This window comes from Streptomyces sp. NPDC001068 (assembly GCF_042897315.1).
Taxonomy (GTDB): Bacteria; Actinomycetota; Actinomycetes; order Streptomycetales; family Streptomycetaceae; genus Streptomyces.
Genome location: NZ_JBIAYD010000012.1, coordinates 1 through 57671 on the forward strand (window position 1 = coordinate 1; position 57671 = coordinate 57671).

Sequence of the window (57671 nt, forward strand, 5' to 3'; positions counted from 1 at the left end):
TCCTTCGCCCGCCTCCGGGCCCCCGGTTCTCCCGGATCTCGAAGTCCATTGCATCCCCTGAGCTGGGGTGTTGCAACGACCACTAGAACTCAAGGTGGACCCGGGGGCACGGTCGTGCGCGGTGGTGGTGCGGTCAGCCGGTGTTGCGCAGGCCGGCCGCGACGCCGTTGACGGTGAGGAGCAGGGCGCGGGCGAGGAGCGGGTCGGGTTCGGCGCCCGCGGCGGCCTCGTCGCGCTGCCGCTTGAGCAGCGTGACCTGGAGGTAGGAGATCGGGTCCAGGTAGGCGTCGCGGATGCCGAAGGTCTGCTTGAGGACCGGGGTGGCGTCGAGGAGTTCGCGCTCTCCGGTGATCTTGAGGACTTCGGCGACGGTCAGCTCGTGTTCGGCGCGGATGGTGTCGAAGACGTGCTTGAGTTCGTCGGGGACGAGGGTGTCGACGTAGTGCTGGGCGATCCGCAGGTCCGTCTTGGCGAGGGTCATCTCGACGTTGGAGACGAAGTTGCGGAAGAAGTGCCACTGTTCGTGCATCTCGGCGAGGACGGTGTCCAGGCCCGCCTCACGCAGGGCCTTGAGGCCGGAGCCGACGCCGAACCAGCCGGGGACGATCTGCCGGGACTGGGTCCAGCCGAACACCCAGGGGATGGCGCGCAGGCCGTCGAGCGAGACGCCCGAGCCGGGGCGGCGGGAGGGCCGCGAGCCCAGGTGCAGGTCGGCGAGCTGGTCGACCGGGGTGGAGGCGAGGAAGTACGTCGGCAGGTCGGGGTCCTCGACGAGCCGGCGGTAGGCGGCGTGGGCGGCCTCGGAGACGACGTCCATGGCCGCGTCCCAGCGGGCGAGCGCCTCGTCGGACTGGCGGGGGGCGGTGTGCAGGGCGGAGGCCTGGAGGGTGGCGGCCACCGTCAGTTCCAGGTTCTCGCGGGCCAGCGAGGGGATGAGGTACTTGTCGGAGATGACCTCGCCCTGTTCGGTGACCTTGATCTCGCCCTCCAGGGTGCCCCAGGGCTGGGCGAGGATGGCGTCGTGGGAGGGGCCGCCGCCGCGGCCGACGGTGCCGCCGCGGCCGTGGAAGAGGCGCAGGCGCACGCCGTAGCGGTGGGCGACGTCGCGCAGCCGGCGCTGGGCGCGGTGGATCTCCCACTGGCTGGTGGTGATGCCGCCGAACTTGGAGGAGTCGGAGTAGCCGAGCATGACCTCCTGGACGTCTCCGCGCAGCGCGACCAGGCGCCGGTAGGAGGGGTCGGAGAGCATGTCCTCCAGGATGGTGTCGGCGGCCTTGAGTTCGTCGGTGGTCTCCAGCAGGGGGACGATGCCGATCTTGGCCCAGCCCGCGTGCAGGTCCATCAGCCCGGCCTCGCGGGCGAGGACGGCGGCGGCGAAGACGTCGTCGGCGCCCTGGCACATGGAGATGATGTAGGACTCGACGACCTCGGGCCCGAAGACGGCCAGGGCCTTCTTCACGGTCCGGAAGACGCCGAGGGTCTTCTCCCCGGCCGCGTCCACGGGGGCCGGCGTGGGCGCGAGCGGCCGGCGCGACCGGAGTTCCTTGGCGAGGAGCCTGGTGCGGTACTCGCGGGGCATGTCGGCGTAGCGCCAGGACTCCTCGCCGAGGCGGTCGAAGAGCTGGCCGAGGGCGTGGTGGTGGGCGTCGGCGTGTTCGCGGACGTCCATGGTGGCGAGCTGCAGGCCGAACGCGGCCAGGGTGCGGATGGTGCGGGCCAGTCGGCCGTCGGCGAACAGGCCGCCGCGGTGGGCGCGCAGTGAGTCCTGGATCAGCCGCAGGTCGGCGAGGAGCTCGGCGGTGCCGAGGTAGTCGCGGCCGGGCTGGTGCGGGGTGTCGGTGGCCAGGCGCTGCTTGGTGTTGACCAGCTTCTGCCGGATGCAGGTGGCCTTGAGCCGGTAGGGCTCCTCGGCGTTGAGGCGCTTGTAGCGGGGGCTGATCTCGGGCAGCAGTTCCAGGTCGGCGCGGAGTGACTCGAGGAGTTCCTCGGTCGCGCCCGTGTAGCGGATGGAGTTGGAGAGGAAGCCGCGGAGTTCGTCGATCATCTCCAGGGCGTCGTTGATGCCGTGCTCGTGCTGGAGGATCAGGACGTCCCAGGTCACCTGGGGGGTGACGTTGGGGTTGCCGTCGCGGTCGCCGCCGATCCAGGTGCCGAAGGTGAGGGGGCGGGTGTCGTCGGGGAGCTTGACGCCGACCCGCTCCAGTTCGGCGGTGAGGTCCTCCAGGACGTCGCCCACGGCGTCGGCGTGCAGTTCGTCGAGGTAGTAGATGGCGTTGCGGGCCTCGTCGGCCGGTTCGGGGCGCACGACACGCAGTTCGTCGGTCTGCCAGACCAGGTCGATGTTCTCGGCGAGGCGGATGTCGGTGCGGCGGCGGTCCGATTCGATGACCGGGGTGTCCAGGAGCGCGGCGATGCGCCGGAGCTTGTTGAGGACGGAGCGGCGCGCGGCCTCGGTGGGGTGCGCGGTGAACACGGGGCGCACGTTGAGGTTCTGGACGGTCTGGCGCAGGTGCTCGGCGTCGGCGTCCTTGAGCCGGTCGGCGGTGCGGGCGAGCAGCCCGCCCTCGGCGGCACGGCGGGCGCGCAGTTCCCGGCCGCGGTGCACCTGCTCGGTGACGTTGGCCAGGTGGAAGTAGGTGGAGAAGGCCCGGACCAGCTTGGCGGCGGTCTCCAGTTCGATGCCGCGCAGCAGTTCGGCGGCGGCCTCGCCGTCCTCGCGGGTGAGGCGGCGGACCTTCTCGACGAGGTCCAGCAGTTCGGGGCCCTCCTGGCGGACGAGGGTCTCGCCGAGAAGGTCACCCAGCCGGCGGATGTCGGCGCGCAGCTCACTGCTGGTCGTGGTGGTCTGGTCGTCGGCACTGCTCACAGGTGCGGCTCCTTGCAGTGTTGAAGCTCGTCTGGAGGGGACCCGTCCGTCGGCCGGGCGGCAGGCGGCGCCTGTCCGCATGGCGGCCGGACATCCGGGAAGGAAACAGAGCGGACCGCGCTGTCCGACCGACTCCAAGGATAGGTGTCCATGAGGACGCGCAGGTTCTGGGGCTCTTGCCGCGAGACGCCTCGCTGCCATACTTACGTCGCCGTAGGTTACGGAACCGTAGGGAAGGGCCCTTCCGTGGGGAGGAGTCCTCGTCGTCCCCTTCGGTCGCCGCGGATCGGCACCCGTCTCAACCCTCGACCCCCCAGGGGACGCGCATGACCTCGTCCAATTCCGATGTGATCGACGACGCCGACAGGCCGGCCGACGCTTCGACGGTGTCCGCCACGCTGGGCGGTGAGAAGAAGGGTTCGATCGAACAGTTCGCCCTGCTGCTGTTCATCGTCGTGCCGTTCCTCGCGCTGCTGGCGGCGGTGCCGCTGGCGTGGGGCTGGGGTGGTGTGAGCTGGCTCGACCTGGGCCTGATGGTGTTCTTCTACTACCTGGGCTGCCACGGCGTGACGATCGGTTTCCACCGGTACTTCACCCATGGCTCGTTCAAGGCGAAGCGGCCGCTCAGGATCGCGCTGGCGATCGCCGGGTCGATGGCGGTGGAGGGGCCCCTGGTGCGCTGGGTGGCCGACCACCGCAAGCACCACAAGTTCTCGGACGCGGAGGGCGACCCGCATTCGCCGTGGCGGTTCGGCGAGACCATGCCGGCGCTGATGAAGGGCCTGTGGTGGGCGCACATCGGCTGGCTGTTCGACGAGGAGCAGACCCCACAGGAGAAGTACGCGCCCGATCTGATCAGGGACCCTGCGATCCGGGCGGTCTCCCGTCAGTTCATCCTGTGGACGGCGCTCTCGCTGGCGCTGCCGCCGCTGATCGGCGGTCTGGTGACCTGGTCCTGGTGGGGCGCGTTCACCGCGTTCTTCTGGGGTTCACTCGTCCGGGTGGCGCTGCTCCACCATGTGACCTGGTCGATCAACTCGATCTGCCACGCGGTGGGCAAGCGGCCGTTCAAGTCCCGGGACAGGTCCGGGAACGTGTGGTGGCTGGCGGTCCTGTCCTGCGGCGAGTCCTGGCACAACCTGCACCACGCAGACCCGACCTCGGCCCGGCACGGGGTGGAGCGCGGCCAGCTGGACTCGTCGGCGCGGATCATCCGCTGGTGCGAGCAGCTGGGCTGGGCGTACGACGTGCGGTGGCCGTCACGCTCCCGTATCGATTCGCGCCGCGCCTCCGGGGAAGGCGGCTCCCGGCGAGGGGGGAAGACCGCCGAGACGGCATGATTGACGCCGTGGCGACCGACTCCAGCACCCCCAGTCCCGAAAAGCCGCGGCGGGCACGTCGCACCCGGATGACCGGTGCGGAGCGCCGCCAGCAGTTGCTGGAGATCGGTCGCACCCTCTTCGCCGCGAAGGGTTTCGAGGGCACCTCGGTGGAGGAGATCGCGGCGAAGGCCGGGGTCTCCAAGCCGGTGGTGTACGAGCACTTCGGCGGCAAGGAGGGCCTGTACGCGGTGGTGGTCGACCGGGAGATGCGCCGGCTGCTGGACATGGTGACCGGCTCCCTCACCGCGGGGCATCCGCGGGAGCTGTGCGAGCAGGCCGCGTTCGCCCTCCTCGACTACATCGAGGAGTACACGGACGGGTTCCGGATCCTGGTCCGGGACTCCCCGATCCCGCAGTCCACGGGGTCCTTCGCGTCCCTGATCTCGGACATCGCCACCCAGGTGGAGGACATCCTGGGCCGCGAGTTCAAGTCGCGCGGTTTCGATCCCAAGCTGGCGCCGCTGTACGCGCAGGCGCTGGTGGGCATGGTGGCGCTGACCGGCCAGTGGTGGCTCGACGTGCGCCGTCCGAAGAAGGCGGAGGTCGCCGCCCACCTGGTCAACCTGGCCTGGCACGGCCTGGACGGTCTGGAGCCGAAGCCGCGTCTGATAGGGCACCGCAAGGCGTGACGGCGCGCGCCGGACGGCGCCCGGGCGGCGCCCGGGGCCGGGCGGCGGCTCAGCGGACCGGTTCCAGGAACTCCAGGCGGTTGCCGACCGGGTCCTCGCAGTAGAAGCGGCGGTGTCCCGGCAGGTCCCCGTCCCAGGCGACGGGTGTGCCGTGGGCGGTGAGCCGGGCCGCGTACGTCTCGATGCCGGTCACCAGCAGCCCCGGGTGGGCCTGCCGGGCGGGCCGGAAGTCCTGCTCGATCCCCAGGTGCAGATGGATCTCGCCGGCCCGGAACCAGCAGCCGCCGCGCGCCGCGAGCACGGGCGGTTTGGGGACCTCCGCCATGCCGAGGGTGTCCACGTAGAACGTCCGCAGCAGGTCCTCGGAGCCGGGCGGGGCGGCGAGCTGGACGTGGTCGAGGGCGGCGAGCATCAGTTCTCCTCCTGGTGGGCGACGGCGAAGACGCGCCGGAACGGGAACGGGGTGCCGTACGGGCCCGCCGGGTAGGCCTCGCGCAGTGCGGCCCGGTACTCGGCGAGGAAGGCGTCACGGGCCCCCGGGTCGTCGGCGAGGGCGGTGAGCACCGGCCGCAGCCCGGTGCCCTTCACCCAGTCCAGGACCGGGTCCTCGCCGGTCAGCAGGTGGATGTACGTCGTCTCCCAGACGTCCACGGCGCAGCCGAGTCCGGTCAGCCGCTCCAGGTAGGCCTCGGGGGTCAGGACGGCGTCGTCGTGGCGGAGGGCGTCGGCGAGGCGGCCCCGCCAGCGGGGGGACTCGGCGAGGGCGCGCAGCAGCCGGTGGCTGGGGGCGGTGAAGTTGCCGGGGACCTGGAAGGCGAAGGTCCCGCCGGGGGCGAGGTGGGCGATCCATTCGGCGAACCGCTCGGTGTGCCCGGGGACCCACTGGAAGGTGGCGTTGCTGACGATCAGGTCGTACGGCCGTTCGGGCGTCCAGGTGCGGACGTCGGCGTGGGCGAAGTCCAGGCGGCCGCCGCCGGCCGTGGGGCCCGCGTGCTCCACGAGTGCCTTGTCGAGCATCTCGGGCGAGTTGTCGTAGCCGGTGACGCGGGCGGTGGGCCAGCGTTCGGCGAGCACGGCGGTCATGTTGCCGGGGCCGCAGCCGAGGTCGGCGACGGCCGGGGAGTCGCCGGGGAGCTCGGGGATCCGGGCGAGGAGGTCGGTGAAGGGGCGGGCGCGGTGGCCGGCGTGCCGGAGGTACTGGGCGGGGTCCCAGGCGGGGGTCGTCATGGGATCCACCTTCCCCGGACCAATATCTCGATGTCAAGAAGCTCGACATCAAGAGACTTCATGTCGACACAACCACTACACTGATCGTCATGGAGGACGAGGTCGATCGGCTGGTGGCTGCGTGGCGCCGGGAGCGCCCGGACCTCGACGTGGAACCGCTTGAGGTGCTCAGCCGGGTGAGCCGACTGGCCCGGCACCTGGACCGGGCACGTCGGCTGGCCTTCGCGGAGCACAGCCTGGAGCCCTGGGAGTTCGACGTGCTGACCGCGCTGCGGCGCGCGGGGACGCCGTATCAGCTCTCTCCGGGACAGCTGCTGACCCAGACCCTGGTCACCTCGGGGACGATGACCAACCGGATCGACCGGCTGGCCAAGAAGGGCCTGGTCGAGCGGTTGCCGGACCCGAGCGACCGGCGTGGCGTGCTGGTGCGGCTGACCGAGGAGGGCCAGGAGCGCGCGGACCAGGCGCTGGCCGGACTCCTCGACCAGGAACGGGCGATCCTCGCCGAACTCTCCCGCGGTCAGCGCGCCGAACTCGCAGCCCTGCTACGCCAGTTGACCGCCCCGTTCGACAACATCCCCGGCTAGGTCCGCAGGTCCGACCCCGGCCCGGCGGGCCAGGGCGACGGCGGCCAGGGTGGAGTGCACACCCAGCTTGCCGAGCACGTTCTGCATGTGGGTGCGGACGGTGTGCGGGGACAGGAACAGGCGCTCGGCGACCGCCTTGCGCCCCAGGCCCGCCACCATGCACCGGAGCACTTCCCGCTCCCTCGGCGTGAGGGACTCCACGAGCCGTTCGCTCTCGGTGCGGTGCTTGCGCGCCGCCGTCAACTCCCGCAGCACCCCGGTCAGCAGGGCGGGCGGCAGATGGGTCTCGTCGCGCAGCACACCCCGGATCACGCTCAGCAGCCGGGACAGCGAGCAGTCCTTGGCGACCCAGCCGCAGGCACCGGCCTGCAGGGCCAGGGCCGCGCGCCGCGGGTCGTCCTTCTCGGCGAGCACCACGACCCGCACGGCGGACTGGGCCGAACGCACCCCGGCCACCAGCGATATCCCGTCGACCAGACCCTCCTCGTCGCCCGCCTGCACCGGCACCGCCGGGCGGCCGCCGGGCAGTTGACCGCCCAGATCCGCGTCGACCAGCAGCACGTCGTAGCGGCGGCCCTCGGCGGCCGCGCGCTCCAGGCAGCGCAGCGCGGCCGGACCGCTGCCGGCCGCGGACACGTCGACGTCGGGCTCGGCGGCCAGCGCCGCGGCGAGCGACTCGGCGAAGATGCGGTGGTCGTCGACGACCAGAACTCGGATACGAACCACAAAACCCCCTTCCCCAAGCTCTTCACGAGCAGGGGATACCCCAAGAAGCTCAGAACGGCGGACCACTCGGACACGACACCCGGGCGGGGACCGAACCGCACGGCCGCCGCCGTGCCTGAACTGCTACCCCCACCGCGGGCGTCGTACCCGACGTGTCTCGCCCCCTGATCAGCACCGGCCCCCACCGGCACCGCTCCTCAGAGTACGGACGGGGGGCGGAAGCGGAAGGCAATTTGCAGAACTGCCCCGCCGGCGCGTTTATGGTGAGCCGCATGTTTCGTATTGAGACGGAAGTCGACAAAGAACGGCGGGAACTGCTCCGGACGCTGTTGCTGGAGACCAACACCGCGGCCTCCCCGGTCCTCGCGGCTCTGCGCGGCACCCCCGAGGAACGCCAGGTCCCCCTGCACGTCTGGGCGATGGACGAGGATTCGGGCGAACTGGCGGGCGGTCTGGTGGGGCACACCTGGGCGGCCTGGCTGCACGTCACCTATCTGTGGGTGGACGCCCGCCGCCGCGGCACGGGGCTCGGCGGCCGGCTGCTGGCCGAGGCGGAGCGCATCGCCGCACGGGACCGCGACTGCGCCGCGGCGCGGCTGGAGACCTGGGACTTCCAGGCGCCGGACTTCTACCGCAAGCAGGGCTACGACGTGGTGTGCGTGATCCCCGACTATCCGCCGGGGATCACCGAGTACACACTGACCAAGCGGCTGGGCTGAACGTCAGTCCTCCCGGCGGGCGCCCGCCGACGGCACCGCCTCGAAGGTCCGGGGCGCCGTGAAGCCGGCCGCCGCGAACGCCTCCTCCACCGCCTTGGTGATCGTGTCGACGTCGGACGCCTCCGCGAGGACGATCGCCGAGCCGCCGAAGCCGCCGCCGGTCATCCGGGCGCCCAGCGCGCCGGAGCCCAGGGCGGTGTCCACGACCAGGTCCAGCTCCGGGCAGGAGATCCGGAAGTCGTCGCGCAGCGAGGCGTGGCCCTCGGTGAGGACCGGGCCGATGGCACGGGTGTCGCCGGCCTCCAGCAGGGAGACGACGCGTTCCACCCGGTGGTCCTCGGTGACGACGTGCCGTACCAGGCGCCGCACCTCCTCCTCGTCGCCGAGGCGGTCGAGTGCCGCGTCAAGACCGTCGTAGGCGATGTCCCGCAGCGCGTCCACGCCCAGCAGGGCCGCGCCCTTCTCGCAGCCGGAGCGGCGCTTGCCGTACTCGCCGCCGCTGTGCGCGTGCTTGACCTGGGTGTCGACCACCAGCAGGCGCATGCCCTCGGCCGCGAGGTCGAAGGGGATCTGCTTCTGCGAGAGGTCCCGGGTGTCCAGGAACAGCGCGTGCCCGTCCTCGCAGCAGGCGGACGCGGTCTGGTCCATGATGCCGGTCGGCGCCCCGACGTAGACGTTCTCCGCGCGCTGGCACAGGCGGGCCAGCTGCCAGCGGGCCAGGCCCAGTCCGTGCAGGTCGTTCAGGGCGAGGGCGATCACCACCTCCAGGGCCGCGGAGGAGGACAGGCCCGCGCCGGTGGGGACCGTGGAGGCGAGGTGCACGTCCGCGCCGGTGACCGGGTGGCCGGCCTCGCGCAGCGCCCAGACCACGCCCGCCGGGTAGGCCGTCCACTCGTGGTCGGTGCCGGGTTCCAGGGCGTCCAGGGAGAGTTCGACGACACCGCCTTCGATGTCGGCGGAGTGCAGGCGCAGCACGCCGTCGGTGCGGCGGGAGACCGCGGCCGTCGTCACGTGCGGCAGCGCGAAGGGCATCACGAAGCCGTCGTTGTAGTCGGTGTGCTCACCGATCAGGTTGACCCGGCCCGGTGCCGACCAGACCCCCTCCGGCGCGCTTGCGTACAGCTCCGTGAAGCCGTCCCGGACCTGCCGCGCCGCACTCAGAACCGCCCCCACTACTGCTCCCTCGATACGTGCCGGGTGAACTCCCAGGCGTCCGCGACGATCCCCGCGAGGTCCGCGCGGGTCGGGTTCCAGCCCAGCTTCTCGCGGGCGGTGGCCGCCGAGGCGACCAGGACGGCCGGGTCGCCGCCCCGGCGCGGGGCCACGACCTCGGGGATCGGGTGGCCGGTGACCTGGCGGACGGTCTCGATGACCTCGCGGACCGAGAAGCCCTCGCCGTTGCCGAGGTTGCAGATCAGGTGCTCGCCCGGCTCGGCGGCCGTCAGCGCCAGCAGGTGGGCCTCGGCCAGGTCGGCGACGTGGATGTAGTCGCGGACGCAGGTGCCGTCCGGCGTCGGGTAGTCGTCGCCGAAGACGGAGACGGCCTCCCGCCTGCCCTGGGCGACCTGGAGGACCAGCGGGATCAGGTGCGACTCGGGGTCGTGCCGCTCGCCCTGCGCGCCGTACGCGCCCGCCACGTTGAAGTAGCGCAGGGAGACCGCGCCCAGGCCGTGGGCGGCGGCCTCACCGGTGATCATGTGGTCTACGGCGAGCTTGGTGGCGCCGTACGGGTTGGTGGGCTTCGTCGGGGCGGTCTCGACGATCGGGACCTGCTCCGGCTCCCCGTAGGTGGCCGCCGTGGAGGAGAAGACCAGCTTGCGGACGCCGGCCTCGCGCATCGCGGCGAGCAGCGCCATGGTGCCGCCGACGTTGTTGTCCCAGTACTTCTCGGGCTTCACGACCGACTCGCCGACCTGGGAGAACGCGGCGAAGTGCAGCACCCCGTCGTAGGAGGCGTCCAGCCACTTGGCGGCGTCGCGGATGTCGCCCTCGACGAAGGCGGCGCCCGCGGGGACACCCTCGCGGAAGCCCGTGGACAGGTTGTCGAGGACCGTGACCTCGTGGCCCGCCTCCAGCAGGTGCTGGGCGACCACGCTGCCGACGTATCCCGCCCCGCCCGTCACCAGGTACTTCATCAACTCGCTACCTCTCGCAGTCGCTCGGCCGCGCGCTCCGGCGGCACGTCGTTGATGAACACGTTCATGCCGGATTCGGAACCCGCGAGAAACTTCAGCTTCCCGGACGTTCGGCGGATGGTGAAGAGCTCCAGGTGCAGCGCGAAGTCGTCGCGCGTGACACCGTCGAACTCCTCCAGCGTCCCGAACGGCGCCTGGTGCCAGGCGGCGATGTAGGGCGTGGGAGGCTCACCCTCACCGAAGATACGGTCGAAGCGCCTCAAGAGTTCCAGATAAACCCGGGGGAACTCCGAGCGGGCCGCCTCGTCGAGTCCGAGCAGGTCGGGGACCCGGCGCTTCGGGTACAGGTGGACCTCGTAGGGCCAGTGCGCCGCGTACGGCACGAAGGCGGCCCAGTGTTCACCCTCAAGGACGACCCGCTCACCGGCGAGTTCACGCTCCAGGACGGCGTCGAAGAGGTTCTCCCCGCCGGTCGCCTCCTTGTGCGCCGCGAGTGACCGCAACATCAGTGCGGTGCGAGGGGTGGTGAAGGGGTAGGCGTAGATCTGGCCATGGGGATGACCGAGCGTCACGCCGATCTCCTCACCGCGGTTCTCGAAGCAGAACACCTGCTGGACGGAGGGGAGATGGGACAGTTCCGAGGTCCGGTCGGTCCACGCGTCGAGGACCAGCCGCGCCTGCTCCTCGGTGAGGCTCGCGAAGGACGCGTCGTGGTCCGAGGTGAAGCAGACCACCTCGCACCGGCCGGAGTCGCCGGCCAGCGAGGGGAAACGGTTCTCGAACACCACCACGTCGTAGGACGAGTCCGGGATCTCGCTCAGCCGGTCGCCCCTGGTCGGGCAGAGCGGGCACTGGTCGGCCGGCGGGTGGTAGGTGCGGCCCTGCCGGTGCGAGGCGATGGCGACCTGGTCGCCGAGCAGCACGTCGCGGCGGATCTCGGAGGTGGTGTGCGTCCGCTCCAGCGGGCGGCGGTCCACCGCGTCCCGCACGGTGTCGTCCCGCAGGTCGTAGTAGATGAGCTCGCGACCGTCGGCCAGCCGGGTCGAGGTCTTCTTCACTGCGGACTCCCGAAATTCGAGCGTTGTTCGAGTCAGCCAAACCACCAAACAGAACCGAACACACCAAAACACAACTCACCAGGTGAGTCAACATCGCAATCAATCAAGGTGAGACAACAAAAGTGTTGAATTATTGGGTGCAAAACCCCACCAATGCCCCCGCATCCCCCACATCGCTCGCGACCTCACTGGCGGCGGGGCTGCGGCTCCCCACCAACGGCCTCGACTACGCGATCCTCGCGATCTACTTCGTGGTCGTCCTGGGCATCGGCCTCGCGGCCCGCCGCTCGGTGAAGACGAGCCTCGACTTCTTCCTCTCCGGGCGCTCCCTGCCCGCGTGGATCACCGGGCTCGCGTTCATCTCGGCGAACCTGGCCGCCACCGAGATCCTCGGCATGGCCGCCAACAGCGCGCAGTACGGCGCGTACACCGTGCACTGGTACTGGATCGGCGCCATTCCGGCCATGGTCTTCCTCGGCCTGGTGATGATGCCCTTCTACTACGGCAGCAAGGTCCGCTCGGTCCCCGAGATGCTGCTGCTGCGCTTCGACAGAGCCGCACACCTGCTGAGTTCGATCCTGTTCGCCTTCGCCGCCATCCTGATCGCGGGCGTCAACCTGTACGCCCTCGCGATCGTCGTCGAGGCGCTGCTGGGCTGGCCGCAGTGGGTGGCGATCGTGGTGGCCGGGGCGTTCGTGCTGGCGTACATCACCCTCGGCGGCCTCTCCTCGGCCATCTACAACGAGGTGCTGCAGTTCTTCGTGATCCTGGCCGCCCTCATCCCGCTTTCCGTGCTCGGCCTGAAGAAGGTCGGCGGCTGGGACGGCCTGGTGCACAAGCTCGACGCCACCCACGGCCACAACTTCACCACCGCCTGGGGCGGCACCGGCATCGGCTCGGCCAACCCGCTCGGCGCGAACTGGCTGACCATCGTGCTCGGTCTCGGCTTCGTCCTCTCCTTCGGCTACTGGACGACCAACTTCGCCGAGGTCCAGCGCGCCCTGTCCGCGAAGAACCTCTCCGCCGCCCAGCGCACCCCGCTGATCGCCGCGTACCCGAAGATCTTCATCGTCTTCCTGGTGATGATCCCCGGCCTGGTCGCCGCCGCGCTGGTGCCGGACATCGGCACGTCCGGCTCGGACCTCCAGTACAACGACGCGATCCCGTACCTGATGTCCCAGCTGCTGCCCAACGGCGTCCTCGGCATCGCGGTCACCGGCCTGCTCGCGGCCTTCATGGCCGGCATGGCCGCCAACGTGTCGTCCTTCAACACCGTGTTCACCACGGACATCTGGGCCAAGTACGTGGTCAAGGACCGCGAGGACGGCTACTACGTCCGCTTCGGACGGCTCATCACCGTCATCGGCGTGTGCGCCTCCGTCGGGACGGCGTTCCTCGCGTCGTCCTTCTCGAACATCATGAGCTACCTCCAGACGCTCTTCTCCTTCTTCAACGTGCCGATGTTCGTCGTCTTCATCGTCGGCATGTTCTGGAAGCGGGCCTCGGCGAAGTCCGGCTTCTGGGGGCTGCTCGCGGGCACCGTGACCGCGATGGTCAACTACTTCGTCCTCTACAAGAAGGACATCATCGGCATCCCCTCCGACCAGGGCGCCAACTTCGTCTCCGCGATCGCCGGCTTCGTCGCCGGCGCGGTCGTCATGGTGATCGTCTCCCTGTTCACCGCGCCGAAGCCGGAGGCGGAGCTCGCCGGCCTGGTCTACGGAACGCGCTCCCCCGGTCTGACCGAGGCGCCCGCACCCGGCGACGAGGCCTGGTACCGGCGGCCGGCACTGCTCGGCTGGGGTGCGGTCGTCCTCGCCGCCCTCTGCTACATCCCGTTCTCGTTCTAGTCCCGGCCGCGGGAGAATGGAGAGACCATGACCGACGACATCCAGCGGGAAGTCACCGACCTGGAGGGCAGGTCCACGACCGCCGCCCGCATCTTCGACCTGCGGCGGATCATCGGCGGGCTGTTCGTGGTGTACGGGATCATCGTGACGATCACCGGGATCACGGACTCGCAGGCCGAGATCGACAAGGCGCAGGGGATCAACATCAACCTGTGGACCGGCATCGGGATGCTGCTGCTCGGGGTGTTCTTCCTGGCGTGGCTGTGGCTGCGGCCCACGCCTCCACCGGTGCCTCCGGCGGAGGAGACCGACGACTGATCCGGCCGTGTTCCGACCGCGGGTGGGTGGGGGCTGACCGCGCAGGTCCTCCCCCACCCTTCGGGCGGGGGACCCCCAGCGCCCCTGAGCCGGTCACCTCCGGGCCGGACGCGGACTAGGGAGTTTCCCTGGTGGTGTCGAAGGTTCCGGCCCTGTCCAGCAGGCCGGTCCTCGCCGCCAGCGCGGCCGCCTCCAGCCTCGACCCCACCCCCAGCTTCATGAGGACCCTCTGCACATGGGTGCGGGCCGTGCTCGGAGCGATGCCCATGCCGGCCGCGATCAGGCGGGTGTCCTCTCCGTCCGCCACCCGGACCAGCACCTCCACCTCCCGCGGGGTGAGCATCTGGAGAAGGCGCTGCCCCTCGTCGTCGGGCTGGGCGGCGGGGTTGAGCAGTTCGCCGAACGCGCCCTGGAGCAGCGCCGGCGCCACGGCCGCCTCACCGGCCCGCGCCTTCATGATCGCCCGTTCGACGCCTTCTATCCGCTCGTCGTGCCGGACGTACCCCGAGGCGCCCGAGGCGAAGGCCGCCGCGATGCCCCGCGGCGACGGCACCGGCCCGAGCACCAGGACGGCGACCTGCGGCCGCTCCCGCTTGATCTTCACCACCGGGTCGAAGATGCCCGGCTCGGCCGGTGTCGCGGTACCCAGCAGACACACCTCGGGCGCCCGGGTGATCACCAGCTCCGCCGCGCCCGCCGCCGGCGCCGCCGCGGCCAGCACCCGGTGGCCGCGCAGTTTCAGCGCCGAGGCCAGTGCCTCCGCGAGCAGCCGGTGGTCGTCGACCACCATGAGCCGCACTCCCATAGAGCAACCCCCCACTCCCCCCAATGGATGCCCCACTATGGATGCCCACTGGTCCGCATGGACAGAGGGCCCCCCGGCACCTCGTCCTTCATGCCCCCGGAAGCTACACGCTTGTTCGACGTTGCGCTGCCCCTACTGATGAGAAGTGCCCCGGATCGGAGGAATCTCTGGGTTTTCTGGTATTCGCGGCTGAACGGCCGTCAGCCGCCGGTGCCGAACGCGGCCACCAGGTACTCCTTGGACGACACCGACGAACCGATGGCGTGGGCGTACACCGCGGACAGGTACAGGTGCCCCCGGGCGAAGAGGACCTCCGCGTACGCCGGTGACAGGGCGGTCTCCACGGCCCTGACCTCGGCGGTCGCCGGGTTCTCCAGCAGCTTGGTCTCCTTGAACGAACCGCCGTCGATACTGACGATCTGAGCACCCTTGTCGTACGGCGGGTCCTTGTACGCGATCACGTTGGGACCGTCCATGCGCAGCGGCGTGATCGTGTAGTCGTCCCCGGCGTCCGCGCGCTGGCCGGTCTGCCTGCCGGTGGCGAGGTCGAAGGCGACGATCTCGTTGGTCCTCGAGAGGTCCCCGCCGCCGTCGTGCTTCTCGGTCGCCAGGTACAGCCGGTCGTTGCCGACCACCACGCCCTGGCACTTCTCCACCTGGTAGATGCCGTCGCAGCGGGCCGCGTAGGAGTTGCCCGGCGTGGAGATGCGGGTGCGCAGGCGTCCGGTCCTGTTGTCGATGGAGAAGACGTCGGAGAAGCCGCTGCCGTCGCCCGCGCTGTCGTTGACGTCGGCGGCCACCACCAGCGGGTCGGTGGACACGACGCTGGCGTACGGGATGCCCGAGGTCATCTCGTACTCGGAGACCACCTTGCCGGAGACCGGGTCGATGGTCTGGATGTGCAGCTGGGCGGTGTCGCCGGTGCCGCACTTGCGGACCGCGACCAGCTTCGTGCCGCCGCCGTACCCGGCGTCGTAGCAGGTGTCGGTCGGCTTGGGCTGCCAGCGGACCTCGCCGGTGGCGAGGTCGAAGGCGGCGCCACCGGTGGTGCCGCCGACCGCGACCGTCTGCTGGGCGATCGTCACGTTGTTGAAGTTGACCGGCACGTCACCGGACTTGATCGTCCGCGTCCAGAGTTTCCTACCCGCGTTCAGGTCGATCGCGGCGACCTGGGTGCAGCCCGCGGAGGAGCCCTTGGGCGGCATCTTCGGCTGGAAGACGACGGCCGTCCTGCCGTCCGTACTGGCGTGCCCGGTGGCGTAGCAGACGGGGCCGGACAGCGGGACGGTCCACAGCCTGGCACCCGAGTCGGGGTCGTAGCCGACGACCTGGGCGACACCGGTCTTCGCGTACACCTTGCCGGTCAGCCAGGAGCCGGCGGTGACGGTGGTGTCCTTCGCCGTGGGCATCGGCACCTGGAACAGGGCCTTGGCCGACGGGTCCGCGGGCACCTTCTCGCTGCCCCCGCCGCCGCCCGAGCCCTTGCCTCCCGAGCCGCCGGTGCTGGAGGCGGTGGTGTCGTCCTTCTTGCCGCCGGCTCCGGAGGACTTGGAGTACCAGATGCCGCCGCCGACGATGAGCGCGATCACGACGACCGCGGCGACGATGATGAACAGCGCGGCGTTGTTCCGGCCGGGGCCGGTCATGGGCGTGGGCACGGTGGGGCTGCCCGGGTAGCCGTAACCGGGCTGCTGCGCATAGGGGTTGGCCGCGGTGGGGGGCTGCTGGGCGTACGGGTTCGCGGACGGCGGCTGGGCCGGGTAGCCGTAACCGGGCTGCGGGGGCTGGGCGGGGTGGCCGTAGCCGGGCTGCGGAGCCGGGGGTTGGGCCGGGTGGCCGTAGCCGGGCTGCGGGGCGGGGGGTGTGGGCGGCTGCGGCGGGCCGGCCGGGGACCCGTGACCGGGCTGCTGCGGGGGCTGGTTGGGCGGGGGCGGGGGCGGCTGGGTCATGACGGCACCTCTGGGGACGACGCGGAGGACGGCTGGACGGGGTCGGACGGGACGGGTCCGCTCGGTTGGTCCGCTCAGTTGCCGAAGGCCATCATCAGCTTCTCCTTGGCGTCGTCGCTGCCGGTCAGCCGCGTGGAGGAGAGGTAGAAGCGCCCGTCGACCCAGTCGACCGCGCCGTCAAAGAAACCGTCCTCGATGTCGGCGGTGTGCTGCGGGTTCTGCAGCAGCCTGGTGATGGTGTGGGCGGAACCGCCCGTCGGGATCGACACGACCCGGCCGCCCGCGTCGTACGACGGCTTCACGTACGCGACGAGTTTGCCGCCCTCGGCCCGGACCGGGTACATCGACTCGTCCGTCGGGGACTTCGTACGCCACTTCGCCCTGCCGTCGGCGAGGCTGATCGCGACGATCTCGTTGGCGCCGCCGTTCGTGTCCGTCGGCAGGTAGAGGGTGTCCGCGTCGACCGCGACACCCCGGCAGCCCTGGAGATCACGGGAGAGGCCCGCCCAGCCGCACTCGGGGGCGAACTTCTCGTCGACCTTCACCTCGGACCGGAACGCGCCCTTGGCGTCGAGGGTGGAGATGTTCCAGGCCTTCTTCTGCTCGTTGGTCATGTAGACCACGAGCGGGTCGACGGAGTACGTCCGCTCGACCGACCAGCCCTTCTTGACCGGCCGGGTCCACCGCACCTTGCCGGTGGCCGGGTCCAGCTCCGAGATCTCGTCGTGCGCGTTGCTCGCGCCGGCCCCGCAGGAGGCCACCTCGACCAGCCGGTTCGTGCCGCCGGCGAACGCCGTCGGGAAGCAGGAGTCGCCGTACTTCTTCTTGTCGTACAGCTTGTGACCGCTGGCCAGGTCGTACGCCGTGCCCGACTGGGAGCGGCCCACCATCAGCGTCTTTCCGCTGATGGACAGCTCGATGCTGAGCGCGGAGTCGAACAGGCCGCCGTCGGCGACGGTCGCGGTCCAGCCCTTGCGGCCCGTGTCCAGGTCGATCTCCTGCAACCGGTTGCACTTGGCCCGGTCGCTGGTGCCGCTCATGTACGCCACCACGACCTTGCCGCCGGCCGACCGGTCGGGGGTGACCGCGCAGATCTTCTGCGCGAACGTGATCGGGGCCCAGGCCTGTTCGCCGCTGGTCACCCGGTAGCCGAAGACCTGCTTGTACGCGGCCTTCACCGCGGTCCTCCCGGTGATCCACATGCCGGGCGCGTCGGCGCCGGAGGCCGGCGCGTCGGGCGCCGACTTGTACCAGAGCACCTTCGCCTCACCGGACTTGCGGCCCTCGTTGAGGTCGTCGGAGTCCGCGCCGCCGTCGCCGCTGCCGTCACCCGGGTCGACCGGGGTGTCGGCGGCGGAGGCCTTGGGATCGTCGGACCGCTGGGCGACCGGCTTCTTGCCGTCGCCGCCGCTGGTCACCGCGTACACGGTGCCGCCGACGACCAGCAGCCCCGCCACGGCCGCCGCGACGATCAGGCCGGTCCTCCCCTCGAACGGCCCGCGGCCACCGGGAGGCGGTGGCGGCGCGCCGCCCGGCGCGCCCGGGTACTGCGGCGGATAGCCGTAACCCGGCTGCGGCGGCTGCCCGTAGGGGCCGGGCTGCGGCGGCTGCCCGTAGGGGCCGGGCTGTTGGGGCGTTCCGTACGGGCCGGGCTGCCCGTACGGACCCGGCTGCGGCGGCTGGGCGGGAGGCGCGGGCACGCCTTGGGGCGCACCGAACCCGCCCTGCGCGGGCGGCTGTTGCGGGGCGCCGAAGCCACCCTGCTCCGGCGGCTGACTGGGTGGCTGAGTCATCAGCGTTCTTCCCCCGTTACTGATTTTTCGCCACGTCCCGAGGCGCCCGACGGGCCCTGGGCCGTACGCAGACTGCTCTCAGACCGACCTTTCTACCACCCGGTCCCGACAGCCGACCGACCCACGTCAGCCCCTGTGCCCAAGGAAGAACCGCCCTGTGATGCGCCCGTTACGCACCTTCACGCCCCCTTCACGCGACGCCCGTACGGCGGTTTCCCGCCACCGGCCCGGCCCGCTACGCGTCCTCCGCCAACTCCAGCCAGCGCATCTCCAGTTCCTCGCGCTCCGCGGACAGGTCGCGCAGTTGGCCGTCGAGTTCGGCGACCTTGCCGAAGTCCGTGGCGTTCGCGGCGATCTGGTCGTGCAGCTTGGTCTCCTTCTCGGAGACGCGGTCCAACTGACGCTCGATCTTCTGGAGTTCCTTCTTCGCGGCGCGCTGGTCGGCGGCGCTCCGTTCGGCCGTGGGGGCCTTCGGGGCCACGACGGTGGCGGCGGTCGCCTCCTCCATGCGCTGCCGCCGCTCCAGGTACTCGTCGATGCCGCGCGGCAGCATGCGCAGGGCGGCATCGCCCAGGAGGGCGAAGACACGGTCCGTGGTGCGCTCCACGAAGAACCGGTCGTGGGAGATGACGATCATCGAGCCGGGCCAGCCGTCGAGGACGTCCTCCAGCTGCGTGAGGGTCTCGATGTCGAGGTCGTTGGTGGGCTCGTCGAGGAAGAGGACGTTCGGCTCGTCCATGAGCAGGCGCAGCAGCTGGAGACGGCGGCGCTCCCCGCCGGAGAGGTCGCCGACCGGCGTCCACTGCTTCTCCTTGCTGAAGCCGAACGTCTCGCAGAGCTGACCGGCGGTCATCTCGCGCCCCTTGCCGAGGTCGACGCGCTCGCGGACCTGCTGGACCGCCTCCAGGACCCGCGTGTTCGGGTTCAGTTCGGCGACCTCCTGGGAGAGGTAGGCCAGCTTCACGGTCTTGCCGACGGCGATCCGGCCGGCCGCCGGCTGCTCCTCGCCCTCGGTGCGCGCGGCCTCGGCCATGGCGCGCAGCAGCGAGGTCTTGCCGGCGCCGTTCACGCCGACCAGGCCGATGCGGTCGCCGGGGCCGAGCTGCCAGGTGACGTGCTTGAGCAGCACCTTGGGTCCGGCCTGGACGGTCACGTCCTCCAGGTCGAACACGGTCTTGCCGAGCCGGGTGGAGGCGAACTTCATCAGCTCGGAGGTGTCGCGCGGCGGCGGCACGTCGGCGATCAGCTCGTTGGCGGCCTCGACCCGGAAGCGGGGCTTGGAGGTACGGGCCGGGGCGCCGCGGCGCAGCCAGGCCAGCTCCTTGCGGACGAGGTTCTGCCGCTTGGTCTCCTCGGTGGCGGCGATCCGCTCCCGCTCGGCGCGGGCGAAGACGTAGTCGGAGTAGCCGCCCTCGTACTCGTAGACGTCACCGCGCTGCACGTCCCACATGCGGGTGCAGACCTGGTCGAGGAACCAGCGGTCGTGGGTGACGCAGACCAGCGCCGAGCGGCGGGTGCTCAGGTGGCGGGCGAGCCAGGCGATGCCCTCGACGTCGAGGTGGTTGGTGGGCTCGTCGAGGACGAGCAGGTCCTGCTCCTCGATGAGCAGCTTGGCGAGCGCGATGCGGCGCCGTTCGCCGCCGGACAGCGGTCCGATGACGGTGTCCAGGCCCTTGGGGAAGCCGGGCAGGTCCAGGCCGCCGAAGAGGCCGGTGAGGACATCCCTGACCTTGGCGTTGCCCGCCCACTCGTGGTCGGCCATGTCGCCGATGACCTCGTGCCGGACGGTGGCCGCCGGGTCGAGGGAGTCGTGCTGGGTGAGGACGCCCAGGCGCAGTCCGCCGGAGTGCGTGACGCGGCCGGTGTCGGCCTCCTCCAGCTTGGCGAGCATCCTGATCAGGGTGGTCTTGCCGTCGCCGTTGCGGCCCACCACACCGATGCGGTCGCCCTCCGACACGCCGAGCGAGACGCCGTCCAGCAGGGCACGGGTGCCGTAGACCTTGCTGACGTTCTCGACATTGACCAGGTTGACGGCCATTTCACTCCTGCGCACGGGGACGGTCAGCCTCCCAGCGTAATGCGCGCGGGACACCCGTCCCGCCGCGAGCCGCTCACCGCCCGTCCGTGCGGGCACCGGCGGCCGGAGCCGGGTGCGGGCGTAAGCCGCGGGGCACGTGGAGCGGGCGGGCGCCGCTCAGGCGTTCGTGGTGGTGTCGGGCGGTGACGGCAGGACCCTCGCGCCGGGTGCCGGGGAGGTCGCGGTGCGGACCGTGCGGCAGGTGCCGGAGGCGAGGAGGGCCTCGGACACCTTCAGGCCCGACTCGGGGTCGCGGACCAGGAACGCCGTCGTGGGCCCGGAGCCGGAGACCAGCGCCGTGAGGGCACCGGCCGCGCGGCCCGCGTCGAGGGTCTTCGCGAGGTCCGGGAAGAGGGAGAGCGCGGCGGGCTCGAGGTCGTTGGAGACGGCGGCGGCCAGCGCGTCCGGGTCGCCCGCGGCGAGCGCGTCGAGGAGGTCGCGGGAGGCGACGGGCTCGGGGATGTCGCGGCCCTCGGCGAGCCGGTCGAACTCGCGGAACACCGCCGGGGTGGACAGCCCGCGGGCGGCCATCGCGAACACCCAGTGGAAGGTGCCGCCGACCTCCAGCGCGGTGAGCCGTTCGCCGCGCCCGGTGCCGAGGGCGGCGCCGCCGACCAGGCTGAAGGGCACGTCGCTGCCGAGTTCGGCGCAGATGGCGAGGAGCTCGGCGCGGGCGGCGCCCGTGCCCCAGAGCTCGTCGCACGCGAGCAGCGCGCCCGCGCCGTCCGCGCTCCCCCCGGCCATGCCGCCGGCGACCGGGATGTCCTTGGTGATGTGGATGTGCACGGCCGGGTCGATGCCCCGGCGCGCGGCGAGCGCGAGCGCGGCGCGGGCGGCGAGGTTGGTGCGGTCCAGCGGCACCTGGTCGGCGTCCGTGCCCTCGCACGTGACGCGCAGCTCCGCGGCCGGTGTGACCGTGACCTCGTCGTACAGGCCGACGGCGAGGAAGACGTTGGCCAGGTCGTGGAAGCCGTCGGGGCGGGCGGCGCCCACCGCGAGCTGCACGTTGACCTTGGCGGGGACGCGTACGGTGACGCTCACTTGCCGGACTCCTCTGTCAGGGACGCGGCCTCGGCGATCCGCGCGAACTCCTCCACCGTCAGCGACTCGCCGCGGGCCTGCGGCGAGATGCCGGCGGCGACGAGCGCCGCCTCGGCGGCCGCCGCGGATCCGGCCCAGCCGGCCAGTGCCGCCCGCAGGGTCTTGCGCCGCTGCGCGAACGCGGCGTCGACCACCGCGAAGACCTCGCGCCGGGACGCCGTCGTCTTCAGCGGCTCCGCGCGCCGCACCAGGGAGACGAGTCCGCTGTCGACGTTCGGCGCGGGCCAGAAGACGTTGCGGCCGATGGCTCCGGCGCGCTTGACCTCGGCGTACCAGTTGGCCTTGACGGAGGGCACGCCGTACACCTTCGAACCGGGCGCGGCGGCGAGCCGGTCGGCGACCTCGGCCTGCACCATCACCAGCGTCCGCTCGATGCTCGGGAAGAAGTCGAGCATGTGCAGCAGGACGGGGACGGCGACGTTGTAGGGGAGGTTCGCGACGAGCGCGGTGGGCGGCGGGCCCGGCAGCTCGGTGACGTGCATGGCGTCGGAGTGGACCAGCGCGAACCGGTCCGCGCGGGCGGGCGTGCGCGCGGCGATCGTGGCGGGGAGCGCGCCCGCCAGGACGTCGTCGATCTCCACGGCGGTGACCCGGTCGGCGACCTCCAGCAGGGCGAGCGTGAGGGAGCCGAGCCCCGGGCCGACCTCGACGACGACGTCGTCGGGGCCGACCTCGGCGGTGCGGACGATACGGCGGACCGTGTTGGCGTCGATCACGAAGTTCTGGCCGCGCTGCTTGGTGGGGCGTACACCGAGCGCTGCCGCGAGTTCACGGATGTCGGCCGCGCCGAGAAGGGCGTCGGGGCTGGGGCTGCTCACGGGACAAGGGTACGGGCCGCCCGGACCCCTCCCGCCGGTCACCCGTGCAACCGCGCCCCGCAGTGCGGCCAGGGGGTGGAGCCGCGTTTCGTGTAGAGCTTCTTCGCACGGAACGTCTGCTCCTCGGCGGGCGCGTCCTGCGGGCGCCCCCGGCCGCCGAGGCTGTGCCAGGTGTGGGTGTCGAACTGGTAGAGGCCGCCGTACGTGCCGGAGGGGTCCACCGCGCCGGGGCGGCCGCCGGACTCGCAGGCGGCGAGACCGTGCCAGTTCAGGCCGTCGGCGCCCTTCACGGAGTCCGGATGCGGCTTGGTGCCGACCTTCACGAGCTGGGTGCGCGGCTCGCGGACCACGTCGTCGCGCTCGCGGCGCGGCTTCTGGCGGACCCCGTTGACGGTCCGCAGGTGGTAGCTGACCCGGCGCAGTCCCGGCCGGCCGATCCGCTCGACCACCTCGGTGCCCTGGAAGACGGTGGGGTCCGGTGTCCGCCGTACCTTGAAGGGGATGATCTCCTCGCGCACCTCCCTGCCGTCGGTGACGCGCAGCACGGTCACCGTCTGGCCGTCGCGGGGGAAGCCGGCCGGCGGCACCGAGGTGGTGTCCTGGCCGTGCAGGGTGACCCCGGCCTCCTCGACGGCCTCGCGGACGGTCGCGGCGTTGGTGCGGATGGTGCGGGTCCGGCCGTCCGCCAGGATCGTGACCGTGCGTTCGGTGCGCACGTCGAGGGCGAGCCCGGTGCGGCCGATGTTCCGGGAGCGCGAGGCCGACAGGTAGGCGCCCTCGGCCCGCACGCCCAGCTGCGTGAGCGCTCCGTCCACGGTGCGCGCCGTCGTCCACACCTCGTGCTGCCGGCCGTCGAGCGTGAGCCGCACGGGCCGGCCGTAGCGCACCGCGACCTCGTCGCCGCTGGCCAGTGCCGCGTCGGCGGCGGGTGCCACCATGTCGTGCGCTCCCACCCGTACGCCCTCGTCGGAGAGCAGTTCGGTCACGTCGTCGGCGAACGTGTGCAGGACGCGCGGCCGGCCGTCGACGGTCAGCTCGACCGCCTTGTCCTTGGCGAGGAACGCGGTGGTGCCGCCGGCCAGGAAGGCGACGACCAGTGCCTGCGGCAGCAGACGGCGTACGGCGGAGTCCGGGCGCTGGATGTACCGCGTCTTCCGCCGGCGCGCGCCCCGCCGCCCCGCTCCGGCACGCGCGCCCGGCTCGGCCGTCGACCCCGATACCGGCCCTGACCCCGATCCCGGCCCTGACCCCGACTCCGGCCCCGGCCTCGGCCCCGTCCCCGGCAAGGCCTCCGGCTCCGACTCCGCGGAGGCCTCGTAGGCCGGCCGGTAGGTGTCACCGGCGTGGGCGGCCACGCCGTATCCCTGCGTCACGGCGTCGTGCACGCCGGTCACCGGGGGCGCGCCGTACCCGTCGCGCGCACCGTAGAGGCCGTACGCCTCAAACGTCTCGTACTGCGATCTGCTCACGCCGATACGCTCCAGAGGGCCAGAGGGGCCGGATCGGGCACCAGAACCTAGCGGAGCGCCGGTCACTCTCCAAAGCGGCGCGACTACCAGGAGTCGCGACCGGGCCCGAGGTGTGACCGGGTGGGCGTTATGGATCGGTTACGATTGATACACCCTCAGTAGTCGAAGGCGCGGGCCGTGTTCGCGCCCAGGGCCGTCGCCAGCGCATCCTCGTCGATGCCGCGCACCGCCGCCATCGCGCGCACCGTGACCGGAATGAGATACGGGGCATTGGGCCGTCCGCGGTACGGCGCCGGGGTCAGGAAGGGCGCGTCGGTCTCCACGAGGACCAGTTCCAGCGGGGCGACGGCCAGCGCGTCCCGGAGGTTCTGGGCGTTCTTGAAGGTGACGTTGCCGGCGAAGGACATGTAGTAGCCCTCGCGGGCGCACACCTCGGCCATCTCGGCGTCCCCGGAGTAGCAGTGGAACACCGTCCGCTCGGGGGCGCCCTCCTCCTTCAGGACGCGCAGCACGTCGGCGTGGGCGTCGCGGTCGTGGATGACGAGGGTCTTGCCGTGCCGCTTGGCCATCTCGATGTGGGCGCGGAAGGAGCGCTCCTGGGCGGCCTTGCCGTCGGGTCCGGTGCGGAAGTGGTCGAGGCCGGTCTCGCCGACGCCCTTCACCTGGGGCAGCGCGGCGAGCCGGTCGATCTCGGCGAGCGCCTCGTCCAGCGCCGCGTCCCCGCCGGGCACCCGTGCGCCCTGCCGGGACCAGTTGTCGGGGTCCCCGTGGACGATGCGCGGGGCCTCGTTGGGGTGCAGCGCGACCGTCGCGTGGACCTGCGCGTGGGCGGCCGCCGTCTCGGCCGCCCACCGGGAGCCCTTGAGGTCGCAGCCGACCTGGACGACCGTCGCCACGCCCACCGAGGCGGCCTTCGCGAGGCCCTCCTCCACCGTGCCGGACTGCATGTCGAGGTGGGTGTGGGAGTCGGCGACCGGTACCCGCAGGGGTTCCGGGAGGGGCGGGGCCGCGTTCTTGTCCGCCGCGGCGGAGGCGTTCGCGGGGACGTTCGCGGAGGCGTTCGAAGGCATGCCCCGATCCTACGAAAGGGGCACGCCCCGCCGGACCCGCGTCCGGCTCAGCTCGCCTTGCGCTGGAACGGATGCAGCAGGTCGGACAGCTGCCAGTGGTGGGACGCCTTCACCCGCGCGGAGCCCTCCGCCGCCACGGGTGCGCCGCCGGCCTCCTCGCCCGCCTCGGCGCGTCCGCCCGGCACCGGCCGCCCGTTCGACCGCCCGGCCGCGCTGTGCACCGACGAGACCTGTCCGGCGCGCATGATCCGCAGGACGTGTCCGTCGCAGTTCTGGCACGAGGGCCGGCTCAGCGGGGACGGGACGACCTGGCCGTTCGCCACATACATGACGAACTCGTGGTTCTCCGCGTCCGTGTGGTGCTCTATCTCGTACGACTGCTCCCAGCCGTGCCCGCAGCGCATGCAGGCGAAGGAATACGACTCGTGGACGACGGCTGTGGCCGCACCGCGGAGGCCGGTCTGCCCTGCGATCTCACTCATGCCAGCTCCTCTTGTCCGCTGGACAAGCGCCTCCGGCTGCTGGGGCTCCCCCCGGAACCCTATGGAGGCGAGGGACGGGTACGTCCCTGCTGACCAGTGGACGCCTTCACCGGCGCGAATGCGACGGACCTGCCGAGTGTTGGAGGCGATTTGGAGTCTGCTTGCCAAATCGCCCCTGTCGGACAGGGCTGGGCTTTGCGTTTCCGTCCCTTGCTTTACCCCCCCGTGGGGAGTGCGCTCAGAGGAGGTGCGCCCCGCTCAGAGGTGGAATCACCGCAGGTCAGGGCCGCATGCCCGGCGCTCCTCAGGGACGCCTGGGGCACCCCCGGCCGAAGGCTCGGGCCGCCCTCACCCCTCCGCGCGCTTCGCCGCCACCACCGCGTCGAAGACGACCCGCTTGGGAATCCCCGCCTCGACCGCCACCGCCGCGATGGCCTCCTTCCGGCGCTCCCCGGCCTCCTCCCGCACCCGTACCCGCCGCACCAGTTCGGCCGCGTCGAGTTCCTCGGCGCCGCGCTCGGGCGCCCCCTCGACGACGACCGTGATCTCGCCGCGCACCCCGTCGGCGGCCCACACCGCGAGCTCGGCCAGCGGACCGCGCCGTACCTCCTCGTACGTCTTGGTCAGTTCGCGGCAGACGGCGGCCCGGCGCTCGGCGCCGAAGACCTCGGCCATCGCGGCGAGGGTGTCGTCGAGGCGGTGCGGGGCCTCGAAGTAGACGAGGGTGCGGCGCTCCTCGGCGGCCTCCTGGAGCCGGGAGCGGCGTTCGCCGGCCTTGCGCGGCAGGAACCCCTCGAAGCAGAACCGGTCGACGGGCAGCCCGGACAGCGCGAGCGCGGTGAGCACGGCGGACGGCCCGGGCACCGCGGTGACGCGGATCCCCTTCGCCACGGCCGCCGCGACCAGCCGGTAGCCGGGGTCGGAGACGGAGGGCATGCCCGCGTCGGTGACGAGCAGCACGCGCGCGCCGCCGACGAGTTCCTCGACCAGTTCCGGGGTGCGGGCGGCCTCGTTGCCCTCGAAGTAGGACACCACGCGTCCGCCGGTCGTGACACCCAGCGCCTGCGTGAGCCATCGCAGCCGACGGGTGTCCTCGGCCGCGATCACGTCGGCGCCGGTCAGCTCAGCGGCCAGCCGGGGCGGGGCGTCCGCGACGTCGCCGATGGGGGTGCCTGCGAGGACAAGGGTTCCGGTCACCCCCCCATCCTCGCAGCCGTCGCCGATCGCAAAGGAACCCACCTCTGAGGCCCATTGCACGGGACTCACACAGAACGGTTCCCTACGATGGCGCGGTGACCAGTACCGCGTCCTCCACGGACACCCGGCAGGGCCAGACAGCGCTCGACGAGCGGTCGACGTGGCAGCAGCGGCTGCGCCGGTTCGGCTACCCGGCGAGCCCGACGCAATCGGCGCACCCCACCGGCGCCGGAGGCACCGCGGGCCCCGGCGGGCCCGGCGACGTCGTGGGCCGTCTGGTCCCGCCGTACGCCGAGCCCAATCCGCGGCTGTGGCTGAGTCTGGGCGTGCCCCCGGCGCTCGCCGAGCGGATCACGCGGTGGTCGGGATGGGGCGGTCCGCTCCTGGTGACGCTGATGGCGGGTCTGCTGCGGTTCTGGAACCTGGGCAGCCCGAAGGCGGTGATATTCGACGAGACGTACTACGCGAAGGACGCGTGGGCCCTCGTCCACCGCGGCTACGAGGTCAACTGGGACAAGAACGCCAACGATCTGATCCTGCACGCGAACGGCCATGTCACGATCCCGGCGGACGCGGCGTACGTCGTGCACCCGCCGGTCGGCAAGTACGTCATCGGGCTCGGCGAGCTGCTCTTCGGCTTCGACCCGTTCGGCTGGCGGTTCATGACCGCGCTGCTGGGCACGCTGAGCGTGCTGCTGCTGTGCCGGATCGGGCGCCGGCTGTTCCGGTCCACGTTCCTCGGCTGCCTGGCGGGCGGCCTGATGGCGGTGGACGGGCTGCACTTCGTGATGAGCCGCACCTCGCTGCTCGACGGTGTGCTGATGTTCTTCGTGCTGGCGGCGTTCGGCTGCCTGCTGATCGACCGGGACCGGGCGCGGGAGAGGCTGGCGGCCGCGCTGCCGGCCGACGCGGACGGCCGGGTCAGGCCGGACGCGTACGTGGCCCGGACGACCTGGCTGGGCTGGCGGCCCTGGCGCTGGGCGGCGGCCCTGCTGATGGGGCTGGCGATCGGCACCAAGTGGAACGGCATGTACATCCTGGCCGCGTTCATCGTGATGACCGTGCTGTGGGACATGGGCGCGCGGAAGGTGGCGGGTGCCGAACGCCGTCTCTCGCTGCCGTTCGTGGTGGAGTCGTTCGTCTCCTGGGTGGTGATGTGCTGGGTCGCCTTCGCCGTCTACCTGACCTCGTGGATCGGCTGGATCCTCTCCCCGACCGACGGCACCGGCGGCTACTTCCGCAACTGGGCGGCCACCGACGGCAGGGGCGGCCACTTCACGTTCCTGCCGGACTGGCTGCGCAGCCTGTGGCACTACGAGCACGAGGTGTACCTCTTCCACGTCGGCCTGTCGTCGCCGCACACGTACATGTCCAACCCGTGGTCCTGGCTGGTGCTGGGCCGCCCGGTGTCGTACTTCTACGAGTCGCCGTCCCCCGGTGCGGACGGCTGCCCGGTGAACGCCGGCGAGAAGTGCGCGCGTGAGGTGCTGGCGATCGGCACGCCCCTGCTGTGGTGGGCGGCCTGCTTCGCGCTCGTCTACGTCCTGTGGCGGTGGGCGTTCCGCCGCGACTGGCGGGCCGGTGCCATCGCCTGCGGCGTCGCGGCCGGTTACCTGCCCTGGTTCATGTACCAGGAGCGCACGATCTTCCTGTTCTACGCCGTCGTCTTCGTGCCGTTCCTGTGCCTGGCGGTGGCGATGATGATCGGTGCGATCATCGGCCCCCCGGGCTCCACCGACACCCGCCGCCTGGTCGGCGCCGCGGGGGCGGGCGTCCTGGTGCTGCTGATCACGTGGAACTTCATCTACTTCTGGCCGCTGTACACGGGCACGGCGATCCCCATCGACTCCTGGCGCTCGCGGATGTGGCTGGACACCTGGGTGTAGCCGGGCAGAGACGTCACGAGGGGCGCGGCGGTCGGCCGCGCCCTCGTGGTCGTCCGCCGGTCGCCCGCGGCCCCTGGTCACTGCGAGTCGTACGCCTTGACGCTCACGGCCGGACCGCCGGAATACCTGGCCACGGCTGTGGCGGCGGCACCGGTGACCTTGACGACCGCGCTGCCGCCACCGGGGACGACGACCAGCCCTCCGACGGGAGTGACGGACACCGCCTGCTGCGTCTCGCCGTCCGCCGGCCGGTCGTAGACGAGGTAGGCCACACGCGCCGTCACCGGATAGGGGTTGACGTTCGTCACGCGTACTGCGTCGAAGCGCGTGAACCTGCTCACCGTGCGTCCGGCGCCGTCCAGCTCCTGAACGGTCAACGGGTGCGCGCCGGTCGCGCTCTTGGCGGCGGCGACCCGCCTGACGGTGACACGGACGTCGTAGACCCGGTGTTCTCCGGCCCCCGAGAAGCGAAGGATGTCGAGACCCAGCCCGTACGGAACCACCAGACGGCCGTCGTCGCTGCCGAAGACGGTCCGGACATGCACCCCCGGCAGGGGTTCGCCGTTCTCGTCGAGCGCGGTGAACGCCAGTACGGGGACGACCGATTCCCTGTTCGTGTTCCTGATGACCACCGTCTGGTCGATGGAGTTGTCGCCCCCGTCGCGCCAATAGGCGAACGACAGTGCGCTCTTGGCCGGCTCGGACGGCCAGTGGGTCACACCCGTCTTGATCCAGGACAGCGACACCGCGGCCAGCCAGGCCGCGATCAGAATCTGTCTGACTGCCACGTTCGTCTCTCCCCGGCATGCGACTGAGCCCCCACCCCTGGAAGCGCCGTCGGATCGTAGCCCGACCGGCCGCGCGATGATCAAGCCGATTCACGGAACCGTGACCCGGCTCCCGCCCGCGGTCGCGGCGGTGCCTCGCCGGGCGGGACGCGGTACCTTCGTCTACCGTCGGCCGCTGTGCACGGGCACGGCGATCCCGTCGGCCCCCGGCGTTCACGTACGTGGCTCGACACCGGGCGTGAGCCATGTCTCTGATCTCTGTTCAGACAACAATCAGTCAACATCTGACACGGGGCCCTCACGACCGCCTACAGTGCGCATCAGAGCAGACTTTTGAACGCGTTCACAAAATGCGGCAAAGTGCACGGGGAGGGGATACGCGCCATGCGCAAGGGGGTCAAGGCGGCCATCATCGGCGGCGTCTGCACCTTGATGGTGGGCGGGGCCGGATACGGCGCCTACAACGTGCTGGCGGCGGTGCACGGTGACGACACGCCCGCCGTGCGGACCGGGCCGCCCACCGCGGACGAGATCAGGGACACCACCCAGAAGTTCTTCACGGCCTGGGAGAAGGGCCAGTCCGCGTCGGCGGCGGCGCTCACGAACGACGCGGCCGACGCCGAACCCGTGCTCACGTCCTTCAGCGCGGTGGCGCACATCAAGGACGTGCGCATCACGCCCGGCAGGGCGACCGGGGCCACCGTGCCCTACAGCGTGAAGGGAACGGTGTCCTACGACGGGAAGTCCAAGACACTCGCCTACCGCAGCCGGCTGAAGGTGGTACGCGGCGAGACCACCCACCGCGCGCTCGTCGACTGGCAGCCGTCCGTCGTGCACCCGGCGCTCAAGCGCGGCGACACCCTGTCCACCGGTGAGGCGGCCAGCCCGCCGATCGAGGCCGTCGACCGCAACGGCACGGTCCTCACCGGGGACAAGTACCCCTCGCTCGGCCCGATCCTGGACGAGCTGCGCAGCCGCTACGGCGACAAGGCCGGCGGCACCCCGGGCGTGGAGCTGGTGATCCAGCACGCCTCCCAGGAGTCCGCCGACACCACGCTGCTGACGCTCGCGGCGGGCCGGGCGGGCAAGCTGCGCACCACCCTCGACGCGCGCCTGCAGGCCGCCGCCGAGACCGCGGTGACGAAGTACGCGGAGTCGTCGGTGGCGGCCGTCAAGCCCAGCACCGGCGAGGTGCTGGCGGTCGCCAACCACCGTGAGGACGGCTTCAACGCGGCCTTCCTCGGTGAGCTGGCCCCCGGCTCCACCATGAAGATCATCAGCGCCGCCACCCTCATCGACAGCGGGATCACCACGATGAACGGCCCGGCGCCCTGCCCGTCGACCGCGGTCTGGCTGAGCCAGACCTTCAGCAACCTCAAGGGACTCCAGCCGGACGAGCACGCCACCCTCGCCGACAGCTTCGCGCGGTCCTGCAACACGGCCTTCGTGAAGTACGCGGACTCCGTCCAGGTCGACTCGCTCACCAAGGAGGCCGAGGACCGCTTCGGACTCGGCCGCAACGACTGGAAGGTCGGCATCCCGAGCTTCGACGGCCGCGTCCCCGCCTCCGGCGGCCCGGACACCGCGGCCAACCTGATCGGCCAGGGCCAGGTGCAGATGAGCCCGCTGAACATGGCGTCGGTGACGGCGACGGTGCTGACTGGGACCTTCCGGCAGCCGGTGCTCGTCCCGCAGAAGCTCGACGACCGCCCGCTGGCCACCGCGAAGGGCCTGTCGGCGAACACGTCCGGCCAGCTGCGCGCCATGATGAACCGCACCGCGACCAGCGGCACCGCGGCCGGGGTGATGAGCGGGCTGCGGGGCACCATCGGCGCCAAGACGGGTTCCGCGGAGGTCGACGGCCAGACCAAGTCGAACAGCTGGTTCGCCGGCTATCGCGACGACGTCGCCGCCGCGGCCATGACCCAGGACGGCGGTCACGGCATCGACGCGGCCGGGCCGATTGTCGCAAGCGTGCTACGGATCGGTGGCTGACGTCACTCCCCCAGGGCGGGACTCTAGGCTGTTGCAGTCGTTGGGGTGCGTGAGGGCTACGGGGCGGCGGGGACCCTGGGGAAGTGCGCGGAGGAACTGAGCTGTGGGCAAGAGAAGGCGCGCCGTCGAACGACGGAAGAAGAGACCGGCCGTCATCGGCGGGGTGATCGCGGCCGCCGTCGTCGGCGTCGGCCTCGGCGGCTACGCACTGTACGGCGGCGGGGCGGCGGACGCCGCGTCGAAGTCGGCCGTCAAGCCCGTCAAGACCGGGCCGCTGTCGGCGAGCGAGGTGCAGACGACGGCGCGCACCTTCCTGGCGTCCTGGCAGCAGGGCAAGGTCCCGCAGGCCGCCGCCGTCACGGACGACGCCGCGGCCTGCGTCCGGCTGCTCACCGGCTACGCCAAGGACGCCCACATCACGGGCGTCAAGATCACCGAGGGCACGCGCACCGGCGCCAAGGTCCCGTTCTCGGTCAAGGCGATGGTGTCGTACAAGGGCGTCAGCAAGCCGCTGTCGTACGACTCAGCGTTCAGCGTCGTGCGGCGCACCGGCGACGGCAAGCCGGTGGTGAACTGGCACGCCGCGGTCGTCCACCCGGACCTCTCGGACGGCGACACCCTGGCCACCGGCGAGTCCGGCACCCCGCCGATCAAGGCCCTCGACCGGGACGGCGGGGAGATCACCACCACGAAATACCCCTCCCTCGGCACGGTCCTGGACGGGCTGCGGGAGAAGTTCGGCAAGACGGCCGGCGGCAAGGCGGGCGTCGAACTGCGCGTGGTGCGCGGCAAGGCGTCCCAGAAGGCGAAGCTGTCCGACAAGACCCTCCTGGAGCTCAGCAAGGGCACCCCGGGCACGGTGAAGACGACGCTCAGCCCGACGCTCCAGGCGGCCGCCGAGAAGCAGGTCACCACGCAGAAGAACGCCTCGGTCGTCGTGATGCGCCCGTCGACCGGTGAGATCTACGCCGTGGCCAACTCCAGCCACGGCTTCAACGTGGCCTTCCAGGGATCGCTGGCCCCGGGCTCCACGATGAAGATCGTCACCTCGACGATGCTGTTCGAGAAGGATCTGATCCACCCGGACGCCTCCCACCCCTGCCCGAAGACGTACAAGCTGGCCGGGTGGACCTTCCACAACGACGACGACTCCGAGATCAAGAAGGGCACGTTCAAGATGGCCTTCGGGGCGTCCTGCAACAACGCCTTCATCAACTTCGCGCCCAAGCTGTCCGACAGCGACCTGACGACCGAGGCGCAGCAGGTCTACGGCCTCGGCATGAACAACTGGGCCATCGGCGTGCCGACCTTCGACGGTTCGGTCCCGGTGCAGAGCGGAGCGCAGATGGGCGCCTCGCTGATCGGGCAGGGCGGCGTGCGTATGAACCCGCTGAACATGGCGTCGGTGGCGTCCACGGTGGTGACCGGCGCCTTCCACCAGCCGTTCCTGGTCGACCCCTCGGTCGACCACCGGACCGTCGCCAAGGCCTCGCGCACCATGTCCGCGAAGACGCAGTCGGAGCTGAAGGAGGTCATGCAGTACACGGCGGCGTACGGCACGGCCGCCAAGGCGATGGCAGGGCTCGGCCCCGACTACGGCGCGAAGACGGGCTCCGCCGAGGTCGACGGGCAGAAGAAGCCGAACGGATGGTTCACCGCGTACAAGGGCGACCTGGTGGGCGCGGGAGTGGTCCAGGCGGGCGGTCACGGCGGCGACACGGCCGGACCGATCGTTGCGGCGCTGCTGAAGCTGGGCTCGTCCCTCTAGGTCGGCCTGGGCGGCGTCAGCCGGCGACGGGCGTGGCCATGTAGGTGCGGCGGAGGAAGCGGAGCAGCGCCTTCGACTCGAACTGCACCACCGATGTGCCGTGGTCGGAGTGGAACTCCACCACGGCCTGCACGCGCCCGAGCGGCCACACCCGTACGTCGCCGCTCTCCGCGGGCGTCCGCAGTCCCTGCTCCAGCAGGTCGCGCGAGAAGGTCCATTCGTCCGTCCCGGGCAGATCCACCCGCACCGATCGCGGATCGTCCTCGGGGTCGTAGCGCAGGATGACCGGCACCGCTCCCGGGTCCTGCGGGTCCTCGTCCGTGACTATGTGGGCTCGCGCGTACTGCTCGACTACAGACATCGGACTGCCCTTTACACTCCGTGACCTTTGCGGAAAACCTGCATCCGCTTCTTCTCCAATGTCCCATATTTTCCGGAAAGTGCTTCCGTGAAACCGACGCACTCCGCGGATATACGACTTCATCGCTCTTGCAAAAGATTCGCAACAACACTCTAAAATCGGACCGTGCACGTACCTGACGGATTCATCGACGCCCCCACCTCGGCGGTCACCGCGGTCGTCGCGGCCGGCGCCCTCGCCGTGAGCCTGCGCGGCGCCCGCCGCGAACTCGACGAGCGCACGGCGCCGCTCGCCGGCCTGGTGGCGGCGTTCATCTTCGCCGTACAGATGCTCAACTTCCCCGTGGCGGCCGGAACAAGCGGCCATCTGCTGGGCGGAGCGCTGGCCGCGATCCTCGTCGGCCCCTACACGGGCGTGCTGTGCGTGTCCGTGGTGCTGCTGATGCAGGGCATCCTGTTCGCGGACGGCGGCCTGACCGCGCTCGGCGTGAACATCACCGACATGGCGATCGTGACGACCGTCGTCGCGTACGCCGTCTTCCGGGGCCTGCTGAAGGTCCTGCCGCGCACCCGGCGCTCGGTGACCGCCGCCTCCTTCGTCGCCGCCCTGCTCTCCGTGCCCGCCGCCTCCGTCGCCTTCACCCTCCTCTACGCGATCGGCGGCACCACCGACGTCTCCATCGGCAAGGTCGCCACGGCCATGATCGGCGTGCACGTCCTCATCGGCGTCGGCGAGGCCGCGATCACCGCGCTCACGGTCGGCGCGGTCGTCGCCGTGCGCCCCGACCTGGTCCACGGGGCGCGCGAGCTGCGGCAGGGCCTCAAGCTGCGCGTCAACGGCGTCCTGGTGGACGCGCCCGCGGCGCCCGCGGCGGCACGCACCTCGCGGCGCACGCTGTGGATCACGGGACTCGTCACCTCGCTGGTCCTCGCCGGGTTCGTCAGCTTCTACGCCTCGGCGAACCCGGACGGCCTGGAGAAGGTCGCCCACGACAAGGGCATCGACGTGAAGGCCGAGGAGCACGCCTCCGCCGGCTCCCCGCTCGCCGACTACGGCGTCAAGGACGTCTCCGACGCCCGGCTCTCCGGCGGCCTCGCGGGCGTCATCGGCGTCGGCGTGACCGTCGTCGCGGGCAGCGCGGTGTTCTGGGCGGTGCGCAGGCGCCGGGGCGAGGCGGCACGAACGCCGTCCGAGGCGCTCTGACATGGGCGCGGGCCACGCCCACCGGCTCTACCGGCACGCGCACTCCCCCGTGCACGCGCTCCCGCCGCACACCAAACTCGCCGCCGCCTTCGCCTTCGTTGTCGTCGTGGTCTCGACACCGCGCACGGCGATGTGGGCGTTCGCCCTGTACGCCGTGCTCCTCGCGGCCGTCGCGCACCACGCGCGCGTGCCCGCCGCCTTCCTCCTGCGCCGCCTCCTGATCGAGGTGCCGTTCGTCGCCTTCGCGGTGCTGATGCCGTTCGTGGCCGAGGGCGAGCGGGTCGACGTCCTCGGCCTCTCGCTCAGCGTGAACGGGCTGTGGGGCGCCTGGAACGTGCTCGCCAAGGGCACCCTCGGCGTCGCGGCCTCCGTCCTGCTGGCGGCCACCACCGAACTGCGCGAACTCCTCCTCGGGCTCCAGCGGCTCCGGCTCCCCCCGCTGCTCGTCCAGATCGCCTCCTTCATGATCCGCTACGGCGACGTCATCACCGACGAGCTGCGCCGGATGCGGATCGCCCGGGAGTCGCGCGGCTTCGAGGCTCGGGGCGTGCGCCACTGGGGCGTGCTCGCGAAGTCCGCCGGCGCCCTGTTCATCCGCTCCTACGAGCGCGGCGAGCGCGTCCACCTGGCCATGGTGAGCCGCGGGTACGCCGGCTCGATGCCGGTCATCGACGAGGTGACCGCGTCCCGCGCGCAGTGGTCCCACGCCCTCGCGCTGCCTCTGTCCGCCCTTGTCGTCTGCGTGTTGGGATGGGCCCTGTGACCACCGCTCCCCCCTCTCTCGAGGTCTCCGGCCTCGCCTTCGCCTATCCCGACGGGCACCAGGCCCTGTTCGGCGTGGACTTCACCGTCGCGCGCGGCGAACGCGTCGCCCTGCTCGGGCCGAACGGCGCCGGCAAGACCACCCTCGTACTGCACCTCAACGGCATCCTGAGCGGCGGCACGGGCACGGTGACGGTGGCCGGACTGCCGGTCGGCAAGCGGCACATGGCGGAGATCCGGCGCCGGGTCGGCATCGTCTTCCAGGACCCGGACGACCAGCTGTTCATGCCGACGGTCCGCGAGGACGTGGCGTTCGGTCCGGCCGCGGCCGGCCTGAAGGGCGCCGAACTCGACGCACGGGTGCGCACCGCCCTGGAGCGGGTCGGCATGGCCGGCTTCGCCGAACGGCCGCCGCACCACCTCTCCTTCGGCCAGCGCCGCCGCGTCGCCGTGGCCACCGTCCTCGCCATGGAACCGGAGATCCTCGTCCTCGACGAGCCCTCCTCCAACCTCGACCCGGCCTCCCGCCGCGAACTCGCCGACATCCTGCGCTCCCTGGACGTCACGGTCCTCATGGTCACCCACGACCTGCCCTACGCCCTGGAGCTGTGCCCGCGCTCCCTGATCCTGAGCGAGGGCACGATCGCCGCCGACGGCCCCACCGGTGAACTCCTGTCCGACGAGGACGTGATGCGCGCGCACCGGCTGGAACTGCCGTTCGGCTTCGACCCGCGCGCGGCGACGACCGGACGCGGCCGCATGTGACGTGTTTGCGTGACGGCCGTCCCGCGCGCGCCCGTGTCCGTGACAATGGGCGGGTGACGCATCAAGAGGACACGGGGCCGCCCCGGCTGGACGACCAGCTGTGTTTCGCGCTGTACGCCGCGCAGCGCGCCGTGACCGCCGCCTACCGCCCGCTCCTCGACGACCTCGGACTCACCTACCCCCAGTACCTCGTGCTGCTCGTGCTGTGGGAGCGGGGCGAGACCACGATGAAGGAACTGGCGGGCGTGCTCCGGCTCGACTACGGCACGGTGTCGCCGCTGCTGAAGCGGCTGGAGGCGGCGGGGCTGGTGCGCAGGACGCGCTCGGAGCGGGACGAGCGCTCGGTGCTCGTCGCGTGCACCGGTCGGGCGGAGGAACTGCGGGAGCGCGCGGCCGGCGTCCCCGGGGCCCTCCTGACGACGACGGGGCTCGACGGCACGGACGTCGCGCGGTTGCGCGAGGAGCTGCGGGTGCTCGCGGACCGGGCGGGCGGCGCGGCCTCGCGCCCCGTGTGACATCCGGCGCGACTCCCCCTGCGTCACCCGCCGTTACCCGCGGTTTCCACCCCCTGGCGATCCCAAGGCTTCCTACCGGCCGGTACTTTGTGCACGATGTGCTTGCACACCATCGTGTTGCCCGCCATCTTTCACCGTCGTTCCCGCCCTGGGGAGGTCCCGCCGTGCCCGAAGGTGCCACCGTCGACACCCGTCCGACGAAGATCATGTATGTCGCGGAGGCGACCGCTCACGGCGGCCGGAACGGCTATGTGACCAGCCAGGACGGCCAGATCGACCTGAGGGTCGCGATGCCTCCGGCGCTCGGCGGCGACGGCGACGGCACCAACCCGGAGCAGTTGTTCGCGGCGGGCTACAGCTCCTGCTTCCACAACGCGCTGATCCTCGTCGGCAACCGCGAGGGCTACGACCTGACCGGCTCCACGGTCGCCGCGAAGGTCGGCATCGGCCCCAACAAGCGGCGCGGCTACGGTCTCGCGGTCGCGCTCAGCGTCTCGCTCCCGGTCCTGGACGCGGACATCGCGGCCAAACTGGTGGGCGCCGCCCACGAGGTGTGCCCGTACTCGAACGCGACCCGGGACAACATCGACGTGACGATCGTGCTCGGCTGACCCCCGGCACGTGCCGTAGACCACGTCGGACCGAGGAATCCAAGGCCGTACGGCCGCGTTTCATTCACTGTCACCGGCGAATGAAGGGATCCGGACGTGGACGTCGAGGTGCACGGCACAGTGGCGGAGGGCTTCGAGCCGGTCCGGGACGCCTTCGCGAGCAACTTCGAGCTGCTCGGGGACCGGGGCGCGGCGATCACCGTGTACCGGGACGGGCACCGGGTCGTCGACCTGTGGGCCGGCGCCAGGGACTTCGACGGAGACGCCGCCGAGGCGCCCTGGGAGCACGGCACCGCCCAGATCGTGCGCTCGGCCACCAAGGGGGTCGCCGCCGCCGTCCTGCTGCTCCTGGGGCAGCGTGGGGAACTGGACCTGAACGCCCCGGTGGGCGACCTGTGGCCGGAGTTCAAGGCGGCCGGCAAGGAACGGACCCTGGTACGGCATCTGCTCGCCCACCGCGCGGGCGTACCGGTACTGGACCGGCCGCTCACGCCCGCGGAGGCCGCCGACCCCGACCTGGGCGCGGCCGCGGTCGCGGCACAGGCTCCGGTGTGGGAGCCGGGCACCGATCACGGCTATCACGCACAGACGTACAGCTGGCTCACCGGCGAGCTGGTGCGACGGGTGACCGGGCGGAGCGTCGGCGAGTGGATCGCGGACGAGATCGCCGGACCGGTCGGCGCCGGACTGTGGCTCGGGCTGCCGGAGGACGAGCGCGGGCGCGTGGGCCGGGTGGGACCCGTCGAGGCCCCGGAGGCCGCGGGCACGCTGCGGACCCGGCCCAAGCGGTCCGTCTCCGAGGCGTACGCCGACCCCGGCTCGCTGACCCGCCGGGCGTTCGGCGCGATCAGCCCCCTCCCGGACGAGAACGACCCCGCCTACCGCGCGGCCGCCCTGCCCGCCTCCAACGGCATCGCCACAGCCGACGGCCTGGCCCGCTTCTACGCGTCCCTGATCGGCGAGGTCGACGGCGGCACCCGGCTGTTCACACCGGAGACCGTGGAACTGGCCCGCGGCGAGCAGGCGGCGGGTCCCGACCGGGTGCTGGTCGTCTCCACCCGCTTCGGGCTCGGCTACATGCTGCACGGCAGCGCGTCCCCGCTGCTCTCCCCCGCCTCCTTCGGCCACCCCGGACGCGGCGGCGCGCTGGGCTTCGCGGACCCCGGGTCGGGCATCGCCCTCGGCTACGTCACCAACGGCTTCCGCAGGAGCGTGACGGCGGACCCACGGGCGCAGGCCCTGGTCCGGGCGGTACGCACGGCTCTGGCGTAACCGCCACCGGCCGCACCGACGACGCGGCCGCGACCGCCCGCGCCGCGGTGCCTCACGCGCCGCCCGTGCACGGCCCCTCCCGCCCGGTGCGCGTGGCGGCCACGCGTGCCGGGTGGGCGGGGCCGTGGGCCTCACACGTTGATCGGGTGGGAGTGGCGTCCGGAGTCCGCGTCGATCTCACCGTGCGCCTTGCCCAGCAACTGCATGGCCAGTTCGTTCAACGCGCGGGCGCCCGCGATCTCCTCCCCGACCCTCGGCTGGTTGCTGTCGGACTCGTGCCGGCTCGCGTGGCCGTGGGCGCGGATCTCGGTGCCGTCGGCCAGGCGCACCAGGGCCACCGCGCGTGTGTGCGTGTCGTCCTCCAGGAACTCCAGCTCGACGTGCCATCCCACAGCGGTCTGCATCATGGGGACCACCTCCGCAATCGCTGCTTCCAGGGTGCCCCTCGCGGCCCGGGCCGTCACGTCGGCCCCGCCCCGCGCACGGTTCACCTGTCGTCGAAGCTGGCGAAGTACGCGGCGGCCATGTCCTCGTCGGCGTGTCCCTGGGCGGCGGCACGGGCGAAGCGTTCGGCTGCCGCCTGGACGACGTCCAGGCGCACACCGTTGCTCGCGCCGGCGGCGACGATCAGCCGGGCGTCCTTCCCGGCGGTGTCGACCGCGAAGGACGGCGGGGTGAGCCCGCCGTCCAGGATCAGCCCGGCCTTGGCCCGCAGGTAGCCCATGTCGAGCGGGCCGCCCTCGATGAGGCCGAAGAAGTCCCGCGGGTCGACGCCGAGGCCCTGGGCGAGGGCCACCACCTCGCCGGTGGCCGCGGTGGCCGCGAGGACCCAGCTGTTGGCGACCAGCTTGAGCCGGGTCGCGGCGGCCGAGGAACCGTCGTCGCCGGTCCACAGCGTGCGGGCGCCGATGGCGTCGAAGACCGGCGCGACCGTGTCCCGGCCCTGTTCGGGACCGGCGGCCAGGACGGTGAGCTGTCCGGCCTCGGCGGGCTGACGGGTACCGAGGACCGGGGCGTCGTAGAAGACCAGGCCGTGCTCGCGGGCGAAGGCGGCGAGTTCCGGGATCTGGTCGAGTCCCGCGGTGGTGGACTGCACCCAGACCATGCCCGGCCGCAGCACGGCGGCGGCCTCGCGGAGGGCCTCCAGCGCGGTGTCACCGTCGTACAGCATGGTCACCACGACGTCGGCGCCCTCGACGGCTTCCGCGGGGGTGCCGGTGACCTGGGCGCCGTCGGCGGCGAGCGGCTCGGCCTTGGCACGGGTGCGGTTCCACGCGCGGACGGTGTGCCCGGCCTTCAGGAGGTTGCGGGCCATCGCGGCGCCCATGATGCCGGTGCCCAGAAAGGCCACGGTCGGCTTGTCGGTCATGACGTCTCCCTGTCCTCGTACGTTCCGCAGGCCAGCTTGGCGCACGGCGGGTGGCTTCGCGCGCGGCACCTACCCGTTCCGGCACGGAGGACACGGGGGACACGGAGGACACGGAGGACACGAAGAGCAGGGAGAGCACTCGGGGACCCCGGCGCCGGCCGGGGTCCCCGTGCTTCCTCGCCGCGGGCGCGCCGGATCAGCCGTCGTTCTCCGACGACGGCAGATAGGCGCCCGGTACGTCGTCCGGCAGGTAGATCCTCTTGTCACCCGGGTACGGCACGGCCCAGTCGTGGGTCTGGTACCAGGTGTAGCGGTTCATCTGGGTCGGGTTGGCGTAGTCCGGCACCGCGTTCTTGCCGGTCAGCCGCTGGTGCGAGGCCCAGGTCCGCCACTGCGCCGCGACCGCCCTCTCGGCCGCCGGCACGGACACGGACGTCGGCGCGGCCGCCGCCCTGCCGTCCTGGGGCGCCGGGGTGTCCGGGCCGCAGGTGGGCTGCGGGTTCACTCCGAGGGTCAGCGAGGTGCGGTTGGGGACCGTGGTGAACGGGGTGTCGTCCGCCTTCCCGGTGAACGCCCCGTACATCGGGGTGGCCGCGCTGTCGAGCTGGTTCATCGGGTGGATCCCGAGGATCTGCTCGACGGTGCGGACCATGGTGATCTGCGAGTAGTAGTGGTGGTCGACCTTGCCGTGCCGGGCGTACGGGCTGATGACCTGGACCGGGGCGCGGTGGCCGTCGACGTGGTCGAGACCCGCCTGGGAGTCGTCCTCGACGACGAAGATCGCCGAGTCCTTCCAGTACTTGCTGTGGGTGATCTCGTCGACCATCCGGCCGACCGCGAGGTCGTTGTCGGCGACCTCGGCGGCGGCGTTGGCCGGTCCGCCGGTGTGGTCGTTGGAGAACCAGAACATGTTCAGGTTCGCCGGGCCGTTCTTCTCGAAGTCCTGCTTCCAGATCTGCTCTTTGTAGATGTCCGGGACGTCGAGGTCGAACAGCGGGAAGCCCTGCACGGACACGTCGTTGAGCGAGGGGATCGCCGAACCGGTCCTGATCGGGTAGGCGGTGCCGGCGCCGGTGGCGGCCATGTTCTTGCTGTCGCAGTACAGGTTCTGCCAGGTCGCCCCGGCCGGCTTGCTCTCGTACGACTGGAACTCGCCGAAGTCCTTCACGGACCGGCCGGCCGCCTGCGCGCCGGACCAGATGAACCCGGTCTTCTGGTGGCCGAGGACGTCGTTCTCGGTGTCGTAGCTGCGCGTGTACTCGCCGGCCGACGACTCGGTGTACTCCGGGTTGTCCGACTGCATCAGCCAGTTGTGGCCCTCGGCGGAGTTGGTGCCGATGTCGTAGAAGTTGTCGTACAGCCCGAACTGCTGGGCGAGCGCGTGCTGGTTGGGCGTGACGTTCGCGCCGAACTGGGTGAGCGAGGAGTCGCCGTCGCCCTGCGGCAGGTCGCCGAAGACCTGGTCGTAGGTGCGGTTCTCCTTGACGAGCAGGAAGACGTGCTTGATCGTCGACGGGTCACCGATCCGCTTGGGGACCGGTACGGCCTTCTTGTGGCCGTTGCCCCGGGCGGTCCTGACCGAGTGGGACGTCCAGCCGTTCTGCCGGAACACCTTGGCCGTCTCGGACCTGACGACCTGGTCGCTCGGCAGGGTGAACTGTGTGAGGCTCAACGTGGTGTCGTGCGTGTTGTGGCCGGCCGCGTCGGGCCGCAGGGCGTCGACACCACGGGTGTTGGAGACGACGATCTTCCCGCCCGCGGTGGTGATCTCCGACGGGAAGTAGTCGGTGGGGAGCAGGCCGACGTAGCGGGCCGGCATCTGCGGGGAGGTGTAGCGGTAGACGGCGACGGCGTTGGCGCGGCCCAGCGTCACGAGCAGCCGCCCGTCGCCGGTGAGGGTCACCGCGTTGGGCTCGTAGCCGACGGACGCCTCGGGCCACGGCTGGGTCGAGACGGTCTGGACGACCCGGTCCTTGCGGGTGTCGATGACCGACACGCTGTTGTCGGCGGTGTTGGTGACGAACACCGCGCCCTTGCTCGCGTACACCGCGGTCGGGTGCAGGCCCACCGCGATGGTGCCGACGGCGGCGGCCGGGTCGGCGGTGTCGATGACGCTGACCGTGCCGGTGGTGCTGGCGCCGGTCTCCGGGTTCGCCACGACGTCCGTGCCGTAGGAGTTGATGGTGGTGTCGCCGGCCTTCGCCGGGCGCCCGCCCTCGTTGCTGACGTACAGCTTGCCGTCGACCAGGGCGATACCGCGCGGGGCGTTGCCGACGGCCCAGGTCTGCTTGACCGTTCCGGTCGCCGCGTCGATGGCGACCACCTTGTTCTGGCCGTTGACCGCGGAGTACACGGTGGCGCCGTCGGCGGAGAACACGGCGGCGCCCACCAGGGCCTGCTTGGACCCGTCGGCCGCGATCGGCACGGCCGTGGGGCTCGCGAGGGTGCCGTCGGCGTTGACGGTGAACTTGGTGTAGCCGTTCGCCTGGCCCAGCCACAGCTGCTTGCCGTCGGGTGAGTACGCCGGGCCTTCCTGGCCGACCGCGGCGCTGCCGATGCGCAGGTCGTCCGCGGCGTTGGTGCCGACCTTCTGTGTGATCCGACCGGTGGCGAGGTCCATGACGACCAGCGACGCGTCCCCGTCGGTGACCGAGGCCGCCAGGTGGGTGCCGTCCGGGCTGACCGCCGACGACATGATCTTGCCGTCGTTGATGACGGTACGGCTGCCGTACGGCTTGATGTACTGGTCGGCGGAGACGACCTGGCCGTCGGCGGTGGTCTGGCCGACCTGCTGGGTGCCGAACCGGTACGTCGAGGCGACCGCGGTGCCGGTGACACCGAGCGCGACGGCGATACCGGCGGTCACCAGCAGGGCGTGCCGGCCGACGCGGTGGCCGAGGAAGGTGACCTGTCTCTTGTCGCTGATCCGGCGCTGTCGGGTTACCTGCACGGAACCGTTTCCCTTCAGTTGTTGTCGAGCAGATCGACGTTGCCGTCGAACTGCCACAGCGGATTCGGGGCGTCACCGGTGGGGGTCCGTACGAGGAAGTAGCCGTTGACTTCCTTGGGACCGTCGCCGTCCGCCATGAACCGCCCGTCCGAGGTGATGTCGAGCTGGTAGACCGCCGTGCCCGTCACCGCTGTGACGCCGGGGAGATGCCAGCTCACCACGCAACGCCAGTCGTTCCCCGCGCCCTCCTGGGCGGCCCGGCCGTCGCTCTTCGTGCACGCCGCCGTGGCCCCCAACTGGGCCTCGGTGACGGCGGGTCGACGAAGTTCCCGTGTCTGCAGGCGGTAGAGGTGCGCGAAGACCGTGGCGAGGGACTTCTGCACCTTGTCCTGGGTGATGCCGGAGCCCGTCGAGGGGGCGGCCACGGCGACCGCCGCGACGGTGACGGCGGTCAGCACGGCCAGTGGCAGCACGCCGAGGGTGAGCGCGCGGCGCCCGGAGCCGTCGTAGGCCGGATTGGTGAAGTCCCGCCGTATGAACAGCACGTAGGCGAGCACGGTCGCGAGCACCGCCCATGCGAGGCTCACCGCGACGCCGGTCAGCAGCGGGGCGAGCTGGGTGGGGCTGGTGAACAGGCCGTTCCAGGAGATGAAGGCGTAGCCGGGCAGCGCCAGGCGCACGGCGACGGGCAGCGGCAGCATCTGGACGACCGACAGCGCGAGCGCGAACACCGGGGGCAGCAGCAGCCCCATCGGGGACCGGCCGAGGGCGACCGAGCCGAGCAGTCCGATCGCGGTGAGCGAGAGGGTCGGGGCGAGGGCGGCGGCCCAGGCGAGCAGCACCTTGACGGCCGTGTCCCCCGGCGACAGCAGATGCCCGTCCAGTCCCACCAGCGGCTGGTTGCCGACCGCGAGCAGTCCGCCGACGGCGCTGGAGCAGACCAGCCCGGCCACGAGCAGCAGGATCACGGTGAGGCCGGCGAGGGACTTCGCCGCGAAGATCCGCGCGGGCGAGCGGACGGCGACCAGCAGGTGGCGCCAGGTGCCGAGGCGGTCCTCGGAGGCGAACACGTCACCGGCGACCACCGAGGTCAGCAGCGGCAGCGCCCAGATGCCCGCGAAGCCGAGCATCACCAGCGGGCCGGCCCAGCCGGTGGCGTGCATCCAGCGGCCGAACAGGGTGTCGGAGGGCAGCGTGCTCTGCCGGCTCACCCCGGCGACGAAGAGCGCCGGGACGATCCAGCAGGCGAACACCAGCAGCCGGATCCGCCACTGCGACACCAGCTTCACCAGCTCGAACCGGTAGCCGCGCGCGACGGGGACACGGCGCGCGGCGGCGGGGGCCTGCCCTGTCGCGTGGGTGGTGGTCGCGGTCATCGGCGGGCCTCCTGCTGCTCGGTGAGGGCGAGGAACGCGGCCTCGAGCGGGGACACGACGGGGGCGAGTTCACGGACCGCGACGTCCGCGCGCACGACCCGGGCGACGAGGTCGTCGAGGGCGGGCACCAGGCCGCGGACGACGAGCACGTCGGCGTCCTGCCGTACCGCGCCGTCGTCGGCGATCCGGATCCCGGAGACGTCCTCGGCGATCCGGCGCGCGGTCCCGGGGTCCGAGGTGCGCAGCCGGTAGTCGAGTTCGCGGTTCTCGGCGGCCAGCTTGGCGAGCGGACCGGAGAACACCACGCGTCCGGTGGCGAGGATGGTGACCTCGGAGCAGAGCGCCTCCAGGTCGTCCATCCGGTGACTGGAAAGGACCACGCCGGTGCCCTCGGCGGCGAGTCGGGCGAGGACGCCGTGCACCTGCCTCTTGGCGGACGGGTCGAGGCCGTTGGACGGCTCGTCGAGCACGAGGAGGCGGGGTCTGGTGAGCAGGGCGGCGGCGAGTCCGAGGCGCTGCCGCATGCCGAGGGAGAAGCCGCGGGTCCTGTCGTCGGCCACGTCGGTGAGTCCGACCTCGCCGAGCACGTCGTCGATGCCCGACGGGCCCGTGTCCAGGCCGCGGAGCGCCACAAGGGCCGCGAGGTTCTGCCGGGCGGTGAGCGAGGGGTAGAGGCCGGGCGCGTCCACGAAGCCGGCGACGCCGTCGGGGACGGCGAGCGCCCGTTCCACCGGCGTGCCGAGGATCTCCAGCCGGCCGCCGTCGGCGACGGCCAGCCCCAGCAGCAGACCCAGCAGTGTCGTCTTTCCGGCACCGTTGGGACCGACCAGGCCGTGGATCTGACCTCGCGCCACATCCAGGTCGATGCCGTCCAGCGCGACGACGTCGCCGAAGCACTTGGTGATCCCGCGGGCCCGGACCGCTTGGAGTGTGTCCATGAGTCCCCTGCGTCCCTTCTTCCGTAACCCGCAGGGACCTTATGGAGAACACACAACCCGGGCACAGGCGAGCGGCTGAACGCGCGGCGAACTGTTCGTCAAGGCAACGGCAAGTCGCGGGGACGACTGGTCTGCTCAAGGGGCATACCGGCCATAGCCGGTGGGCCTGATGTCGCAGTTGCAATGCCGTGCAAGGGGGTTGGCGGGAGCGCTGTCGGTACCGCCCCGGCGCGGGCGGACCGACGCGGCCGGCTAACCGGCGTGCAGCATCAGCCCGATCCCGACGACCAGGAGGCCGGCCGCGGCGATCCTGGGTGCCCCGAACCGCTCCTTGAAGAAGACCGCGCCGATGGCGGCGCCGACGATGATCGACGACTCGCGCAGCGCGGCGACCGGGGCCAGTTCGGCACGGGTCTGGGCCCACAGGACCAGTCCGTAGGCGAGTACGGACAGCACCGCGCCGAACAGTCCCAGGGCCGCGAACGGGCGTGCCGCGGTGAGCAGTTCGCCTCGGCGGCGGCACAGGGCGTATGCCGGGACGGCCAGGCCCTGGAGGACCATCAGCCAGGCGATGTAGCCGACGGAGTCGCCCGAGGCGCGCACCCCGAGGCCGTCGACGACCGTGTACACGGCGATGGTCAGGCCGGTGGCGAGGGCCGCGGCGATCGCCGGCCAGTCGGGGCCGCGGCCCCGCAGTCCCCACAGCGCGACCCCGGTCAGCCCCGCGCAGGACACCGCGATCCCGGCGGCGGCCGCCGCGTCCGGCACCTCGTGCGCGAACAGCGCGGCGAACAACGTGACCAGCAGCGGCGCGGTGCCGCGCGCGATCGGGTACGCCTGCCCGAAGTCGCCGAGCCGGAAGGAGAGCATGAGCAGCGCGAAGTAGGCGACGTGGACGACCGCGGAGGCGAGCAGGTACGGCCAGGCGCCGGCCGCCGGGACGGCCGCGAACGGCGTCAGGAGCAGCCCGATCAGCACACCCCCGGCCGCGATCAGCGAGGAGCCGACGAGTTTGTCGGTGATCCGGTGGGCGATCGCGTTCCAGCCGGCGTGCGTGATCGCGGCGAACAGGACGGCCGCGGTGACGGCAGGGGTCACGCGGAGGGCTCGCGCACGTCCGCGACCGTGGCGCCGGCGTGCTCCACCAGGGCGGCGGGGGTGATCGGGAAGACCGCGTGCGGGTTGCCGGCGGCGGCCCACACCACGTCGTGGCGGAGCAGGGCCCGGTCGGCGAGCACGCGGGTGCGGGTGCGGTGCCCGAAGGGCGGTACGCCTCCGATGGCGTATCCGGTGGTCTCGCGGACGACGTCCGCCTTGGCCCGGGTGACCCTCTCGGCGCCGAGTTCCTCGCGGACGAGTTCCAGGTCCACCCGGGAGGCGCCGTCCATCAGCACCAGCACCGGGACCCCGTCGGCGGCGAAGATCAGCGACTTGCAGATCTCGCTCAGCTCGCAGCCGACCGCCGCGGCGGCCTCGGCGGCGGTCCGGGTGGCGTCCGGGAACCGCCGGACCCGTGAGGTCAGCTCCCCCAGCCCCAGTTCCTGAAGGGCGGCGGCGAAACGGGGATGGGCTCCGGAGCCCTCGGCATCGGCGTCAGTGGCGGCTGTCGTCGTCATGGGGGCACGCTAACGAAGAGGACGAGGCGACGGCGAACGGATATGCCGGATTCCCGCGACCGGCGACGGCCCCCCTCACCGCGCTTCGCTGCCCGACGCGCCCGCCACCCGCGCCCGGACGCCCGCCAGCGCCCCCCTCGCTCGCTCCCGGATGCCCGCCTACGCACCCGTCACCCGCGCCCGGACGCCCGCCAACGCACCCGCCACCCGCGCCCGCCGACGCACCCCCCACCCGCCACCGGACACCCACCACCGCGGGCTCCCCCGAACCCGGGCGCGCCGCGCGTGGAAGCCGGTGAGGGCGTCCGTCCCCACGGGCCCTCACCGGCGGTCTGCCACGAGCGGTGCGTCAGGCGCGTACCAGCTCCCGGTCCTCGTCGTCGTTGCCGGCCTCGGCGGCGTTCCGGTCGGACAGGGCGCGCAGCCCCTCACCCTCGACGTCGACGTCGGGCAGGACGCGGTCCAGCCACTTCGGCAGCCACCAGGCGCGCCTGCCGAGCAGGGCGAGCACGGCCGGGACGATCGCCATGCGGACGATGAAGGCGTCGAAGAAGACGGCGATGGCGAGGCCGAAACCGATCATCTTGATCATGGACTCGCTGGAGCCGATGAAGCCGGAGAACACGGCCATCATGATGACGGCGGCGGCCGTGACGACCCGGGCGCCGTGCTTGAAGCCGGTGACCACCGCCTGGCCCGGCTTCTCGCCGTGGACGTACGCCTCCCGCATCCGGGTCACGAGGAAGACCTCGTAGTCCATGGCGAGGCCGAAGACGACGCCCACCATGAAGATCGGCATCATCGACATGACCGGGCCGGTCTCCTCCACGCCGAGCAGGCCGGACAGCCAGCCCCACTGGAAGACCGCGACCACGGCGCCCAGGGCGGCCGTCACGCTGAGCAGGAACCCGAGGGCCGCCTTCAGCGGGACCAGGATCGAGCGGAAGACCACGATCAGCAGCAGGAAGGCGAGGCCGACGACCAGGACCAGGTAGGGGATCAGCGCGTCGTTGAGCTTCTGCGAGACGTCGATGTTCATCGCCGTCGAGCCGGTGACCAGGACCTTGGCGTCGGTGTCGGCGGTGATCCCGGCGCCCGTGTCGCGGATCGCGTGGACCAGGTCCTCGGTGGTGGTGGAGGACGGCTTGGACTTCGGGACGACGGTGATGGTCGCGGTGTCGCCGGCCTTGTTGGGGCGGGCCGGGGTCACCGTGACGACGTCTCCCAGCCCCTTGATCTCGTTGTCGACCTTCTTGAAGGCGGACTTCGGGTGCGCGCTGTCCTTGGCGTCGACGACGACCATGAGCGGGCCGTTGAAGCCCGGTCCGAAGCCGTCGGAGAGCAGGTCGTAGGCGCGCCGCTGGGTGGTGGAGACCGGCTGGGAGCCGTCGTCGCCGAGGCCGAGCTGCAGGGAGGTCGCGGGGACCGCCGCCGCGCCGAGGCCGACGACGCCGAGCAGCAGGACGGCGACCGGGCGCCGGACCACGAAGCTCGCCCAGCGGGTGCCCATGTTGGGCCGGTCGGCGTGCTTCTTCTTCGGGCGGCCGCCGCCGAGCAGCCTGCTCTTCTCACCCGTGGGCTTGATCCTGCGGCCCGCGAAGCCGAGCAGGGCGGGGATGAGGGTGAGGGCGATCAGGACCGCGACGGCGACCGTGCCGGCCGCGGCCACCCCCATCTTGGTGAGCATCGGGATGTTGACGACCGAGAGTCCGACCAGGGCGATCACGACGGTCAGGCCGGCGAAGACGACCGCCGAACCCGCCGTGCCGACCGCGCGGCCCGCGGCCTCCTCGCGTTCGCGGCCCTCGGAGAGTTCGGCGCGGTAGCGGGAGACGATGAACAGGGCGTAGTCGATGCCGACCGCGAGACCGATCATGGTGGCCAGGGTCGAGGTGGTGGTGCCCAGGTCGAGGGCGCTGGCCAGCGCGGTGATCGTGGAGACCCCGATCCCGACGCCGATGATCGCGGTGAGCAGCGGGAACCCGGCGGCGAGCAGCGAGCCGAAGGTGATGACCAGGACGACGGCGGCGATCGCGATGCCGATGACCTCGCTGGAGCCGGTCTCGGGCGCGGCGCTCAGCGCGTCGCCGCCGATCTCCACGGTCAGCCCGGCGTCCCGCGCGTCCTGCGCGGCCGCCTTCAGGGCGTCCCGTGAGGAGTCCTCCAGCTCCATGCCGGAGACCTTGTAGGTGACCGAGGCGTACGCGACCTCGCCGTTCTTGCTGACGGCGTGCCCTTTGTACGGGTCGGCGACCGAGACGGCCTCGGGGTCCTCGCCGAGCTCCTTGACGGTCTTCCTGACGGTCGCCTTGTTGAGCTTGTCCGTCATCTTCTCGCCGGCCGGCGCCTTGAAGACCACGCGCGCGGTGGCGCCGTCGGAGCTGCTGCCCGGGAAGCGCTGGTCCAGCAGGTCGAAGGCCTTCTGCGCCTCGGTGCCGGGGATGGAGAAGGAGGTGTTGCCGGCGGCGGGGGCACTGGCCGCGCCGACTCCGGCGAGGGTCAGCAGCGCCACCCACAGGAGGGCTACGTAGTGCCTTCGCCGGAAGGCGAGCCGGCCCAGTTTGTAGAGGAACGTGGCCACGAGGACGTACTCCCGGTCAGGTCGTGGGGGATTCAGGGCAGGGGTGATCGACCCGGCGCGGGGCGCGGGTGACCGGCCCGACGACGTGAGCGGAGACGTCAGGTGGGCTGGGTGTGGGGAGGGGTCAGCCGGTGATGGGCGCGCGGAGCGCGGGGAGCACCACGGCGTCGATGTAGGACAGGAGGAAGGCCTGGTTGGGCGGCTGCTCGTCGATCAGGGAACGGGCGGCGAACCCGCCGATCACCATGTGCATCACGAAGTCGATCGCCGGGTTGTCCGCACGGACCTCGCCCCGGTCGATGGCGCGCCGAAGCACCTGGTTAAACTCGGCCATCTCGGGCCCGATCAGATGTTCCTTGAACGCTTCCAGGAGGTCCGGGTTGCCGTGGACCGCCATGGCGAGACCTCGCATCAGCGCGGAGTTCTGCTCCATCTCGCAGTCGTTCGAGCGCAGGGTCATGGCGTGCAGATCGCCCCGGAGCGAACCGGTGTCGATCTTGCTGAAACCCGCGCCGCCCGGCTTGTTGTGCCGGACCGCCTTGGCCACCAGTTCGGCCTTGCCGCCCCACTGGCGGTAGAGGGTGGCCTTGCTGGACTTGGTGCGGGCGGCGACGGCGTCCATGGTGAGAGCGTCGTAGCCGACCTCGCGGAGCAGGTCGAGCACGGCCTCGTACAACTCGGCCTCACGCTCGGGCGTGATCCGACTGCGACGCGCCGTTGCGACCTCAGCCATGCCACTCACTCCCTGTTCCCTCGACACCTCGGTGCGTACATCTTGCACCTCGGTGCGTACTTCTTGAAGATACCCCGAGATCTAGAGAAACGAAACCGTTTCGTACGTGTGCTGTCTCACGTGCGCCCGCACGTGTTCGTGCCCACGAGTTGCTGGCCCTCCGCACCCGGAAAAGCATGGGGAGGTGAGCTATCTGCGCCTGCCCCATCTCCACGGTGACCTGTTGTGCTTCGTGGCCGAGGACGACCTCTGGCTGACCATGCTGGACTCACCGGGCCGCGCGTGGCGGCTCACCGTCGACCGCACCAAGGTGGGCCATCCGCGTTTCTCGCCGGACGGCCGCCGGATCGCGTACACGAGCTGGCGCAGTCTGGTGCCGGAGATCCACCTGGCCGACGTGGACGGCGGGCCGGGGCGGCAGCTGACCTACTGGGGCAGCGCCGACACCCGGGTGTGCGGGTGGACACCGCCCGGCCCGGAGGGCGACACCGACATCCTCGCGGTCGCCTCGCAGGGGCAGCCGTTCTCCTACTTCTCGTGGGCCTACAAGGTGGGCTGCGACGGCGACCCGGGCCGCAAACTGCCCTGGGGACCGGTCTCCGACCTCCAGGTCGCCGACCTCGACGGCGAACGCAGGACCCTGCTGCTCACCGGCACCCCGCCGCACGAGCCGGCCGGCTGGAAGCGGTACCGGGGCGGTGCCATGGGCCGGCTCTGGCTGCACGGGAGGCGGCTGCTCGCCGGGATCGGCGGCCATCTGGACTCCCCGATGTTCGTCGCGGGCCGGATCGCCTTCCTCTCCGACCACGAGGGCGTCGGCAACCTCTACTCGTGCGCCCACGACGGCAGCGACCTGCGCCGCCACACCGACCACGACGCCTTCTACGCCCGGCACGCGGCCAGTGACGGCACGCGGGTGGTGTACCAGTGCGCGGGCGACCTGTGGATCGTCGACGACCTCGGCCCGGACTCGGTGCCGCGCCGGCTGGACGTGCGGCTGTCCGGACCGCGCGCCGGGCGCCGCCCCTACCAGGTGCCGGCCGCCCAGCACGTCGACGGCGTCTCGGTGGACGAGACGGGACGGGCCAGCGCCGTCGTCGTACGCGGCAGCCTGTACTGGCTGACCCACCGCGACGGCCCGGCCCGCACCATCGCCGACACTCCCGGGGTACGGGTGCGCCTTCCGGAGATGCTCGGCTCGACCGGCCAGATCGCCTACGTCACGGACGCCGACGGCGAGGACGCGATCGAGATCGCCCACCTGCCCCGGGCGAGCGGCTGCCGCCCGCCCCGCCGACTGGCCTCCGGGCGGCTGGGGCGCGTCCTGGAGCTGGTGTCCGACCCGCTGGGCGAGCGGCTGGCGGTGGCGGCCCACGACGGGCGGCTGCTGTTGATCGACACGACGGAGGACGTCGAGATCGCCGAGGCCGCCGAGATGGCCGAGGCCGCCGAGGCCGCCGAGGCCGCCGAGAACATCGAAGCCGACGAAGCAGCCGAAGCCGACGAAGCCACCGAGAACACCGAGACCGTCGAGTCGCCCGGCGGCCCCACGGACACCGCCGGCCGCGCGGACGCCGCCGGTTCCGCGGACGCGGCCGACTCCGCCGAGGTCAAGGACTCCGTCGAGGTCGGCGAGGTCGTGGACTCCGTCGAGTCCGGCGACGGCGGGGGCTCCGGCGGTGTGGTCACCGAGTTGATCCAGTCGGGCAACGGCCCGGTCCGTGACCTCGCCTTCTCCCCGGACGGATCATGGCTGACCTGGTCCCATCCGGGTATCGGCCGCTCACTGCGGCAGATCAAGCTGGCCCGCATCAGCGACCGGCTCGTCATCGACGTCACCGACGGCCGCTTCGAGGACGAGAACCCGGTCTTCACCCGCGACGGCCGCTATCTCGCCTTCCTGTCCTGGCGCGGCTTCGACCCGGTGTACGACGTGCACACCGGTGACCTGTCCTTCCCGCTCGGCTGCCGCCCGTACCTGGTCCCGCTCTCCTCCGCGACCCCCTCCCCCTTCGCCCTCAGCCCCGACGGGCGCCCCGCGGCGGGCGGCCTGGACCCCCTCGAGGACGAGGAGAGCGGCGAGGGCGGCACGGTCATGGTCGAGGTGGCGGGACTGGCCAGCCGGGTCACCCCGTTCCCGGTCACCGCCTCCAAGTACTCGGCACTGTGCCCGGTCGCGGGTGGCGGTCTGGTCTGGCTGCGCTGGCCGATCTCGGGCGCGCTGGGCGAGACGTTCGTCAACCCCGCCGACACCAGCGGCCGGCCCACCCTCGAGTACTTCAGCATCAGCAAGGCGAAGAAGTCCGAACTCGTGGACCACCTGGACTGGTTCACGGTCAGCGGCGACGGCAGCCGCCTGGTGGTGGTCGACGAGGGCGATCTGCGGGCGGTGCCGTCGACCGAGTCCGGCGACGCCGACTCCACCGTCTGGATCGACCTGCGCCGCATCCTGCACACGGTCGACCCGCCCGCCGAGTGGCGGCAGTCGTACGCCGAGGCCGGCCGCCTCATCCGCGACTACTTCTGGGACCCGGGGATGTGCGGCATCGACTGGGACGGGGTGCTCGACCAGTACCGCCCGCTGCTCGAACGGGTCGCCTCCCCCGACGAGTTCGCCGACCTCCTGCGCGAGGTGCTCGGCGAACTCGGCACCTCGCACGCCTACGTCACCCCCGCCCGCCGCAACGAGGGCCCACCGCACTACCAGCGCTTCCAGGGCCTGCTCGGCACCGACTTCGTCCGCCGGGAGGGCGGTTGGGCGGTCAAGCGGATCCTGCCCGGCGACTCCTCCGACTCCAAGGCACGCTCCCCGCTCGCGGGCACGGGGATCCGGGAGGGCGCGGTCCTGACCCACGTGGACGGCAGGCCGGTGGATCCGGTGACCGGCCCGTATCCGCTGCTCGCCGGGGCCGGCGGTACGACGGTGGAGCTGACCTTCGTGCCGGGCGACGGCGCGCCCGGGCCCGCCCGCCGGATCGCCGTCCTCCCGCTGGTCAACGAGCGGCCACTGCGCTACCAGGACTGGGTGGCCAAACGCCGGGCCGTGGTACGGGAGCTGAGCGGCGGCAGATGCGGCTACCTGCACATCCCGGACCTGGGCGGCTCGGGCTGGGCCCAGTTCAACCGCGACCTGCGCAGGGAGGTCTCGCTCCCCGCGCTCATCGTCGACGTGCGCGGCAACGCGGGCGGCCACATCAGCGAACTCGTCGTCGAGAAGCTCACCCGGACCATCCTGGGCTGGGACCTGACCAGGGACGCGCAGCCGGTGTCGTACGCCTCCAACGCGCCGCGCGGTCCGATCGTCGCGCTCACCGACGAGGCCACCTCCTCCGACGGCGACATGATCACGGCCGCGATCAAGCTGCTGCGGCTCGGCCCGGTCGTCGGGCAGCGCACCTGGGGCGGGGTCGTCGGCATGACCGGCCGGCACCGCCTGGGCGACGGCACGGTGATCACGGTGCCGATGAACGCGGCCTGGTTCGAGGAGTACGGCTGGTCCGTCGAGAACCACGGCGTCGCCCCCGACGTGGAGGTGCTCCGCACCCCGCTGGACTGGGCGGAGGGCCGCCACGTGGAGATGGACGACGCGATCCAACTCGCCCTGGACCTCCTGACCGACCACCCGCCGGCCCAGCCACCCGACTACAGCGCAGTACCGAACCGCTCCCGCCCAAAGCTCCCCCCCAGGAGTTCTTGAGACCCGGGAGCGTCCCGACGCAAAGGGGCGCGGGGAACTGCGCGACAAGCCCCCACCGCCCCGCACCGGTCCCCTGGCCGCCACCACCCCAAAACCGAGCGCAGGGCGCCCTCCGCAGAGAAGGGCGCCCCACGCCTACCGGTCGAGCCCAGTGCAACGACTAGGCGTCGTAGTCCTGGTCGAACCGGTCCTGCATCTCCTGCTCGGTGTCGTCGATGTTCTGACGACCGCGCTCGGACATCTGCCGGCCACGCTCCTGCGTCGCCTGCTGACCCCGCTGCGCCGTCTGCTGACCGCGCTGCGCCGTCTGCTGGCCACGCTGCTGGGCCTGCTGGCCACGCTGCTGGGCCTGCTGGCCCCGCTGCTGAGCCTGCTCCTGGCCTTCGTGCATCTTCTGCTTGGCCTGACCCTGCATCTTGCCGGCCTTGTCCTTCATACCCATGTGGGTTCACTCCCGTGGAGGGTGAGGGGATCGGCCCTCAGTGGGGCCTCGACCAGATTCACACGGGCTGACTACGCACGCATTTCGATCAATGACGGTGCGTAGCGCGGGCCTCCTCGTCAGCCGCCCCACCTGCGCCGACGAGCCCGGTGCGCATGCCCTGCAGGCGGGGCGCGAACCGCTTCATCTCGCGCTGCCCGACCGTTCCGATCAGCGCCGGCAGGTACCCGCGCACGCCCTGCATCCCGCGCAGCCACCACTGCCCGTACACGTGGGCCGAGCGCCGCTCGATCCCGGCCACGATCCGGTCCACCGCCGGGCCCAGCGGGTACGTCTTGTTCGACGGCCACGGCAGCCGCTGCCGCAACTCCCGCATCACCTCGTCCTGGTCGGCGCCGCGCACCATGTCGGTGTCCGTCCAGGACAGGTACGCGACCCCCACGCGCACCCCCTGGTGACCGACCTCGGCGCGCAGGCAGTGCGCGTACGCCTCCACACCCGACTTGGACGCGCAGTACGCCGTCATCATGGGCGCCGGCGTGATCGCGGCCAGTGACGCGATCTGCAGCAGGTAGCCCCGGCTCTCGGTGAGCACCGGCAGGAACGCGCGCGCCGTCACCGCCGAGCCGATCAGGTTGACCTCGATCACCCGCCGCCAGGCCGCGGGATCCGACTCGGCGAACGGACCGCCGTTCGCCACCCCGGCGTTGGCCACCACGATGTCGACCTTCCCGAACCGCTCCTTGACCTCGTCCGCCACCCGGCTCATCGCCTCGTGGTCGGTGACGTCGGCGTACCAGTACGCGCTGTCGGTGTGCAGCCGCCCCGAGACCTCCTTGAGCGCCTCCTCCTCCAGCCCGACCAGCGCGACCTTCGCCCCGCGCGCGGAGAGCTTGCGGGCGAGCAACTCGCCGACCCCGCGCGCCGCTCCGGTGACGACGGCGACCTGTCCTTCGAGACCGATCCTGCTCATGAGCCCTCCTTGATCCGCTCGGACGCCTCGGCGCCTGCTCCGCCGGGGGTGTCCGTCACATAGGTGGCGACCAGTTCCCGGATCTTTCCGTTGACCAGTTCCGGCGCCTCGACCGGAGTCATGTGCCCCAGGCCGGGCAGCTCGGTGAGACCGAGGGAGTGCGGCAGCGCCGCCACCAGCGCCCGCGCGTGCGCGGGCGGCGTGAGCCGGTCGGACGTGCCGCTGATGACCGCGGTGGGCACCCGCAACTCCTTCACGCCGTCCTGGAGATCGAGGTCCGCGAGGACCAGCGCCCAGGCGTGCCGGGCGGCGGGCGGGCAGGCGTGCACGATCCGCGCGCAGGCCTCGACCGCCTCCGGGACCGAACCGGCGCCCATGGTGGCGTACTTGAGGATGCTCCGGGCGACGGGCGTGACCGGCCCGAGCGGGGCTCGCGAGGCGAGGACGTGCGTGGTGAGCCAGGTGCGTACGGCTCCGGCCCGCATCGGCACGACACGCGCCTCCGCGACCAGCCGTGAACTGCCGGTGCTGCACAGCAGGACCGCGGCGGCGTGCTCCCGCAGGCGCGGGCGTGCCGAGGCCGCCATGACGGTCATGCCGCCCATGGAGTGCCCGACGACCACGGCCTGTTCCCCGGGTGCGAGGGTGTGCGCGAGGACCGCTTCGAGGTCGTCCGCCAGCGCCCGGGTGCTGCACGTGGGGCTCGCGGGACTGCGCCCGTGCCCTCGCTGGTCGTAGGCGATGACCCGGTGGTCGGCGGCCAGTTCCCTGGTCTGCGCCGCCCAGAAGGCGGTCGAGCAGGTCCAGCCGTGGGCGAGGACGACGGCGGGCGCGTCCTCGGGGCCGTGCACCTCCGCGTGCAGGCGCGCGCCGTCCGCGGAGACGACGGTGAGTTCCCGCGCGGGCGCGGGCGGGGCGTACGGCCCGGCGGTCACGTGCGCGAGGCGGCTCACGCGACCGCCTCCGCACCGGACTCGGCGCCGTGCGCACGGTCCGCTCCGTCGGCTCCGTCGGCAAGGGCCGGACGGACCACCTCGTACTCCGCGAGGTCCACCCGCTGGGTCGCGCGCCGGAACTCGGTCGTGGTGCCGGGCCAGATGGTGGTGTTGCGGCCGTTGGCGTCCAGGTACCAGCTGGTGCAGCCGCCGGTGTTCCACACGGTGCGCTTCATGCGTTCCTGGACCTTGTGGTTCCAGGCGGCCACGGCGGCGGGGCGCGCGTCGAGGGCCGCACGCCCGCCAAGGACGCGGAGTTGGCGGAGGTAGTCGGCCATGTAGTTCAGCTGGGACTCGATCATGAGGATCATGGAGGAGTTCCCGAGGCCGGTGTTGGGCCCGATGATCGTCATCCAGTTGGGGAAGCCGGCCGCGGCGGCGCCGCGCAGCGCCTCCATGCCGTCCTTCCAGGTCTCCGCGAGGGTCCGTCCGTCCGCGCCCACGACGCGTTCGGCGATGGGCATGTCGGTGACGTGGAAGCCGGTGCCGAAGACGATCGCGTCGGCCTCGGCGGTGCTGCCGTCGGCGGCCACCAGCGTCGAGCCGCGGATCTCGCTCAGCCCGCTCGCCACCACGTCCACGTTGGGCTGCGCCAGCGCCGGGTAGTAGGTGCTGGACAGCAGGATCCGCTTGCAGCCGATGCGGTAGTCGGGGGTGAGCCTGGCGCGCAGCGCGGGGTCCTTGATCGCGCGCCCCATGTTCCGCTTGGCGAGGCTCTCGATCAGGCCGAGTTCGTCGGGGCGCTTGGTGAACGCCTGGACCTGGAGTTCCCGGATGCCCCACAGGAACCCGCGGCGGGCCTGCGTGGTGAAGGGCAGCGCCCGGTGCAGCCGGCGTTCCCCGGCGCTGATGGCGCGGTCCACCCGCGGCATCACCCACGGGGGTGTGCGCTGGAAGAGCGTGAGCCTGCCGACCTCGGGCTGGATGGCGGGCACGATCTGGATGGCGGAGGCGCCGGTGCCGACCATGGCGACCCGCTTGCCGCGCAGGTCGTAGTCGTGGTCCCAGCGGGCCGAGTGGAAGACCTTGCCGGGGAAGGTGTCCAGGCCGGGGATCTCGGGGATCTTCGGGTCGGACAGCGGTCCGGTGGCGGAGACGACGACGTCGGCGGAGAGCGAACCGGAGGCCGTCTCGATGTCCCAGCGCAGCTTCTCCGGGTCCCAGGTCATGCGCTTGACCTCGGAGTCGAAGCGCAGGTGGGGCCGGAGGCCGAAGACGTCGGCGACGTGCTCCAGGTAGGCGCGGATGTGCTCCTGCCCGGAGAAGGTGCGCGGCCAGTCGGGGTTGGGCGCGAAGGAGAACGAGTACAGGTGGGACGGCACGTCGCAGGCGCACCCCGGGTAGCTGTTGTCGCGCCAGGTGCCGCCGACGCTGCCGGCCCGTTCCAGGACGACGAAGTCGGTGATCCCCTCCCGGCGCAACCGCACGGCCGCGCCCAGCCCGCCGAACCCGGACCCGATCACCGCCACCCGTACCTGCTCGTGCTGGGCCATCCGTAGCCTCCACGCATCGACCATGATTACGCCAGTGAACACTGGCATGGTTGGACTGTAGAACAGCTCCGTACCGATGGGTAGGGGGCGCGCAGACGAAAGTTACCGGCGGTACAACATAGGCTTCGCACGTGGCAGACGACGGTGGACAGGGCGGCAGGGCACGCGAGTACCGCATGGAGGAACTGGCCGGCCTGGCCGGCATCACCGTACGCACGCTGCGCTTCTACCGCGAGCGCAAGCTGATCCCGCCACCGCGCCGCGAGGGCCGCATCGCCTGGTACGACGACCATCACCTGGCCCGGCTGCGCACGATCTCGGCGC

General features: G+C 71.7%; 49 protein-coding genes (1 of these 49 running past the window's edge). 17 read left to right on the plus strand and 32 right to left on the minus strand.

Annotated features, from left to right (window positions below):
* Positions 1-133 precede the first annotated feature (133 nt).
* Positions 134-2866 carry a phosphoenolpyruvate carboxylase gene (ppc, locus tag ACFY3I_RS30980; RefSeq protein WP_390864404.1) on the minus strand — a complete coding sequence of 911 codons (2733 nt, stop codon included), beginning with the start codon at positions 2864-2866 and terminating at the stop codon, positions 134-136.
* A 326-nt stretch (positions 2867-3192) separates the two neighbouring features.
* On the opposite strand from ppc, the gene ACFY3I_RS30985 reads away from it, so the two are divergent.
* Positions 3193-4206 (plus strand): acyl-CoA desaturase, encoded by a 1014-nt coding sequence (locus ACFY3I_RS30985; protein ID WP_365284566.1) that lies wholly within the window; start codon positions 3193-3195, stop codon positions 4204-4206.
* The gene (locus ACFY3I_RS30990) at positions 4203-4877 is read left to right on the plus strand and encodes a TetR/AcrR family transcriptional regulator (protein WP_360489942.1); all 675 of its coding nucleotides are present in this window, start codon (positions 4203-4205) and stop codon (positions 4875-4877) included. The genes ACFY3I_RS30985 and ACFY3I_RS30990 overlap by 4 nt, the downstream gene beginning before the upstream one ends.
* 49 nt (positions 4878-4926) lie before the next feature.
* On the opposite strand, the gene ACFY3I_RS30995 is transcribed toward ACFY3I_RS30990, so the two are convergent.
* Positions 4927-5289: a VOC family protein gene (locus ACFY3I_RS30995; RefSeq protein WP_390864405.1), complete on the minus strand. Its 363-nt coding sequence runs from the start codon at positions 5287-5289 to the stop codon at positions 4927-4929.
* Entirely contained in the window at positions 5289-6104 is an 816-nt protein-coding gene (locus ACFY3I_RS31000; protein ID WP_365284570.1) for a trans-aconitate 2-methyltransferase, read from the minus strand. The genes ACFY3I_RS30995 and ACFY3I_RS31000 overlap by 1 nt, the downstream gene beginning before the upstream one ends.
* 89 nt (positions 6105-6193) lie before the next feature.
* On the opposite strand from ACFY3I_RS31000, the gene ACFY3I_RS31005 reads away from it, so the two are divergent.
* Positions 6194-6691 (plus strand): MarR family transcriptional regulator, encoded by a 498-nt coding sequence (locus ACFY3I_RS31005; RefSeq protein WP_365284572.1) that lies wholly within the window; start codon positions 6194-6196, stop codon positions 6689-6691.
* Here ACFY3I_RS31005 and ACFY3I_RS31010 read toward each other — a convergent pair.
* Complete coding sequence (locus ACFY3I_RS31010; RefSeq protein WP_365284574.1) at positions 6650-7417, minus strand: response regulator transcription factor; 768 nt, start codon at positions 7415-7417, stop codon at positions 6650-6652. The genes ACFY3I_RS31005 and ACFY3I_RS31010 overlap by 42 nt on opposite strands.
* 260 nt (positions 7418-7677) lie before the next feature.
* Between ACFY3I_RS31010 and ACFY3I_RS31015 the strand changes: the two genes are divergently transcribed.
* The gene (locus ACFY3I_RS31015) at positions 7678-8136 is read left to right on the plus strand and encodes a GNAT family N-acetyltransferase (RefSeq protein WP_365284576.1); all 459 of its coding nucleotides are present in this window, start codon (positions 7678-7680) and stop codon (positions 8134-8136) included.
* Between the two features lie 3 nt (positions 8137-8139).
* Here ACFY3I_RS31015 and galK read toward each other — a convergent pair whose 3' ends face one another.
* From galK to galT, 3 genes are read right to left on the minus strand one after another with little or no spacing between them, the layout of a single operon-like run.
* Entirely contained in the window at positions 8140-9309 is a 1170-nt protein-coding gene (gene galK, locus ACFY3I_RS31020) for a galactokinase (protein ID WP_365284578.1), read from the minus strand.
* Positions 9309-10271 (minus strand): UDP-glucose 4-epimerase GalE, encoded by a 963-nt coding sequence (gene galE / locus ACFY3I_RS31025; protein WP_365284579.1) that lies wholly within the window; start codon positions 10269-10271, stop codon positions 9309-9311. Before galE ends, galK begins: the two co-directional genes overlap by 1 nt.
* Positions 10271-11329, minus strand: coding sequence for a galactose-1-phosphate uridylyltransferase (gene galT / locus ACFY3I_RS31030; protein WP_390864406.1), 1059 nt, complete (start codon positions 11327-11329; stop codon positions 10271-10273). Before galT ends, galE begins: the two co-directional genes overlap by 1 nt.
* Positions 11330-11466: 137 nt before the next feature.
* On the opposite strand from galT, the gene ACFY3I_RS31035 reads away from it, so the two are divergent.
* A complete protein-coding gene (locus ACFY3I_RS31035; RefSeq protein WP_390864407.1) occupies positions 11467-13179 on the plus strand; it encodes a sodium:solute symporter family protein in 1713 nt (570 codons plus the stop codon).
* A gap of 27 nt (positions 13180-13206) precedes the next feature.
* A complete protein-coding gene (locus ACFY3I_RS31040; RefSeq protein WP_390864408.1) occupies positions 13207-13497 on the plus strand; it encodes a hypothetical protein in 291 nt (96 codons plus the stop codon).
* Positions 13498-13612: 115 nt separating this feature from the next.
* On the opposite strand, the gene ACFY3I_RS31045 is transcribed toward ACFY3I_RS31040, so the two are convergent.
* The 10 genes from ACFY3I_RS31045 to rsmI all read right to left on the minus strand — a co-directional run bounded on the left by ACFY3I_RS31045 (position 13613) and on the right by rsmI (position 26258).
* Positions 13613-14302 (minus strand): LuxR C-terminal-related transcriptional regulator, encoded by a 690-nt coding sequence (locus ACFY3I_RS31045; protein ID WP_390864409.1) that lies wholly within the window; start codon positions 14300-14302, stop codon positions 13613-13615.
* A gap of 200 nt (positions 14303-14502) precedes the next feature.
* Positions 14503-16251 (minus strand): PQQ-binding-like beta-propeller repeat protein, encoded by a 1749-nt coding sequence (locus ACFY3I_RS31050; protein WP_390864410.1) that lies wholly within the window; start codon positions 16249-16251, stop codon positions 14503-14505.
* Positions 16252-16325: 74 nt separating this feature from the next.
* Positions 16326-18044, minus strand: coding sequence for a PQQ-binding-like beta-propeller repeat protein (locus ACFY3I_RS31055; RefSeq protein WP_390864411.1), 1719 nt, complete (start codon positions 18042-18044; stop codon positions 16326-16328).
* A 235-nt stretch (positions 18045-18279) separates the two neighbouring features.
* On the minus strand, positions 18280-20082 hold the full coding sequence (locus ACFY3I_RS31060; RefSeq protein ID WP_390864412.1) for an ABC-F family ATP-binding cassette domain-containing protein: 1803 nt from the start codon (positions 20080-20082) through the stop codon (positions 18280-18282).
* Positions 20083-20238: 156 nt separating this feature from the next.
* On the minus strand, positions 20239-21162 hold the full coding sequence (locus ACFY3I_RS31065; RefSeq protein ID WP_390864413.1) for a 4-(cytidine 5'-diphospho)-2-C-methyl-D-erythritol kinase: 924 nt from the start codon (positions 21160-21162) through the stop codon (positions 20239-20241).
* Positions 21159-22040, minus strand: a complete 882-nt coding sequence (gene rsmA, locus ACFY3I_RS31070) for a 16S rRNA (adenine(1518)-N(6)/adenine(1519)-N(6))-dimethyltransferase RsmA (protein WP_365284596.1) — start codon at positions 22038-22040, stop codon at positions 21159-21161. The genes ACFY3I_RS31065 and rsmA overlap by 4 nt, the downstream gene beginning before the upstream one ends.
* A gap of 38 nt (positions 22041-22078) precedes the next feature.
* Complete coding sequence (locus tag ACFY3I_RS31075) at positions 22079-23509, minus strand: ubiquitin-like domain-containing protein (RefSeq protein ID WP_390864414.1); 1431 nt, start codon at positions 23507-23509, stop codon at positions 22079-22081.
* Between the two features lie 155 nt (positions 23510-23664).
* Positions 23665-24579 (minus strand): TatD family hydrolase, encoded by a 915-nt coding sequence (locus ACFY3I_RS31080; RefSeq protein WP_365284600.1) that lies wholly within the window; start codon positions 24577-24579, stop codon positions 23665-23667.
* 47 nt (positions 24580-24626) lie between these two features.
* Positions 24627-25061, minus strand: coding sequence for a hypothetical protein (locus ACFY3I_RS31085; protein WP_390864415.1), 435 nt, complete (start codon positions 25059-25061; stop codon positions 24627-24629).
* A 348-nt stretch (positions 25062-25409) separates the two neighbouring features.
* Positions 25410-26258 carry a 16S rRNA (cytidine(1402)-2'-O)-methyltransferase gene (gene rsmI, locus ACFY3I_RS31090; protein ID WP_390864416.1) on the minus strand — a complete coding sequence of 283 codons (849 nt, stop codon included), beginning with the start codon at positions 26256-26258 and terminating at the stop codon, positions 25410-25412.
* A gap of 95 nt (positions 26259-26353) precedes the next feature.
* Between rsmI and ACFY3I_RS31095 the strand changes: the two genes are divergently transcribed.
* A complete protein-coding gene (locus tag ACFY3I_RS31095) occupies positions 26354-28144 on the plus strand; it encodes a dolichyl-phosphate-mannose--protein mannosyltransferase (protein ID WP_390864417.1) in 1791 nt (596 codons plus the stop codon).
* 77 nt (positions 28145-28221) lie between these two features.
* On the opposite strand, the gene ACFY3I_RS31100 is transcribed toward ACFY3I_RS31095, so the two are convergent.
* Positions 28222-28932 (minus strand): hypothetical protein, encoded by a 711-nt coding sequence (locus ACFY3I_RS31100; RefSeq protein ID WP_390864418.1) that lies wholly within the window; start codon positions 28930-28932, stop codon positions 28222-28224.
* A gap of 384 nt (positions 28933-29316) precedes the next feature.
* Between ACFY3I_RS31100 and ACFY3I_RS31105 the strand changes: the two genes are divergently transcribed.
* Both ACFY3I_RS31105 and ACFY3I_RS31110 read left to right on the plus strand, forming a co-directional pair.
* Positions 29317-30927 (plus strand): penicillin-binding transpeptidase domain-containing protein, encoded by a 1611-nt coding sequence (locus tag ACFY3I_RS31105; RefSeq protein ID WP_390864419.1) that lies wholly within the window; start codon positions 29317-29319, stop codon positions 30925-30927.
* Positions 30928-31030: 103 nt separating this feature from the next.
* Positions 31031-32695, plus strand: coding sequence for a penicillin-binding transpeptidase domain-containing protein (locus ACFY3I_RS31110; protein ID WP_365284625.1), 1665 nt, complete (start codon positions 31031-31033; stop codon positions 32693-32695).
* 16 nt (positions 32696-32711) lie between these two features.
* Here ACFY3I_RS31110 and ACFY3I_RS31115 read toward each other — a convergent pair whose 3' ends face one another.
* On the minus strand, positions 32712-33056 hold the full coding sequence (locus ACFY3I_RS31115) for an SsgA family sporulation/cell division regulator (protein ID WP_390864420.1): 345 nt from the start codon (positions 33054-33056) through the stop codon (positions 32712-32714).
* A 165-nt stretch (positions 33057-33221) separates the two neighbouring features.
* Here ACFY3I_RS31115 and ACFY3I_RS31120 point away from each other — a divergent pair, with 165 nt between their 5' ends.
* From ACFY3I_RS31120 to ACFY3I_RS31145, 6 genes are all read left to right on the plus strand, one after another.
* Complete coding sequence (locus ACFY3I_RS31120) at positions 33222-34259, plus strand: energy-coupling factor ABC transporter permease (protein WP_390864421.1); 1038 nt, start codon at positions 33222-33224, stop codon at positions 34257-34259.
* 1 nt (position 34260) lies between these two features.
* Positions 34261-35022, plus strand: coding sequence for a cobalt ECF transporter T component CbiQ (gene cbiQ / locus ACFY3I_RS31125; RefSeq protein WP_365284631.1), 762 nt, complete (start codon positions 34261-34263; stop codon positions 35020-35022).
* The gene (locus tag ACFY3I_RS31130) at positions 35010-35786 is read left to right on the plus strand and encodes an energy-coupling factor ABC transporter ATP-binding protein (RefSeq protein ID WP_390864422.1); all 777 of its coding nucleotides are present in this window, start codon (positions 35010-35012) and stop codon (positions 35784-35786) included. The genes cbiQ and ACFY3I_RS31130 overlap by 13 nt, the downstream gene beginning before the upstream one ends.
* A 53-nt stretch (positions 35787-35839) precedes the next feature.
* The gene (locus ACFY3I_RS31135) at positions 35840-36301 is read left to right on the plus strand and encodes a MarR family winged helix-turn-helix transcriptional regulator (protein ID WP_390864423.1); all 462 of its coding nucleotides are present in this window, start codon (positions 35840-35842) and stop codon (positions 36299-36301) included.
* Positions 36302-36507: 206 nt separating this feature from the next.
* Complete coding sequence (locus tag ACFY3I_RS31140) at positions 36508-36912, plus strand: organic hydroperoxide resistance protein (RefSeq protein WP_390864668.1); 405 nt, start codon at positions 36508-36510, stop codon at positions 36910-36912.
* A gap of 96 nt (positions 36913-37008) precedes the next feature.
* Positions 37009-38184, plus strand: a complete 1176-nt coding sequence (locus ACFY3I_RS31145; protein WP_390864424.1) for a serine hydrolase domain-containing protein — start codon at positions 37009-37011, stop codon at positions 38182-38184.
* Positions 38185-38315: 131 nt separating this feature from the next.
* On the opposite strand, the gene ACFY3I_RS31150 is transcribed toward ACFY3I_RS31145, so the two are convergent.
* The 9 genes from ACFY3I_RS31150 to ACFY3I_RS31190 all read right to left on the minus strand — a co-directional run bounded on the left by ACFY3I_RS31150 (position 38316) and on the right by ACFY3I_RS31190 (position 49747).
* Complete coding sequence (locus ACFY3I_RS31150) at positions 38316-38591, minus strand: DUF1876 domain-containing protein (RefSeq protein ID WP_365284641.1); 276 nt, start codon at positions 38589-38591, stop codon at positions 38316-38318.
* A gap of 80 nt (positions 38592-38671) precedes the next feature.
* Positions 38672-39553, minus strand: coding sequence for an NAD(P)-dependent oxidoreductase (locus tag ACFY3I_RS31155; RefSeq protein ID WP_390864425.1), 882 nt, complete (start codon positions 39551-39553; stop codon positions 38672-38674).
* Between the two features lie 196 nt (positions 39554-39749).
* Positions 39750-42503, minus strand: coding sequence for an alkaline phosphatase family protein (locus ACFY3I_RS31160; RefSeq protein ID WP_390864426.1), 2754 nt, complete (start codon positions 42501-42503; stop codon positions 39750-39752).
* 14 nt (positions 42504-42517) lie between these two features.
* On the minus strand, positions 42518-43879 hold the full coding sequence (locus tag ACFY3I_RS31165) for an ABC transporter permease (protein WP_390864427.1): 1362 nt from the start codon (positions 43877-43879) through the stop codon (positions 42518-42520).
* Positions 43876-44817: an ABC transporter ATP-binding protein gene (locus tag ACFY3I_RS31170; protein ID WP_390864428.1), complete on the minus strand. Its 942-nt coding sequence runs from the start codon at positions 44815-44817 to the stop codon at positions 43876-43878. Before ACFY3I_RS31170 ends, ACFY3I_RS31165 begins: the two co-directional genes overlap by 4 nt.
* A gap of 252 nt (positions 44818-45069) precedes the next feature.
* Positions 45070-45915: an EamA family transporter gene (locus ACFY3I_RS31175; protein ID WP_365284645.1), complete on the minus strand. Its 846-nt coding sequence runs from the start codon at positions 45913-45915 to the stop codon at positions 45070-45072.
* A complete protein-coding gene (locus ACFY3I_RS31180; protein ID WP_390864429.1) occupies positions 45912-46433 on the minus strand; it encodes a YbaK/EbsC family protein in 522 nt (173 codons plus the stop codon). The genes ACFY3I_RS31175 and ACFY3I_RS31180 overlap by 4 nt, the downstream gene beginning before the upstream one ends.
* Before the next feature lie 349 nt (positions 46434-46782).
* Complete coding sequence (locus ACFY3I_RS31185; protein ID WP_390864430.1) at positions 46783-49014, minus strand: MMPL family transporter; 2232 nt, start codon at positions 49012-49014, stop codon at positions 46783-46785.
* 124 nt (positions 49015-49138) lie between these two features.
* Positions 49139-49747, minus strand: a complete 609-nt coding sequence (locus ACFY3I_RS31190) for a TetR/AcrR family transcriptional regulator (RefSeq protein ID WP_365284653.1) — start codon at positions 49745-49747, stop codon at positions 49139-49141.
* Positions 49748-49931: 184 nt separating this feature from the next.
* Between ACFY3I_RS31190 and ACFY3I_RS31195 the strand changes: the two genes are divergently transcribed.
* A complete protein-coding gene (locus ACFY3I_RS31195) occupies positions 49932-53444 on the plus strand; it encodes a S41 family peptidase (protein WP_390864431.1) in 3513 nt (1170 codons plus the stop codon).
* A 160-nt stretch (positions 53445-53604) separates the two neighbouring features.
* On the opposite strand, the gene ACFY3I_RS31200 is transcribed toward ACFY3I_RS31195, so the two are convergent.
* From ACFY3I_RS31200 to ACFY3I_RS31215, 4 genes are all read right to left on the minus strand, one after another.
* Entirely contained in the window at positions 53605-53886 is a 282-nt protein-coding gene (locus tag ACFY3I_RS31200; protein ID WP_390864432.1) for a hypothetical protein, read from the minus strand.
* Positions 53887-53974: 88 nt separating this feature from the next.
* The gene (locus tag ACFY3I_RS31205) at positions 53975-54859 is read right to left on the minus strand and encodes an SDR family oxidoreductase (protein WP_390864433.1); all 885 of its coding nucleotides are present in this window, start codon (positions 54857-54859) and stop codon (positions 53975-53977) included.
* The gene (locus tag ACFY3I_RS31210) at positions 54856-55812 is read right to left on the minus strand and encodes an alpha/beta fold hydrolase (RefSeq protein WP_390864434.1); all 957 of its coding nucleotides are present in this window, start codon (positions 55810-55812) and stop codon (positions 54856-54858) included. Before ACFY3I_RS31210 ends, ACFY3I_RS31205 begins: the two co-directional genes overlap by 4 nt.
* Complete coding sequence (locus tag ACFY3I_RS31215; protein ID WP_390864435.1) at positions 55809-57347, minus strand: flavin-containing monooxygenase; 1539 nt, start codon at positions 57345-57347, stop codon at positions 55809-55811. The genes ACFY3I_RS31210 and ACFY3I_RS31215 overlap by 4 nt, the downstream gene beginning before the upstream one ends.
* Positions 57348-57523: 176 nt before the next feature.
* Here ACFY3I_RS31215 and ACFY3I_RS31220 point away from each other — a divergent pair, with 176 nt between their 5' ends.
* Positions 57524-57671 carry the 5' portion of a MerR family transcriptional regulator gene (locus ACFY3I_RS31220; protein ID WP_390864669.1) on the plus strand. 482 nt of this gene lie beyond the right edge of the window, so 148 of the gene's 630 nt are visible here — the first part of the coding sequence; its start codon is at positions 57524-57526; the stop codon falls past the right edge of the window.

What these genes read in the sequence shown, in the direction of transcription:
- ACFY3I_RS30990 (WP_360489942.1), top strand. Translation starts at nt 4,203, where the DNA reads ATGATTGACGCCGTGGCGACCGACTCCAGCACCCCCAGTCCCGAAAAG.
- ACFY3I_RS30995 (WP_390864405.1), bottom strand. Translation starts at nt 5,289, where the DNA reads ATGCTCGCCGCCCTCGACCACGTCCAGCTCGCCGCCCCGCCCGGCTCC.
- cbiQ (WP_365284631.1), top strand. Translation starts at nt 34,261, where the DNA reads ATGGGCGCGGGCCACGCCCACCGGCTCTACCGGCACGCGCACTCCCCC.
- ACFY3I_RS31000 (WP_365284570.1), bottom strand. Translation starts at nt 6,104, where the DNA reads ATGACGACCCCCGCCTGGGACCCCGCCCAGTACCTCCGGCACGCCGGC.
- ACFY3I_RS31045 (WP_390864409.1), bottom strand. Translation starts at nt 14,302, where the DNA reads ATGGGAGTGCGGCTCATGGTGGTCGACGACCACCGGCTGCTCGCGGAG.
- ACFY3I_RS31055 (WP_390864411.1), bottom strand. Translation starts at nt 18,044, where the DNA reads ATGACTCAGCCACCCAGTCAGCCGCCGGAGCAGGGTGGCTTCGGCGCC.
- ACFY3I_RS31060 (WP_390864412.1), bottom strand. Translation starts at nt 20,082, where the DNA reads ATGGCCGTCAACCTGGTCAATGTCGAGAACGTCAGCAAGGTCTACGGC.
- ACFY3I_RS31215 (WP_390864435.1), bottom strand. Translation starts at nt 57,347, where the DNA reads ATGGCCCAGCACGAGCAGGTACGGGTGGCGGTGATCGGGTCCGGGTTC.
- ACFY3I_RS31150 (WP_365284641.1), bottom strand. Translation starts at nt 38,591, where the DNA reads ATGATGCAGACCGCTGTGGGATGGCACGTCGAGCTGGAGTTCCTGGAG.
- ACFY3I_RS31170 (WP_390864428.1), bottom strand. Translation starts at nt 44,817, where the DNA reads ATGGACACACTCCAAGCGGTCCGGGCCCGCGGGATCACCAAGTGCTTC.
- ACFY3I_RS31165 (WP_390864427.1), bottom strand. Translation starts at nt 43,879, where the DNA reads ATGACCGCGACCACCACCCACGCGACAGGGCAGGCCCCCGCCGCCGCG.
- ACFY3I_RS31155 (WP_390864425.1), bottom strand. Translation starts at nt 39,553, where the DNA reads ATGACCGACAAGCCGACCGTGGCCTTTCTGGGCACCGGCATCATGGGC.
- ACFY3I_RS31050 (WP_390864410.1), bottom strand. Translation starts at nt 16,251, where the DNA reads ATGACCCAGCCGCCCCCGCCCCCGCCCAACCAGCCCCCGCAGCAGCCC.
- ACFY3I_RS31180 (WP_390864429.1), bottom strand. Translation starts at nt 46,433, where the DNA reads ATGACGACGACAGCCGCCACTGACGCCGATGCCGAGGGCTCCGGAGCC.
- ACFY3I_RS31085 (WP_390864415.1), bottom strand. Translation starts at nt 25,061, where the DNA reads ATGAGTGAGATCGCAGGGCAGACCGGCCTCCGCGGTGCGGCCACAGCC.
- ACFY3I_RS31005 (WP_365284572.1), top strand. Translation starts at nt 6,194, where the DNA reads ATGGAGGACGAGGTCGATCGGCTGGTGGCTGCGTGGCGCCGGGAGCGC.
- galE (WP_365284579.1), bottom strand. Translation starts at nt 10,271, where the DNA reads ATGAAGTACCTGGTGACGGGCGGGGCGGGATACGTCGGCAGCGTGGTC.
- ACFY3I_RS31080 (WP_365284600.1), bottom strand. Translation starts at nt 24,579, where the DNA reads ATGCCTTCGAACGCCTCCGCGAACGTCCCCGCGAACGCCTCCGCCGCG.
- ACFY3I_RS31015 (WP_365284576.1), top strand. Translation starts at nt 7,678, where the DNA reads ATGGTGAGCCGCATGTTTCGTATTGAGACGGAAGTCGACAAAGAACGG.
- ACFY3I_RS31200 (WP_390864432.1), bottom strand. Translation starts at nt 53,886, where the DNA reads ATGGGTATGAAGGACAAGGCCGGCAAGATGCAGGGTCAGGCCAAGCAG.
- ACFY3I_RS31130 (WP_390864422.1), top strand. Translation starts at nt 35,010, where the DNA reads ATGGGCCCTGTGACCACCGCTCCCCCCTCTCTCGAGGTCTCCGGCCTC.
- ACFY3I_RS31115 (WP_390864420.1), bottom strand. Translation starts at nt 33,056, where the DNA reads ATGTCTGTAGTCGAGCAGTACGCGCGAGCCCACATAGTCACGGACGAG.
- ACFY3I_RS31205 (WP_390864433.1), bottom strand. Translation starts at nt 54,859, where the DNA reads ATGAGCAGGATCGGTCTCGAAGGACAGGTCGCCGTCGTCACCGGAGCG.
- ACFY3I_RS31105 (WP_390864419.1), top strand. Translation starts at nt 29,317, where the DNA reads ATGCGCAAGGGGGTCAAGGCGGCCATCATCGGCGGCGTCTGCACCTTG.
- ACFY3I_RS31140 (WP_390864668.1), top strand. Translation starts at nt 36,508, where the DNA reads ATGTATGTCGCGGAGGCGACCGCTCACGGCGGCCGGAACGGCTATGTG.
- ACFY3I_RS31040 (WP_390864408.1), top strand. Translation starts at nt 13,207, where the DNA reads ATGACCGACGACATCCAGCGGGAAGTCACCGACCTGGAGGGCAGGTCC.
- ACFY3I_RS30985 (WP_365284566.1), top strand. Translation starts at nt 3,193, where the DNA reads ATGACCTCGTCCAATTCCGATGTGATCGACGACGCCGACAGGCCGGCC.
- ACFY3I_RS31190 (WP_365284653.1), bottom strand. Translation starts at nt 49,747, where the DNA reads ATGGCTGAGGTCGCAACGGCGCGTCGCAGTCGGATCACGCCCGAGCGT.